Annotated in this window: 58 protein-coding genes and 3 tRNA genes (2 of these 61 running past the window's edge); 20 read left to right on the plus strand and 41 right to left on the minus strand. The window is 45.0% G+C overall.

Going from position 1 to position 57,165, the window contains the following annotated elements:
- From RQP52_RS10490 to RQP52_RS10500, 3 genes are all read right to left on the minus strand, one after another.
- On the minus strand, window positions 1-504 hold the 5' portion of the coding sequence (locus tag RQP52_RS10490) for a LacI family DNA-binding transcriptional regulator (protein ID WP_315951312.1). The gene continues 501 nt to the left of window position 1, outside the view; the window shows 504 of its 1,005 coding nt (coding positions 1-504); the start codon lies at window positions 502-504; the stop codon falls past the left edge of the window.
- Between the two features lie 215 nt (window positions 505-719).
- Entirely contained in the window at window positions 720-1,316 is a 597-nt protein-coding gene (locus RQP52_RS10495; protein WP_127452115.1) for a hypothetical protein, read from the minus strand.
- Window positions 1,317-1,532: 216 nt separating this feature from the next.
- Window positions 1,533-1,769 (minus strand): DUF6953 family protein, encoded by a 237-nt coding sequence (locus RQP52_RS10500; RefSeq protein ID WP_127452406.1) that lies wholly within the window; start codon window positions 1,767-1,769, stop codon window positions 1,533-1,535.
- Window positions 1,770-1,996: 227 nt separating this feature from the next.
- On the opposite strand from RQP52_RS10500, the gene RQP52_RS10505 reads away from it, so the two are divergent.
- Complete coding sequence (locus RQP52_RS10505; protein ID WP_315951313.1) at window positions 1,997-2,092, plus strand: YjcZ family sporulation protein; 96 nt, start codon at window positions 1,997-1,999, stop codon at window positions 2,090-2,092.
- An 84-nt stretch (window positions 2,093-2,176) separates the two neighbouring features.
- Here RQP52_RS10505 and RQP52_RS10510 read toward each other — a convergent pair whose 3' ends face one another.
- Genes RQP52_RS10510 through RQP52_RS10520 form a run of 3 tightly spaced genes read right to left on the minus strand, consistent with a single transcriptional unit; the run spans window position 2,177 to window position 5,453 of the window.
- Window positions 2,177-3,331, minus strand: a complete 1,155-nt coding sequence (locus RQP52_RS10510; RefSeq protein WP_315951314.1) for an ABC transporter permease — start codon at window positions 3,329-3,331, stop codon at window positions 2,177-2,179.
- Window positions 3,324-4,505 carry an ABC transporter permease gene (locus RQP52_RS10515; RefSeq protein WP_315951315.1) on the minus strand — a complete coding sequence of 394 codons (1,182 nt, stop codon included), beginning with the start codon at window positions 4,503-4,505 and terminating at the stop codon, window positions 3,324-3,326. Before RQP52_RS10515 ends, RQP52_RS10510 begins: the two co-directional genes overlap by 8 nt.
- Before the next feature lie 12 nt (window positions 4,506-4,517).
- Complete coding sequence (locus RQP52_RS10520) at window positions 4,518-5,453, minus strand: ABC transporter ATP-binding protein (protein ID WP_315951316.1); 936 nt, start codon at window positions 5,451-5,453, stop codon at window positions 4,518-4,520.
- A 183-nt stretch (window positions 5,454-5,636) separates the two neighbouring features.
- On the opposite strand from RQP52_RS10520, the gene RQP52_RS10525 reads away from it, so the two are divergent.
- Window positions 5,637-6,758 (plus strand): sensor histidine kinase, encoded by a 1,122-nt coding sequence (locus RQP52_RS10525; protein ID WP_315951317.1) that lies wholly within the window; start codon window positions 5,637-5,639, stop codon window positions 6,756-6,758.
- Window positions 6,759-6,799: 41 nt separating this feature from the next.
- Complete coding sequence (locus RQP52_RS10530) at window positions 6,800-7,462, plus strand: response regulator transcription factor (RefSeq protein WP_315951318.1); 663 nt, start codon at window positions 6,800-6,802, stop codon at window positions 7,460-7,462.
- Between the two features lie 5 nt (window positions 7,463-7,467).
- On the opposite strand, the gene RQP52_RS10535 is transcribed toward RQP52_RS10530, so the two are convergent.
- Entirely contained in the window at window positions 7,468-8,325 is an 858-nt protein-coding gene (locus RQP52_RS10535; protein ID WP_315951319.1) for a stalk domain-containing protein, read from the minus strand.
- A gap of 189 nt (window positions 8,326-8,514) precedes the next feature.
- Between RQP52_RS10535 and RQP52_RS10540 the strand changes: the two genes are divergently transcribed.
- Together RQP52_RS10540 and RQP52_RS10545 are read left to right on the plus strand one after the other, a co-directional pair.
- Entirely contained in the window at window positions 8,515-9,147 is a 633-nt protein-coding gene (locus RQP52_RS10540; protein WP_315951321.1) for a YktB family protein, read from the plus strand.
- A gap of 113 nt (window positions 9,148-9,260) precedes the next feature.
- Window positions 9,261-9,950 carry a hypothetical protein gene (locus RQP52_RS10545; RefSeq protein WP_315951322.1) on the plus strand — a complete coding sequence of 230 codons (690 nt, stop codon included), beginning with the start codon at window positions 9,261-9,263 and terminating at the stop codon, window positions 9,948-9,950.
- A 589-nt stretch (window positions 9,951-10,539) separates the two neighbouring features.
- Here the strand turns inward: RQP52_RS10545 and RQP52_RS10550 are convergent.
- The gene (locus RQP52_RS10550; RefSeq protein WP_157321459.1) at window positions 10,540-11,712 is read right to left on the minus strand and encodes an MFS transporter; all 1,173 of its coding nucleotides are present in this window, start codon (window positions 11,710-11,712) and stop codon (window positions 10,540-10,542) included.
- Window positions 11,713-11,746: 34 nt separating this feature from the next.
- Window positions 11,747-12,997 (minus strand): MFS transporter, encoded by a 1,251-nt coding sequence (locus RQP52_RS10555; RefSeq protein ID WP_315951323.1) that lies wholly within the window; start codon window positions 12,995-12,997, stop codon window positions 11,747-11,749.
- Between the two features lie 170 nt (window positions 12,998-13,167).
- On the opposite strand from RQP52_RS10555, the gene RQP52_RS10560 reads away from it, so the two are divergent.
- Together RQP52_RS10560 and RQP52_RS10565 are read left to right on the plus strand one after the other, a co-directional pair.
- Window positions 13,168-14,637, plus strand: coding sequence for an aminotransferase class I/II-fold pyridoxal phosphate-dependent enzyme (locus RQP52_RS10560; RefSeq protein ID WP_315951324.1), 1,470 nt, complete (start codon window positions 13,168-13,170; stop codon window positions 14,635-14,637).
- An 85-nt stretch (window positions 14,638-14,722) separates the two neighbouring features.
- Window positions 14,723-15,142 carry a DUF1885 family protein gene (locus RQP52_RS10565; protein WP_315951325.1) on the plus strand — a complete coding sequence of 140 codons (420 nt, stop codon included), beginning with the start codon at window positions 14,723-14,725 and terminating at the stop codon, window positions 15,140-15,142.
- A gap of 134 nt (window positions 15,143-15,276) precedes the next feature.
- On the opposite strand, the gene RQP52_RS10570 is transcribed toward RQP52_RS10565, so the two are convergent.
- The 3 genes from RQP52_RS10570 to RQP52_RS10580 all read right to left on the minus strand — a co-directional run bounded on the left by RQP52_RS10570 (window position 15,277) and on the right by RQP52_RS10580 (window position 17,275).
- Window positions 15,277-15,588, minus strand: coding sequence for a DUF1292 domain-containing protein (locus RQP52_RS10570; protein ID WP_127452090.1), 312 nt, complete (start codon window positions 15,586-15,588; stop codon window positions 15,277-15,279).
- 91 nt (window positions 15,589-15,679) lie between these two features.
- Window positions 15,680-16,300 carry a stalk domain-containing protein gene (locus RQP52_RS10575; RefSeq protein ID WP_315951327.1) on the minus strand — a complete coding sequence of 207 codons (621 nt, stop codon included), beginning with the start codon at window positions 16,298-16,300 and terminating at the stop codon, window positions 15,680-15,682.
- An 81-nt stretch (window positions 16,301-16,381) separates the two neighbouring features.
- A complete protein-coding gene (locus RQP52_RS10580; RefSeq protein WP_315951329.1) occupies window positions 16,382-17,275 on the minus strand; it encodes an alpha/beta hydrolase in 894 nt (297 codons plus the stop codon).
- Between the two features lie 145 nt (window positions 17,276-17,420).
- On the opposite strand from RQP52_RS10580, the gene RQP52_RS10585 reads away from it, so the two are divergent.
- Window positions 17,421-18,173, plus strand: coding sequence for an MBL fold metallo-hydrolase (locus tag RQP52_RS10585; protein ID WP_315951331.1), 753 nt, complete (start codon window positions 17,421-17,423; stop codon window positions 18,171-18,173).
- Between the two features lie 315 nt (window positions 18,174-18,488).
- Complete coding sequence (locus tag RQP52_RS10590; RefSeq protein ID WP_315951333.1) at window positions 18,489-19,919, plus strand: sensor histidine kinase; 1,431 nt, start codon at window positions 18,489-18,491, stop codon at window positions 19,917-19,919.
- 29 nt (window positions 19,920-19,948) lie between these two features.
- Here RQP52_RS10590 and RQP52_RS10595 read toward each other — a convergent pair whose 3' ends face one another.
- Entirely contained in the window at window positions 19,949-20,386 is a 438-nt protein-coding gene (locus tag RQP52_RS10595) for a GNAT family N-acetyltransferase (RefSeq protein ID WP_315951335.1), read from the minus strand.
- 75 nt (window positions 20,387-20,461) lie between these two features.
- On the minus strand, window positions 20,462-20,923 hold the full coding sequence (locus RQP52_RS10600) for a divergent PAP2 family protein (RefSeq protein ID WP_315951337.1): 462 nt from the start codon (window positions 20,921-20,923) through the stop codon (window positions 20,462-20,464).
- A 161-nt stretch (window positions 20,924-21,084) separates the two neighbouring features.
- Between RQP52_RS10600 and RQP52_RS10605 the strand changes: the two genes are divergently transcribed.
- Complete coding sequence (locus RQP52_RS10605; RefSeq protein WP_161405984.1) at window positions 21,085-21,516, plus strand: CBS domain-containing protein; 432 nt, start codon at window positions 21,085-21,087, stop codon at window positions 21,514-21,516.
- 26 nt (window positions 21,517-21,542) lie between these two features.
- On the opposite strand, the gene RQP52_RS10610 is transcribed toward RQP52_RS10605, so the two are convergent.
- Window positions 21,543-21,671 carry a hypothetical protein gene (locus tag RQP52_RS10610; protein ID WP_315951339.1) on the minus strand — a complete coding sequence of 43 codons (129 nt, stop codon included), beginning with the start codon at window positions 21,669-21,671 and terminating at the stop codon, window positions 21,543-21,545.
- A gap of 205 nt (window positions 21,672-21,876) precedes the next feature.
- On the opposite strand from RQP52_RS10610, the gene RQP52_RS10615 reads away from it, so the two are divergent.
- The 3 genes from RQP52_RS10615 to RQP52_RS10625 are packed head-to-tail and all read left to right on the plus strand — an operon-like array spanning window position 21,877 to window position 25,394.
- The gene (locus RQP52_RS10615; protein WP_315951503.1) at window positions 21,877-23,187 is read left to right on the plus strand and encodes a spore germination protein; all 1,311 of its coding nucleotides are present in this window, start codon (window positions 21,877-21,879) and stop codon (window positions 23,185-23,187) included.
- A 42-nt stretch (window positions 23,188-23,229) separates the two neighbouring features.
- On the plus strand, window positions 23,230-24,306 hold the full coding sequence (locus RQP52_RS10620) for a GerAB/ArcD/ProY family transporter (RefSeq protein WP_315951341.1): 1,077 nt from the start codon (window positions 23,230-23,232) through the stop codon (window positions 24,304-24,306).
- A complete protein-coding gene (locus RQP52_RS10625) occupies window positions 24,303-25,394 on the plus strand; it encodes a Ger(x)C family spore germination protein (protein WP_315951343.1) in 1,092 nt (363 codons plus the stop codon). The genes RQP52_RS10620 and RQP52_RS10625 overlap by 4 nt, the downstream gene beginning before the upstream one ends.
- Window positions 25,395-25,730: 336 nt before the next feature.
- Here RQP52_RS10625 and RQP52_RS10630 read toward each other — a convergent pair whose 3' ends face one another.
- The 3 genes from RQP52_RS10630 to RQP52_RS10640 all read right to left on the minus strand — a co-directional run bounded on the left by RQP52_RS10630 (window position 25,731) and on the right by RQP52_RS10640 (window position 27,317).
- Window positions 25,731-26,249 (minus strand): hypothetical protein, encoded by a 519-nt coding sequence (locus RQP52_RS10630; RefSeq protein WP_315951344.1) that lies wholly within the window; start codon window positions 26,247-26,249, stop codon window positions 25,731-25,733.
- 22 nt (window positions 26,250-26,271) lie between these two features.
- Complete coding sequence (locus RQP52_RS10635; RefSeq protein ID WP_315951345.1) at window positions 26,272-26,820, minus strand: superoxide dismutase family protein; 549 nt, start codon at window positions 26,818-26,820, stop codon at window positions 26,272-26,274.
- A gap of 170 nt (window positions 26,821-26,990) precedes the next feature.
- Window positions 26,991-27,317: a hypothetical protein gene (locus RQP52_RS10640; RefSeq protein ID WP_127452074.1), complete on the minus strand. Its 327-nt coding sequence runs from the start codon at window positions 27,315-27,317 to the stop codon at window positions 26,991-26,993.
- Window positions 27,318-27,624: 307 nt separating this feature from the next.
- Here RQP52_RS10640 and RQP52_RS10645 point away from each other — a divergent pair, with 307 nt between their 5' ends.
- The 3 genes from RQP52_RS10645 (at window position 27,625) to RQP52_RS10655 (ending at window position 28,625) form a co-directional block, all read left to right on the plus strand.
- Window positions 27,625-27,780 (plus strand): hypothetical protein, encoded by a 156-nt coding sequence (locus RQP52_RS10645; protein ID WP_157321483.1) that lies wholly within the window; start codon window positions 27,625-27,627, stop codon window positions 27,778-27,780.
- A 143-nt stretch (window positions 27,781-27,923) separates the two neighbouring features.
- A complete protein-coding gene (locus RQP52_RS10650) occupies window positions 27,924-28,133 on the plus strand; it encodes an alpha/beta-type small acid-soluble spore protein (RefSeq protein WP_127452072.1) in 210 nt (69 codons plus the stop codon).
- Between the two features lie 198 nt (window positions 28,134-28,331).
- A complete protein-coding gene (locus tag RQP52_RS10655; RefSeq protein WP_157321486.1) occupies window positions 28,332-28,625 on the plus strand; it encodes a hypothetical protein in 294 nt (97 codons plus the stop codon).
- 96 nt (window positions 28,626-28,721) lie between these two features.
- On the opposite strand, the gene RQP52_RS10660 is transcribed toward RQP52_RS10655, so the two are convergent.
- The gene (locus RQP52_RS10660) at window positions 28,722-28,916 is read right to left on the minus strand and encodes a hypothetical protein (RefSeq protein WP_079420361.1); all 195 of its coding nucleotides are present in this window, start codon (window positions 28,914-28,916) and stop codon (window positions 28,722-28,724) included.
- 372 nt (window positions 28,917-29,288) lie between these two features.
- Between RQP52_RS10660 and RQP52_RS10665 the strand changes: the two genes are divergently transcribed.
- Window positions 29,289-29,361: transfer RNA gene (locus RQP52_RS10665), tRNA-Val, on the plus strand.
- 70 nt (window positions 29,362-29,431) lie between these two features.
- Here RQP52_RS10665 and RQP52_RS10670 read toward each other — a convergent pair.
- The 6 genes from RQP52_RS10670 to RQP52_RS10695 all read right to left on the minus strand — a co-directional run bounded on the left by RQP52_RS10670 (window position 29,432) and on the right by RQP52_RS10695 (window position 33,579).
- On the minus strand, window positions 29,432-29,632 hold the full coding sequence (locus RQP52_RS10670) for a hypothetical protein (RefSeq protein WP_315951347.1): 201 nt from the start codon (window positions 29,630-29,632) through the stop codon (window positions 29,432-29,434).
- A 463-nt stretch (window positions 29,633-30,095) separates the two neighbouring features.
- Window positions 30,096-30,413, minus strand: a complete 318-nt coding sequence (locus RQP52_RS10675; protein ID WP_315951348.1) for a hypothetical protein — start codon at window positions 30,411-30,413, stop codon at window positions 30,096-30,098.
- A 195-nt stretch (window positions 30,414-30,608) separates the two neighbouring features.
- A complete protein-coding gene (locus tag RQP52_RS10680; RefSeq protein ID WP_157321493.1) occupies window positions 30,609-30,782 on the minus strand; it encodes a hypothetical protein in 174 nt (57 codons plus the stop codon).
- Between the two features lie 76 nt (window positions 30,783-30,858).
- Window positions 30,859-31,371 carry a metallophosphoesterase gene (locus RQP52_RS10685; protein ID WP_315951349.1) on the minus strand — a complete coding sequence of 171 codons (513 nt, stop codon included), beginning with the start codon at window positions 31,369-31,371 and terminating at the stop codon, window positions 30,859-30,861.
- A gap of 19 nt (window positions 31,372-31,390) precedes the next feature.
- Entirely contained in the window at window positions 31,391-32,731 is a 1,341-nt protein-coding gene (locus RQP52_RS10690) for a Na+/H+ antiporter NhaC family protein (RefSeq protein WP_315951350.1), read from the minus strand.
- Window positions 32,732-32,739: 8 nt separating this feature from the next.
- The gene (locus RQP52_RS10695) at window positions 32,740-33,579 is read right to left on the minus strand and encodes an alpha/beta hydrolase family protein (RefSeq protein WP_315951351.1); all 840 of its coding nucleotides are present in this window, start codon (window positions 33,577-33,579) and stop codon (window positions 32,740-32,742) included.
- A gap of 177 nt (window positions 33,580-33,756) precedes the next feature.
- On the opposite strand from RQP52_RS10695, the gene RQP52_RS10700 reads away from it, so the two are divergent.
- On the plus strand, window positions 33,757-34,896 hold the full coding sequence (locus RQP52_RS10700; protein WP_315951352.1) for a hypothetical protein: 1,140 nt from the start codon (window positions 33,757-33,759) through the stop codon (window positions 34,894-34,896).
- 46 nt (window positions 34,897-34,942) lie between these two features.
- On the opposite strand, the gene RQP52_RS10705 is transcribed toward RQP52_RS10700, so the two are convergent.
- The 16 genes from RQP52_RS10705 to RQP52_RS10780 all read right to left on the minus strand — a co-directional run bounded on the left by RQP52_RS10705 (window position 34,943) and on the right by RQP52_RS10780 (window position 55,082).
- Complete coding sequence (locus RQP52_RS10705) at window positions 34,943-35,677, minus strand: DUF1906 domain-containing protein (protein WP_315951353.1); 735 nt, start codon at window positions 35,675-35,677, stop codon at window positions 34,943-34,945.
- 133 nt (window positions 35,678-35,810) lie between these two features.
- Window positions 35,811-36,098, minus strand: coding sequence for a DUF2277 domain-containing protein (locus tag RQP52_RS10710; RefSeq protein ID WP_315951354.1), 288 nt, complete (start codon window positions 36,096-36,098; stop codon window positions 35,811-35,813).
- 47 nt (window positions 36,099-36,145) lie between these two features.
- Complete coding sequence (locus RQP52_RS10715; RefSeq protein WP_315951355.1) at window positions 36,146-37,687, minus strand: stalk domain-containing protein; 1,542 nt, start codon at window positions 37,685-37,687, stop codon at window positions 36,146-36,148.
- A gap of 196 nt (window positions 37,688-37,883) precedes the next feature.
- Window positions 37,884-37,957, minus strand: a tRNA-Ile gene (locus RQP52_RS10720).
- A 10-nt stretch (window positions 37,958-37,967) separates the two neighbouring features.
- Window positions 37,968-38,044: transfer RNA gene (locus tag RQP52_RS10725), tRNA-Met, on the minus strand.
- Between the two features lie 89 nt (window positions 38,045-38,133).
- A complete protein-coding gene (locus RQP52_RS10730; RefSeq protein WP_164484139.1) occupies window positions 38,134-38,298 on the minus strand; it encodes a hypothetical protein in 165 nt (54 codons plus the stop codon).
- A gap of 151 nt (window positions 38,299-38,449) precedes the next feature.
- A complete protein-coding gene (locus RQP52_RS10735; protein WP_315951356.1) occupies window positions 38,450-40,201 on the minus strand; it encodes a hypothetical protein in 1,752 nt (583 codons plus the stop codon).
- Between the two features lie 24 nt (window positions 40,202-40,225).
- Complete coding sequence (locus tag RQP52_RS10740) at window positions 40,226-41,485, minus strand: efflux RND transporter periplasmic adaptor subunit (RefSeq protein WP_315951357.1); 1,260 nt, start codon at window positions 41,483-41,485, stop codon at window positions 40,226-40,228.
- Window positions 41,486-41,514: 29 nt separating this feature from the next.
- A complete protein-coding gene (locus RQP52_RS10745; protein ID WP_315951358.1) occupies window positions 41,515-44,625 on the minus strand; it encodes an efflux RND transporter permease subunit in 3,111 nt (1,036 codons plus the stop codon).
- Between the two features lie 289 nt (window positions 44,626-44,914).
- On the minus strand, window positions 44,915-47,065 hold the full coding sequence (locus RQP52_RS10750) for a COG1470 family protein (RefSeq protein ID WP_315951359.1): 2,151 nt from the start codon (window positions 47,063-47,065) through the stop codon (window positions 44,915-44,917).
- Window positions 47,066-47,118: 53 nt separating this feature from the next.
- On the minus strand, window positions 47,119-48,591 hold the full coding sequence (locus tag RQP52_RS10755; RefSeq protein WP_315951360.1) for an ABC transporter substrate-binding protein: 1,473 nt from the start codon (window positions 48,589-48,591) through the stop codon (window positions 47,119-47,121).
- Window positions 48,588-49,511 (minus strand): ABC transporter ATP-binding protein, encoded by a 924-nt coding sequence (locus tag RQP52_RS10760; protein WP_315951361.1) that lies wholly within the window; start codon window positions 49,509-49,511, stop codon window positions 48,588-48,590. Before RQP52_RS10760 ends, RQP52_RS10755 begins: the two co-directional genes overlap by 4 nt.
- Before the next feature lies 1 nt (window position 49,512).
- The gene (locus RQP52_RS10765) at window positions 49,513-52,458 is read right to left on the minus strand and encodes an ABC transporter permease (protein ID WP_315951362.1); all 2,946 of its coding nucleotides are present in this window, start codon (window positions 52,456-52,458) and stop codon (window positions 49,513-49,515) included.
- Window positions 52,458-53,552: an efflux RND transporter periplasmic adaptor subunit gene (locus tag RQP52_RS10770; RefSeq protein ID WP_315951363.1), complete on the minus strand. Its 1,095-nt coding sequence runs from the start codon at window positions 53,550-53,552 to the stop codon at window positions 52,458-52,460. The genes RQP52_RS10765 and RQP52_RS10770 overlap by 1 nt, the downstream gene beginning before the upstream one ends.
- Window positions 53,515-54,282, minus strand: a complete 768-nt coding sequence (locus RQP52_RS10775; protein WP_315951364.1) for an ABC transporter ATP-binding protein — start codon at window positions 54,280-54,282, stop codon at window positions 53,515-53,517. Before RQP52_RS10775 ends, RQP52_RS10770 begins: the two co-directional genes overlap by 38 nt.
- 254 nt (window positions 54,283-54,536) lie before the next feature.
- Complete coding sequence (locus RQP52_RS10780) at window positions 54,537-55,082, minus strand: GNAT family N-acetyltransferase (protein ID WP_315951365.1); 546 nt, start codon at window positions 55,080-55,082, stop codon at window positions 54,537-54,539.
- Between the two features lie 189 nt (window positions 55,083-55,271).
- On the opposite strand from RQP52_RS10780, the gene RQP52_RS10785 reads away from it, so the two are divergent.
- Window positions 55,272-56,654, plus strand: a complete 1,383-nt coding sequence (locus RQP52_RS10785; protein WP_315951366.1) for a dipeptidase — start codon at window positions 55,272-55,274, stop codon at window positions 56,652-56,654.
- Window positions 56,655-56,672: 18 nt separating this feature from the next.
- Window positions 56,673-57,165, plus strand: partial view of a GNAT family N-acetyltransferase gene (locus tag RQP52_RS10790; RefSeq protein ID WP_315951367.1) — the 5' portion only. 14 nt of this gene lie beyond the right edge of the window; only the first 493 of its 507 coding nucleotides appear in the window; the start codon lies at window positions 56,673-56,675; the stop codon falls past the right edge of the window.

Raw genomic sequence — 57,165 nt, forward strand, 5'->3', positions numbered from 1 at the left:
GCAGGCCAGGAAAGCGCCCTGCTCTTCGTCAGACAGAATATTCAACACTCCGGCTGTAGAGACTGGCCGATTGAGAACGACGAGCGGGATGCCTTTACTTGCGATATGTTCAATAATGGCCTGATCGTCATCGCTTTGGGAAACTATGATGATTCCGTCAAAGCTCTTGCGGGTAATGGATTGAAAGCTCGAATAGTCATCAATCCCCTTGACAATCAGTTGGTATCGGTCCTGAATGACCGAGTTGACGCCGCGGATGGCTTCATAGAAGAAACCTGCTGAAGTTCCTTTACTCAGTGTGGTAAAGAACAGCCCCAAATTATACGATCGATCGAGAACTAAGCTCTTAGCACTGTAATTGGGCGTATAATCCAGTTGCTCGGCTATGAGGCGAATACGTTCTTTCGTTTCCTCTTGAATAAGCGGACTGTTATTAAGCGCCCTGGAAACCGTCGTATGGGACACACCCGCAAGCTTGGCAATATCCTTAATCGTTACGCTCATTCCTTCACCTCTATCAGAAGCATATCACATTCATGCACACGTTAACAATAGTCTTTTCAATAAAAAAGCTCCCTTTCTTGGGAGCGGTTTACCCCTAGTTTAAGCAAAAATCCAAGTATATACGCTTCTTCTTTTTCAGAAACCCTAAGAAACACAAAAGAGAGTCCGTATGTATAAATACAGGCTCTCTTTTTATTCAAATCCACTATTCATTCTCACATCTCCAATAAAAGCATTTCTTGACGCATTTCAAGCAATTTGGTTTTACTCTCCATAATCGCTTTGGCATCCCCGGATGCGATCGCATCATGCAAGGTGGCCAGTTCATAATCGAGCTCCATGCGCAAAATAGGGATTCGCTCATCAGTACGCTTGGATCGCAGCGCTTGCATGACTTCTTCTACTGTCACGGCTGGCTCCTTCTGATACAGCACTTTATGTTCGATGCCGCTAATTTCAACCATGCGAATAATTTCCCCGAACATAATATTCTCAATGAGAATTTGCCGATCCTTAAATCTTTTGACTACGGCATGACCTCGTGTGTCTCCAATCAATTTTTCCATCATTTCCGCGAGCTTCTCGTCTTTGAACGAATAATTACCCACGATTTTATACTTTTCACCAATTCGTTCAAACTTCAGCTTAATCAGCTTGCGTCCTGTCCGAATGGAAATGATGAACTGCAGCTCACTTTCGTTCCAATACAGAGAATAACCTTCTTGAATGAGTGCTTTAATGAAGTTCCGGATTAGCCGGCGATCAAATCGTAACTCTAGGTTGCAGTACTCCACTTCATGACTCTTACTCACGGCAATCCCCTCCATAATTGGTGCGTTTGATTTTATTTAAATATTCAGACAACTTATCTTCTTATCCTTATCTTATTATGAATTCTATGTTTTAGCAACTTGGATTATTGACATTTTTTTAAGGAAAAACGTACAAAAAAAGCCGATGCCTGTATGACAGCGGCGCCAGCCTAGCAAAAAATGGAAGGCTGGTTTTGCTATGCAAAGGTACTCGATTTAATGCCATCCCCAGAAAAATCCGTCGCGCTCCCAGGCAGCTCTGCCGCCATGAAGTTTCTTAAATATTTTTTTGACTTCTTTGGAAATCGCTTGATTGCCATTTTCGTTGACATAAATAAAGGATTCTCCATAATGGCGAATAATATAGTCAACGGCTTCTTTCTGATGCAAAATCCCTGCGGATTTCAACTGCTCGAGCATCCATTCTGCAACTTCGTTCGCCGTAACGGCCATTCCCTTTCTCCCCTTCATTGCATTCGTTATGTCGAATTGAACCTTGTCCAATAAGATAAATCCATCGTTCCATTGTAACACATTTTCTTTACATTTATCGATTAATAGGTACAGGAGCACAATCATTCCCATACAAATCCATTCGCCCATTCCTTCCTAGGGAGATCACCATATGCTATCCCTGTAAGACAAACGAACAGAATTAATAAACGAAAGGGTGATTTTGAATGGGTTATGCAGGTGTAGGTGGTTACAATTCTGCCGCAGCAATTTTGGTGCTTTTTATTTTGTTAGTTATTATTTCTAGTGCATTCGTTATCTAATCCACTTCAAATACAAAAGGGCTGACTGGCATTTGGCCAGCAGCCCTTTATATATATTCCCGCTAGCGAGCGGATTAACCTAGATTAACCTACCTCTGCATCCTCAGGTCTCAAAATCACCGTGCCGACACCAAGCAGAATCAGAGCAAATAAGGCCAGCACCCCCATGTGCATCCACATCTGGGACAAAGTTTGCCCCGCAGCCATAAGTTGGATGGCTTCAATCACCCATTTCTGGGGAACGAAATCGGCAATTTTCTGCATCCAATCCGGCATTAGCGAAACGGGCCAAAAACAGCCGCCTAACATGCAAGTGGGCGTAACGATCAAAGAGTTGATCATGCCCATATTAGAGGCATTTTTCACCAAGCCTGCAACTGCGCTGGCAATGCCCATACTTGCTAATAAGAAAAATTCCAACATGACAAATTGCGAGTAGAACGGCAGTCCATAATCATATAGGGCCATATAACGTGTTATGATCAAGATCACAAGCACCTGCAAGGTTCCTACAAAAAAGCTGCCGATAAAATTGCCTAGCATAATTTCTACGGAGCGAACCGGAGCCGTGAAGGTTCTTGCCATGGTCCGCATTCTCCGGTCCTCCATAATGACGGAAATCGTGTTATTGATAACCCCCATCATGAACATCAGCATAAAACCAATGACAAGATGCATATTCGGATTTACATACAAGTTCAGATCCGTGACACTCGCCTTAACTTGGTGCTTTTCCAGCTGGATCAATGTTTTTTCCACGGCGTCCTGAAGCGATTTCTCCTGAAGTCCTTGCTTGAGCAGGGCATCAACAGTTCCTTGATAGCCAGTAAGGATGCTATCCAGGGTTATTTTCAACGTAACCGTCGCTTCACTTACACTTAATTGATACATATCTACTTGCGGTGCGGAGCCCTTTAACAACGTTTCACTGAATCCTTCCGGGATGACGAACGCGCCACCGACAATTTGCTTCGTCACAACCTCCTTCAAGGCCGCATCAGAAACTTGTTCCTTCAGCTTGTAGTCCGGCAGCCCACTCAATTCTTGCACCAAGTGGGCGCCGAGCGGCCCGTGATCCATATTGATATAAGCGATATCAACCCGATGCTCCTGCTGCTGTCCCATCACACCAATGATTAAGGAAACAACACCCGCAGGAATGAGCAGATACATCAGAAAACCTCTTTTTTGTAAAAGCGTGCGACGAAGCATATTATAGGCGATAAACAAACTATTCATGGTATCCCGCCTTTCGGTAAACAATGAAAGAAGCAAACAGTAATCCACCGCTAATGCAGCCCAAGACCAGTAAATGATGAGCTAAAACAGAGGTTTCACTGCCTAACATAATGCGATACATGCTTTGCATCGCCCAGTAATTCAGAGTGAAATTACCAATTTGCCGCAGAAATCCATCCGGTAGAGGTGTAAAGCCTCCGCTTAGAAAAGACATCGTCAGTACAACCATCTGGAAAATCGTTGAGATTCCTTTGGACGATTTCACAATGAGAGTTGTTAATACGGCGAGACTCATAGACGCCACGACAACGAAAAAGCAGATTAGCGCCAACACCCCATACGATTTTCCCCAATCAACATGATAAAACATAACGGTTGTTCCGACGATGACCGCCGCCTGACATATCGCAATAAAGGCATTTCCGAGCACCTTGCCAAGTAAAATCGTAGATTCATGAATCGGCATTGCATTAAGGCGGGAAAGTGTATGTTTATCCTTCTCGCCTTGCAATGTCATTGCTGTAGACAGGCCGGAGTATAACAAAAACATGACCAGCATAGATGCCGCATAATATTGCATGGCAGAATACTGGGAATTATTCGCTGCAAGATTCCCTAGCTTGACGTGGCTAGCTGCGGGGGCAGCAACATGCTCAGACGATCCCTGACTCTGCATGGCAGCTGCTGCTTCAGAACCAGTCGCTATCACGATTGCCTGTCTTTGGTTGACGTTATCCAAGAAGGAACGAAGCACCATTTCGGCTGTCAAATTCTGCTCGTAATCGTTACCGAAAATCATTTCCCATTCGGCTTCCTTCCCCGCCATTACAAGAGCACTGAAATCAGCCGGGATGATCAGCGCAAATTCAGAGGCGCCTGATTTAAGTCTTTTGACAGCTTGGTCGCGTGTCTGAACAGTTGAGGTTTGAATCAAATTCCCGAGGTCGGGCGAGTGCAGAAAGCCTTCGATACTCGATTTCAAGGCACCCGTATCTCCCTGCACAATGTCCACTTTCACTGGCTTGATGGTCCGGTCCTCCACTCTGAAAGCTCCTGAAAGCGCTGACCCTAATATGAAGATGAGCAAGAGCGGCATTACAAACTGAATGGCCATGACATAACGCATGCGAAACATTCGCAAAACTTCATATTTTGCAATAATCCATAGCGACATCGCGCTCTCCCCCTAATCCCGTAAAGTTCTACCGGTCAACGACAGGAATAATGCCTCAAGATCCGGTTCTACCTGCACGAGCGATTGAATTTTGACGTTATGTTTGGATAAAATGAACAAAATGTCTTGCAAATAGGCTTGCGACGAACCGACCAGCAGTTCCAGCGCTTGCTCCTGGGCGTTAACCTGCTTGATTTTGGGATGATCCCGCAGCTCCTTAACCGCATCCTCTGATAAATGTGCTACCTGCAGCACAATCTTGTTATCCTGCGCGACTTTGCCACGAAGCTCCTCTTGTGTGCCGCATGCAATCAGATGTCCGTGATCCATAATGCCGACCCGCGTCGAAATTGCAGCTACTTCTTCCATGTAATGCGATGTGTAAATGATCGTAGAGCCCATACGGTTCAAGGTTTTGACCGACTCCAGAATGTGATTCCGCGATTGGGGATCGATGCCGACGGTCGGCTCATCCATAATAATCAGTTTAGGATGATGCATAATGGCGCAAGCAATATTCAATCTCCTCTTCATTCCCCCTGAAAAAGCGTTCGGCTTATCGTTAGCCCGATCCGATAATCCGACGAATTCAAGAGCTTCTTTCACACGGCTCTGTAAGAGAGGGCCTCTTAAGCCGTAAAGTCTGGCGAAAAACGTAACATTTTCCCTAGCGCTTAAAGTTTCGAAAATGGCAAGTTCCTGCGGAACAAGACCGATAAGTCGTTTAACCTCCAACGGATCCTTGGCAACGGACAGACCGTCTACAAGCATTTCTCCCCCATCTATTTTGAGCAAGCCGCTTAGCATTTTGATCGTCGTGCTTTTTCCGGCTCCATTCGGGCCCAGCAAACCGAAAATTTCACCTTCTTGGATGGATAAATTCAAATGATCAACGGATATTTGATTGCTGTATTTTTTCACAGCATTTTTAATTTGAATAAAACTCATAGGATCCTCTCCCTTTTCTCGACGGCTTGAATTACACTTATTGTACCTCATGGAAATTACATCTACAGGTAGATTAAGTCATTTAACAAGGTGACAAAAGTCATAAGCACGCTATAAAACATGTAGACTCACTTGTCAATTATGCTATAATTTTCCTACACGCTTACAAAGGAAGGGAATCGTTTGTTACCTTTATTGCTTATTACCCGCTACACGCTCATTCTCATTCCAGCGATTGCCTCCATGTATCTCGAAAGCTACGCGTCTAACGGTACGTATGTGTTCTTTATTCTTCTATTCTTCTGGGTCGCTGAGCTGCGAAGAACGATTTTCAAGAGAGCTGTCTGGATGCTTCTGATCGAAATCGCATTCAGCGGATGGCTAAGCTATACGTTTGACGGCTTATTATTCATGATCTTTTACTCCACATTGCTCACTTATCTGCATGCCTTTCATCGTCATCTCCGATTTTCTTTCTTAGGTATTCAATTGATCGCCTTAAATCTGAGTTTACAAGGCCAATCGAGCAATTATTATGTGCTGGCCAATTTCCTCTTTTTTATCCTGGTGCTCCTATTGCTGCATATGAACCGGGTGGAACAAAACAAAGTGGATATCGAACTGCTCTATGATCAGCTGCGGCGGCAGCATTATGAGCTGGATGAGGCACGCATGCAGTTATTGGACTATGCCAGACAGGTTGAAAATATAGCCCAGCTGGATGAACGGAACCGGATTTCCCGGGATATTCACGATGATTTGGGACATCAATTAATTCGTCTCAAAATGATGATGGAAGCCGGCCTGCGGATTTTGCCAACTCAAATGGACAAAGGCATGGAGATGTTAACTTCCGTCAGGGACCAATTGACTGAAAGTATGGAGCTGCTTCGATCAACGGTGCGCAAGCTGAAACCGGATGACGATTCCATGCAGTCGTTCACGCTTAATCGGCTTATTGAAGGATTGACCAAGGACAAAAGTATTGCGATTGAAGTTGATATTCAGGGAATGCCTTATGTCCTGTATCCAAGTCTCGCCTTCATTCTATACCGCAATGCCCAAGAAGCCATCACGAATGCAATTCGCCACGGCGGAGCAACATCCGTTCAAATTCAATTAATCTATGAAACCAAGCAAATCACAATGAGCGTTTCGAATAACGGTCGACTCCCTGCCGCTCAAACCGTGAAAGGTCTTGGAATGACAGGCATGGAAGAGCGCAGCAAGCTCATAGGCGGTCAGCTTTTTGTAGCCATGGACTCCGCTTTTACCGTGACAACGGTCTTGCCCACTTTTCGTTAAACGCACTAATGCAAATGAAGAAAGAAAGGATTGAAACAACGATGATACATGTTCTTATTACTGACGATGATCCGTTTATTCGAGAAAGCTTGCAATTGATTATTGGACTTGACCAAGACATTACGGTTGTCGGTACGTGCAATCATGGCGATGAAGCTTTGGCTTTTATTCAGAGCGGTGTTCAGGTCGATGTAGTCCTTATGGACATTAGAATGCCCATCTGCGATGGCGTGGAAGGCACGTTGAAAATTAAACAAGCATATCCCGCGATTTCCATTCTGATTCTAACAACATTTGACGACGATGAATTTATCGTTCAGGCGCTACGCAATGGGGCTAGCGGTTATTTGCTTAAGAATATTTCTCCGGACCGTATCATTCAAGGAATCAAAACGGTTGAGCAAGGCAATTTGCTTATTCATCCTGACATTGCCAAGAAATTAGCTACCTTCATCAGCCCAGCTCCCGCACCAAGCGCACCTCTGCCTGCCATGCTCCGAGAATACGGGTTAACTGCCAGTGAACAAGCCGTGGTTGAGAAAATATCGGAAGGCTTATCGAACAAAGAAATCGCCCAGGAGCTGTTCCTGAGCGAAGGTACGGTCAAAAATTATATAACTGAAATTCTCAGCAAGCTGAATCTCCGCGATCGCACGCAAATTGCCATCTTCTATTTAAAAAAACAATCCGGAGTCATCAGTTAGTGTAGCTATTTATTTACTTTTACAACCTCGATATTCTCTTTGGAGGAACTCCCCACCACATATTCGGGCTGATTGTTGCTGTTCGTATTATTGCTCTGCGTCAGCCTGAGTGTCGTGCGGAAGTAATGACCGTTCTCGACAAGTAAATAGCTGTATGTATTGAGTTCAGGCAGTGCATCAATAATAATCGGGCTCGACATGTACGGTATCTTATCAATTTCATAATATCGGAAGCTCTCCACATAGTCTTTGAGTGCTTTAATTTTAATAGGGTCATTCTCACCTGTGACAGTAACACCTTCATTATACATATACGATGATTGCGGAGGCTCGCTCCCCCAAACCTTCTTCAATTCATCCTCTCCGACATAGATCTCTTCTGAATATTTCTCCTTCGCTTTGCGCAATCCGACTGTAGGCACACCCATTCGCTCCACATCCTTTAATCGATAGTACGTCATCTCTGTCGTGTTCGTGAGGATCGGATAAGTGGCACCTCGATAATCGAAGTACTGCACATAAGGGTATTGGAACACTATCTCTGTGTAATTGATATTATTCCCCTCTGTGGGTTGTCCGGGATTAATACGCGGGTTAATATAGATCGTTTTGGAACTCTCCTGCCAATTAACGACTGCCCCCAAATAATTTCCCAACTCTTTCACTGGCAAGTAGCTGCTATTGTTATAAATTAACGGCGGGTTCGCAAGCGTCACCTGCTGCCCGTTCACAACGATTTTGAAATCATTTCTTAAATACGCGTCAACACGTTGCAGCACATCTTGCGCATAGACGCCTGCCGTAAAGCATGTTCCCATCAAAGAGCCCAAAAGAGCGATTGCAGACCATTTCTTCATTCTCATATCCGAATTCTCCTGTCTTTAGCCATAGATTATTCCACATATTTCGGCAAACTCCTATATTTTCCTGCTTTTTTAGACAAATTGGGACCTTTTTCCTGCTTGCATTCTACGAAACTCGTAAAACATTGCAGAGCGCACTCATTTAATTTAAAATAATTGAAAAACGCAAGTGAAATGAGGATCCTGACGATGAGCTTTACTGGATTTACACAACATGATTTTGATACATTTGCCATAGAAGGTCTGGATGGACGGATGGAAGCCATTCGCGAGCGCATTCAACCTAAATTTAAAGCGTTAGGCGATTCTTTGGCGCAGGATCTCTCGCTTTTGACCGGAACCGAAATGTTCTTACATATTGCCAAGCATCTAAGACGCAAAATTAACCCGCCTGTGGACACCTGGATGGCGGTCTGCCCAAACAAAAGAGGCTACAAGCAAGTTCCTCATTTCCAGGTCGGCCTGTTTGATGACCGCGTATTTATCTGGCTGGCACTCATTTATGAGCTGCCCAATAAAAGCAACATCGCTACCGCGTATATGAATCAGATCGATCGCATCCAAAAGGAAATTCCCGCCGATTTCGTCCTGTCCTTCGATCATATGAAAAAGGATGTCACACCGCTTGCTGAACTGGACCGCAGCGCTTGGAATGATGCTTTGATCAGATTCCGCGATGTCAAAAAAGTTGAGCTGCTGATCGGGAAAAACCTTCATTTCCAAGATCCTGTGCTGACCAAACCTGACGAACTTGAATCCCTGATTAAAGACACGTTCGAAAAGTTGGTTCCCTTATATCAACTCGCGGTTGACGCGAAATAACTCGAATTTTGGAATTTTTATGTAAAACTAAGGTTATTTTAAACTAAAATTAATCCCTCCTGCACAGACTATGTTCTGTAATTCCTATTATTTGGGAAAGGAGGCGTACACACATGAATCAGCATTATAGAAAAAAGCTTCTGGTGAGCACGATGGCTCTCTCGTTCGTCTTGGGAGCAGCTATGCTCCCTTCACTTTCTGCTTCGGCGCAAGCTCCTTCCGAGAACCAGCAGGAAATCGTCTCTCTGCAGCAAGCTGATGAGAAAGGGCACGGGCGCCATGACCGCAAATGGCCGATTATCGAGGAAGCCGCTCATGTCATTGGCGTTGACAAAGAAGTGCTCGTGAAATCGCTCAAGAGCGGCAAAAGCATCGTGGAGGCAGCCGCTGACAAAGGAATCAGCGAAGCCGACCTAACGGCAAAACTCGAGCAGCTCCGTACCGGGAAGATCGAAGTTGCCGTGAAGGATGGCAAGCTTACTGCCGACCAAGGCGAGCATATGAAGCAAAAACTTGGCGAGCATTTGAAGTTCATCCTCAACGAGAAGAACCTGTTGGACAGCCATGGCAGAAGCAAGTGGCACCGCTTCGGATTGAAGCCCGACACGGAAAAGCTCGCCAAAACGCTCGGACTGAGCAAAGATGAACTGCATGCCCAGCTCCGCTCTGGCAAGTCGCTCGCCGAAATCGCTCAGTCCAAAGGCATTTCCAAGGACAAGCTCGTCGCGTCCATTAAAGATCAGCTCACCCCTTCGATTGAGAAATGGGTTGATCACAAAAAAGACATGAAAGCGAAGGAATAAGTAAATAAGAAAGACTGCTCACTGTCATCTTTGATGGCATTGGAGCAGTCTTATTTATTGTCGGATTCAATTTTTCCGTTGCGCAAAAACGGATTCCAAATCATTCAATTATATAACTCTTTGACGTCCTCCAAGTGCTCTTCTCAGGCCTTTTTGTTTGAATACGATGGTCTTTGTGTCCCAGTGTTCGATCGGGTCCCCATGCCCTGAAATGCGGCGCTGATGCGCTGAGTAATATAGATGCTTCGCGGCGTTGGATGGGAGCACCTCTGGATGTACGGTTTATCGCTACGTAATGCTCAAGGCAGAATTTTTCATCCGCAAAGGGAACTGCTGGGCGCTAATCTGCCAAAATTGTAGAGGGAACGGCGCTATGGGCTATGGGGAACTACAGGCTCTTATTTGTCCTACATGGTGCGATTTTCAGATGAAAATCGCCAAAATAAAGGACTAGAGTTCCCTTTTCATGGGAAATTATTTCTTTTCAGTGAAATAGCGGACTGTAGTCCCCACCCTCTCTCAAGCATCAAAAAAGCTGCACACCCGCCCTCTCTACCGAGATAAGCTAGTGTACAGCTTTTAATTTGTTCTACGCCGTTTGCTGTTGGACGCGCGTCTGGCGGTCAACCAGCACGAAGCGCTGCAGCAGCAGAATCGCCGCCAAGCAAAGCACGCCGCCGATAATAAACGGCAAGGAATGCGCGATGGCGAACACAGCTCCGCCAAGCAGCGGGCCGGCGATGCGGCCCAGGCTGTCCATGGAGGAGCTGAGGCCCGTCGCGACGCCTTGACCGACTTTCGTACGCTGTGTAATCAGCGACGTCACACAAGGGCGTATGAGCGCGTTCCCTGCGCCGAATACGGACAAGTAAATCGCAGCGGTGACTACGCTGCTGGAGTACAGCAGCAGGAAGAAGCCAGCTGCTGAGAGCAATAAGCCGATGCCGATCACCTTCTGCTCGGCACCCTGCTTGACCAGGCGGCGAACGACACCGCCTTGAATCAACGCGCCGACGATGCCGCTGGCAAGGAACATCATGCCGATATCAAATGGCGTTGCGCCGATCTTGTCCATTTGATAATACTGAAGTGTCGCTTCTAAGCCTGCTAGTGTAAACGAAACGAAAAAGGATAACACATACAGATACTTGGAAGCTCCGGAGAATGCGGTCCATCGGGAAGGAGCTTTCTCCTTCACCGAAGATCGCTTATTTGCCGGCAGCGATTCCGAAAGGATCGCAAAAGCAAACAGGAACGAGGCAAACGCCAGGATGGAAGCTGCGAAGAAAGGCACATAAGTCCCCCAGCGGCTTAAAATACCTCCAAGTGCCGGTCCGAAGATAAAACCTAAGCCGATTGACATGCCCACCATTCCCATGCCTTTCGTCCGATTCTCGGCCGTTGTAATGTCCGCCACGTAAGCAACAGCGCATGCTGTGGCAGCGCCTGAGAATAAGCCCCCCAAGATACGTGACACGTACATAACCCACAGATGCCCATTTGCAAATCCGAAAATCAAAAAGCTGATACTAAAACCTAGCAAGCCAATCAAGATGATAGGTCTGCGTCCAATGCGGTCCGACACCGCGCCCCATATCGGAGACATCAGAAAGGAAGCCGCAGAGTAGACCGATAGCAACAACGCGTTATGATACTCAGAGCCGGCTCCTTTGACAACTTCCGGCAGGATGGGAATGATAATGCCAAACCCTACGAAAATGGTCATCAACAACAACATGATGATTCCAATCTGTTTATTCATGATGCTTATGAGCCTCCAAACCAAACATTTTTCCTTATCGTACCATACCTTTTTTGGGGATGGAAATGAACATTTGAAGAACAAGTAACAGTACGAGGACTGAACCGCTCATCAAGAAAGGCGCATGATAGCCATATACATCCCAAAGCTTCCCGGAAACAATCGGGCCGACGATCATACCGAGCCCTTCAATTGTCAGGAAAAACCCCCATACAGCCCCTCTTTTCTCAGGCGGGATGGCCGAAGCAATCAATGCATTCCAGGAAGGTATGATAAACGCATAACCGATTCCAAGCAGGGCTACCAATACATACAGTATGGTCATAGACTTGGCATATGTAAACAGCAGCAGAGCTGCGGCGCTTATCGTAAAACCCGCTATCAAAAACGGACGTATGCCTCGGCGATCCACCCATTTCCCCATCGGGACTAAACAAATGACCGTAACGGCTCCTCCAGCAATCAAAAACATGCTGTATTCGAAGGAAGAAAGCTTTAGCACCTCTTTGGCATACAGGGTCAAAATCGGTGTCAATATACCGAGAGCAAACGTCTGCGCGAACATCGCGGGAAACATCAGCGGACTAACAGACATCGATCGCCTTACTTCACTCAGATAGACTGAAATCCGCTGAGCAAGCGGTGCTTTCTGAATTTTAGCGTGCGTCAAGGCCTTCTCCACTGCCACATCCGCTGTTGAACTTTTCCTGGGCAGCATTAGCGCTACCAGCACTACAACCGTCATGCAGCCAATTAATAAACGAAATGCCATGGTGTAACGATTTTCGCCTACAAAAAAGTTGATCGCCACCGGACCCAGTCCAACACCTGATAGCCATGCCATGTAAACGACGCTCATAATCGTCGCTTTGCCATCCTCTCCCGCCACTTCCGTCGTACCTGTAATAACGCAGGGCCACAGCGGGGCTGTACCAAAGCCAAGCAGCGCACAGCCGACTATCATCCATATATATTGGGACGTCGTCGCCATCAGGATTACGGAAATAAAGGTCAAGAGCACACCTGTGAGCATGGTCGTACGGTAACCGAGCTTATCAATGATCCAGCCAACCGGGGTGCGCAGCACATTATCGCCGATATATTGGGCCGCGAGCGTCCAACCGATGATAAACGCGGATGCGCCAAGCCCTGTTTTCATATATACCGGTAATATGGTAATGAGCAGGGCACCCTTCACAAATTCGACGATAAACATAATAATTAACAATTCGATCACAAATGGGGAAAACAGTTGGTTTTTCCGCCATTTTTGCATCAAAATCATGGGATTTCTCCTTATTTGGCCGTATTTTAACAAGTGTTGTTAGTTTTTCCCCAATTTGCACAAACTATTTTCAAAAAATTAGCTTGCATGAAATCTCTAGTTTGATATACTCATTTTGTTTGTTGCAACTTTCGACAAGCAATCCACGATAGAAGGGAAGCGATAATCAGGTGGATCATACCCGTACCCCCCTGTTCAATGCATTGCTCAAGCATGCTGAAAGAAATCCGATTCAATTTCACATTCCTGGCCACAAAAAAGGAGTCGGCATGGACCCGGAGTTTCGTTCCTTTATTGGAGACAACGCCCTGTCCATCGACCTCATCAATATAGCACCGCTGGATGATCTCCATCAACCGATGGGTGTCATTGAGGAAGCCCAGAAGCTGGCTGCGGACGCCTATGGCGCCGACCATACGTTTTTCTCCGTCCAAGGGACAAGTGGAGCCATCATGACGATGATCATGACAGTATGCTCCGAAGGCGATAAAATTATCGTCCCGCGAAACGTACATAAATCCGTTCTTGCCGCGATTATATTCGTAGGCGCTAAGCCGGTGTTTATCCAACCAGCTCGTGACAAAAACTTAGGAATCGACCACGGCATTCCGACTCGTTCGGTCCGTAGAGCGCTCGAGAAGCATCCCGATGCCAAAGCCGTCTTGGTCATCAACCCGACTTACTATGGTGTATGCACGAATTTAAAAGAGATCGTTGATCTGGTACACAGCTATAACATGCCTGTCCTTGTTGATGAAGCGCATGGCGTGCTCATTCACTTCCATGATAAACTGCCGATGTCCGCTATGGAAGCAGGCGCCGATATGGCAGCGACTAGCGTTCATAAGCTAGGCGGGTCCATGACGCAAAGCTCCGTCTTGAACGTAAAAGGAAATCGCGTAAATCCGAAGCGGATTCAAACGATTATCTCTATGCTTACGACGACTTCTACGTCCTATATCTTGCTAGCTTCGCTGGATACAGCCCGCAGGCACTTGGCTTTGAACGGATATGAAATGGCGGAACGTACAATCGCCCTTGCTCAGTATGCAAGAAAGCAAATTAATGAAATCGAGAACCTTTACTGTTTCGGGGAAGAAATTCTAGGCGAAGAAGCGACTTTCACTTATGATCCGACGAAAATATGTGTCCACGTGCGAAAGCTCGGCGTCACAGGCTTCGAAGTCGAGAACTGGCTGCGCGAGCACTACAACATCGAAGTCGAAATGAGCGATATGTACAACATTCTCTGCCTCATTACGCCGGGTGATACGCCAGAAAACATTGAGATTCTACTAGAAGCTCTGCGCAAACTCTCGCATATGAATGACGATGTTGTTGAGGTCAAAGAGGTTGTCATTAAAGTTCCTGCTATTCCTCAATTAACGTTGACACCTCGAGATGCTTTCTATGGCGAAACCGAAATTCTGCCGTTCAAAGATTCCGCCGACCGAATTATCGCTGAGTTCATCTATGTTTATCCACCGGGCATTCCGATTTTGCTTCCAGGTGAAGTCATCACACAAGAGCTTATTGATTACATCGTCGAGCATGTTGAGGTTGGACTTCCTGTCAAGGGCCCTGAGGACCGCAGCGTTCAAAATGTCAAAGTTATCGTTGAGACACAGGCGATATTCTAGGCTTTGAACTGACAGGAAGTTATTGTAAAACCGTTTACATGATGCTATGATGTTGGTGATGTTTAGCGAATGAGGTGAACAAGGAATGGCTCAAAGCGCTTATATTAAATTCGTAACAGGCTCCCAAGTACCCGCACTCACCTTGGATGAACTCAAGGACAGGCTTTTGCATTACCGTGAGCAGCTCAGTCTAACAGCCAAGCAGCTTGGCTGGGAATATGACGAGGCCGGATTCCCTTATACCATTGAGACGAAGCCGGAAGGCGAAGGCAAATGGTTCTATCTGAAAGGTATCAATCCTTTATACAAATATATCGTGATTGGTGTCGGCAGCGAGAGGGTTCAAGAGGAAGACCGGCATTATGTTCAAGTCGTATTGCCTGACGACGCCACACATGGCGACAAGAGCAAAGGCAATGAGTTCTGCAAATACCTTGGCAAACTGTTGAAAGCTGAACTTCATCTATTTAATGGCAGAATCATGTACTTCAATCCTCGAAAATGACATTTTACACGAACGGGGCTGTCCCAAATGGTTAATTCAAACCATTAGGACAGCCCCGTTTCATCTAAATAGTGAAAGGGCTGCCCTTCAGTAGATAACCCACTGACTGGACAGCCCTTTCTTATGTATAGCTCTTATTCTTCGCCTTCTTGAGCTACGATCTCATTGTAAATGGTCACTACGCGTTCCCATTCTTCTTCATCCTCAATGTTGACTAGGAATGCATCGTCGCCATCTTCCTCAACACGGAAAATAACGCCGTCCGCTTCAGGATCATTGCGATCAAGCAATACCGCATAAGCTTGCTCTTGAGATTGGAAGGTATATACCATTACCATCTCATGCTCTTCACCGTTCTCGTCCGTTACGATAAAAACATCTTCCCCATGCTCGTGATCGTGGTCACAGTCCGGGCCGTGTACATGATCGTGCTTCTCATCGCTCACAGGCAGAACCTCATTTCGTCGAATAATTAGTTACGTAATTATCCTAACATTTTCATATTCAGAGGTCAAACCACTTTCTTGCGAGCTTATCCTATTCGGATTGAATCTGCTTCTCGGATACGACGGAATAATCGCTAGCGCCTGTCGCTTGCATCGCAAATTTCACAACATAAGTGCCTGCTTCGTCAAAAGAAACGCCATACAAAGGCACCTTCAACCAGAAAGACTCTTTGGAGTCCGTGATGGCTTTCACTACAGGTGTAACCACACTTTTGCCGCTTGGCGATACAATGGAAACTTTGACAGAAGAAATGCTTGTTTTCAAATTATCGACCTGTGCAAATACAATAAAATCCGCTTGCTTCCCGCGTTCAACGACGCCAAATGGAACGATGGCCGAATCTTTCCGCACTTCCGTTGTAAAGAACAAGTGCACGTTCGGTTTGTACAAATAGGCCGTCTTATTGGTGTTATCCCATTTCACCAGCGCTTGCAAGGCATCGCTAACCGCGCGTAAAGGTAAAACGGTGCTGCCATCAACGATAAGAGGCGGAACATCCGAATCCCCGAACTCCGATGTCGTATCATTAACGACCAGACGGGCAATGTTAAATCCCTTATAATCCCCCCATATCGACGAGGCCACCACTGCAGCCGTACTTAGAACAAAAAACACCAGCATCAACGTAAATATCCGCTGAACAACTTTCATTTTGAATAACCTCCAGCTCTCGTTAGTAAACTTTATGTCTGCATCTTTATACTCCGAAGGTTAAAAAGAGTTGCGATGATTTTATAATTTTGATAAAAATGATAGAACCCGTTGGTTGTACGCCTCTGGCTGCATATGATAAGACCCGACATGCCCCGCTTTTTGTGTAAGCCACAGCTCAAAAACGTCCGGATGCCGACGCCACATCCCTTCACTATTTGACCAAGGAATCGCATCGTCATCTTTACTATGGATAAAAAGGATCGGCCTCGGATAAATCTGATCCACTGCTGCAAGCGCGTCTACATGACGGGGATTAATCCCTATCAGCCTTGGCAAAATGCCCAAAATCAAAGGCGTGAACGGAAACCGGGGCAGTTTCGACCAGACCGGCAAGTTATCTCGCAAGTAAGGGCTTAGCTGGCTAAAAGCACTATCGGTAATGACCCCCGCAACAGAGGATTCTTCCGCTGCAGCTAAAAGTGATGTGCTTCCTCCCATCGAGAAGCCCAACAAGCAAATTTTACTAGGGACATGCTCCTGCACCCACTGAATTGCACCCAACAAATCTTGCTTCTCCAAGTAGCCGACGGTCGTCAAACTGCCTTCAGAATTGCCCGAATTGCGAAAATCAAACATAAGCACATGATAACCGTCATCAACGATCGCCTTCGCTAAAGCAAGCGCCGGCAATCCTTTTTCCAAGCGTGTGCCCGCATACCCGTGTGACATAATGACCGTCGTTGCCAATTCCCTTTGAGGTGCGGAAGACGATTTAAAAAACCATCCATCCAGTGCAACATCCTGCGATTGGCTCGGAAATGTAATATCCTGCTTCTGCAAGCCATATTGTTCAGGGAACTCATCGACGATTTTGCGTTTCGGATGTGTTAACTGCCAGCCTACATAGGTCGAAATACCCACCAAAATCAAGCCAATCGTCACGATCAACGCTCCAATTACATACCAAATCATCCCAATATCATCACCTTAAATGAAATAAACTTATGTATACATCGTGCTTTAAGCTTATACGCCATACATATAATGGTTGAAATCGAACAACCTCCCATGCTACATTAGAAAAAGATGTTTTTTGTCGAAAAATGGGGGCGGCTGAATGAGTTTGCAAATTCAAATGTTGGGAACCGGCAGTGCTTTTGCCAAAACATTTTATAATACAAGCGCATTAATCCGTTCAAACGAAAGAAATATACTCATCGACTGTGGCTCAACAACGCCAAGATCGCTTTACGACATACAGCTACAGCCCGATCAAATCGATGGCATCGTAATTTCACACATTCATGCCGATCACGTTGGCGGATTGGAAGAAATGGCTTTCCGCTTATTATATGAAAGCAATCAGAAGAAAACAAAGCTCTACCTGACGAAAGCTATCGCAGATATTTTATGGGAGAACACTTTGAAAGGCGGCATGTATAATCCGGAAGACGGCTACCATTCCCTCGAGGATTATTTTGACGTCATTGTGATTGAGGAACAAGTGCCTGTTGTCATAGGCCCTGGTTTAACCATTGAACTTGTGCCCACACTTCATATTTCCAGCAAACCCAGCTACTCGCTGTTTATTAATGACCGAATCTTCTATAGTGCGGATGTCCGCTTCAGTGAAGATCTGCTTATTCACGAGGTCGCCGCCAAAAGAAACTGCCATACAATCTTTCATGATTGTCAATTAAGCGGCCAAGGATTCATCCATGCTACGCTTGACGAATTGCTTACGTTACCTGAACATATTCAGCAGAGGATCTATCTCATGCATTATGCTGACAATATGAGCGATTTCATTGGCAAAACCGGCCATATGCGGTTTGTCGCCCAGCACGAAATTATTGATCTTCCAGAATAATTATCAACATGGAACCTTAGGAATTCAACCCCTTGAAGGTTCTTTTTTCGCGAAAATCCGTGTTTATTTCCTATTCTTTTTACCTGAAAGCAGGATTTGGGTAAACAGACAGAGAACATGTCACAAGAGTGGTTATTCTGGACATCGTAACTTGCAGGAGATGATACTTTGATAATCAATTGGATTCTTTTTGCTTACGCATTTGTTTTTATGCTATATACGACAGTTCTCCACACTTCCATTAACACTCCTTTACAGATCCTTCTCGTGTTACTTTACTTGATAAGCTTCCGCTTTCCATTAAAACATGCAGGAATGCCCTGGCTTCGCCTACTGATCATTGGCTTCTTACATTACATAGGTCATTTAAACTTGATCCTCCCTCTATACATACTAACGCTGCTTTACGATATTTATACAGAAGAAAATCGCAAAAAATCGTGCGTGCTGTCCGCCTCCTACGCGCTTATTTTTTTAGGCAATGTTTATCTCATTAAAGGGCTATATGACTTACTATGGATTTATGGGATTGAATGCTTGCTGCATTTCACAACAGTTGCATTGCTTACGAAAGCAACCTATTCCACGCTCAAACAAGCTGATCTGTTGAAAAAGGAACGTTACTTATTTACGCAGCAAGATTCGCTAACAGGCCTATACAACTATGAAGAGTCCCATCGCCGGCTTGAGCAGCTCATTCGTCAGAAACAGGGTTTGGTCCTGATTCTAATTGACTGTACGGATTTAAAATCGATGAATACGACCCGCGGCTTTCAGGCTGGAAACTTTATTCTGAAGCAGATGGCAGAGCTCCTCCAAATCTTATTTAAAGATGCGCTCTTTATCGCGAGATACGGCGGTGATGAATTCGCGGTAGTTATGCCGCTAGTTGCAGACCAATCAGCCACCTCCTCTTTGAAACTAAAACTAGATTCCGAACTGCCTAAACTGACAGGTATCCAAATTACATACGGGATTGCATCCTACCCGCTAGACGGCTTGACGAAAGATGATCTGATTTTGTTAGCTGAGAATAACTTATTTACGAAGAAACGGGAGTCGTGGCTCAAACGTGAAGAGCATATGCTTCGATCCGATAAGCTAAGGGTTATCGGCGAATTAGCTTCTGGTATGGCTCACGAAATAAGGAACCCGCTTACAACAGTCAAAGGATTTCTACAAATTTCCAAAGCAAACGGTTACAATATAGAAAATTGGTACAGCTTGATTATGGAAGAAATTGATCGCATGAGTGATTTAACCGGTGAATTCCTGCAATTCTCCAAGCCTCATAGCATCGATTTTCGCGTCTATTCCTTGCACGAGTGCGTGCTCAGGGTCATCGCGCTGATGGAGTCGGAAGCAACCCGTTTCGGCCATCAAATTCACTACAAAGAAGCGACAGAGCCCGTCCTTGTCTTAATGGATCAAGATAAAATGATTCAATTGCTTCTCAATCTCGTAAAAAATGCCTGCGAAGCCATGGAGGAAAACGGTGTCGTCCACATGCAATTAACGTCTGATACCAAAAGCGTGACTGTCGTCATTGCCGATAATGGTCCTGGGATTCCAAACGAACAGTTAGAGAAGATTTTCCATCCTTTCTTCACGACAAAAGAGTCCGGCACAGGACTTGGTTTATCGATCTGCTACAAAATCGTGCAAGATCACCAGGGAACGCTGGAGGTGGAAAGCGAGCTTGGAACCGGCACACGATTCATCATCACTTTCCCATTAGCACAATAACAACGTCATAGCAAAAAAAGCCGCTGTAGTTACAGCGGCTTTTTCATTCTTACGTGCAGAATGCCTGCGTCGTAGAATGGTTCTGTCGAGATGACATGATAACCCAGTTGACTATAAAAGCCCTCAGCCTGGCACTGCGCATCCAAAATAGATGACGTGCAGTTCAATTCGCGCGCCTGCTGCTCCATAGCCAGAATAATTTGCTTGCCAAGGGATTGGCCTCTATATTCTTTCAAAACAGCTACGCGCTGCAATTTGGCGGTTTGGGGCTGGTATTCATACCAACGGGCTGCGGCTACCGGTTGTTCGCCGTCTAGAATAAGAAAATGATGGCAGGCTTCCGGCGATTCATCCTTTTCGTCCATCTCCAAATGTTCAGGCACTTGCTGCTCGTCTACAAATACTTTGAAACGAACCTTAAAGCAATCTTTCAGTTGATCATGACTAGTAACGCGAATGATTTCCATGTGGACTTTCTTCCTTTCAATGAATATTCCTTGATCTTATCTCATTCAAGAAAGGATGTCCACACGCGTCAAAGCCTACCTTTTTTTCTCCAACAAATAGCTGGAAGCCCCGATGGCTACCCCCAAAATCGCACCGCCCAAAACTTCCCGCGGCAAATGCCCCAATCTCTCCTTCAAAGCTTTCCGTCTGCGAACATGATATAAGCCCGGATGCTGCTTAGCTAACCGCTCTACCTGCACATCAATTTCATTCACTTCTACGGCAATCTCCCCAGCAGCATGGCGAACTCCCATGGCGTCGTACATGACTACAGCGCCAAACACCGAGGTAATAGCAAAATCAATGGCGGAAATCCCTCTTCTCATAGCGATATAAGTAGCTAAAGCCGACACACCCGCGGAGTGTGAACTAGGCATTCCACCGGTTTGAATGAGTTGCGACCAATCCCACTTCTTCGTTGTCATATAAGTAAGAGGCATTTTTATCGCCTGTGCAGTACCGATTCCTAGCAATGCTGTTATAAGCGCTCTATTCATTCTGCTCACCTCTCTTTTAGCATCCAACACAGGTTTAGATTCTATTCGTAAATTTTGATACAATAGGAGTGTTAGCTTACGAAGAAAGTTTTCCTGCGAAAAACTCCAAGCCTTTGCTAGCGACGTCAGTTTTCTTATGAAAACTCTAAGGAGTGTGAATGATGAATATTGCTTTTTTCCTTTTACCGAAATCCGAAGTTATTACAACAACATTACAAACAACGCTTCGTCAAACACTTGAGCGTATGGAATATCACCGTTATACCGCGGTACCGATATTATCCGACGATGGTCATTATGTAGGGACCGTCACCGAAGGCGATTTGCTATGGTTTTTGAAAAATTCGGAAGGCGTATCGTTTGAGAATGCCCACCGACATTTACTGTCTGAGGTTCCGCTGCGCGTGCAAAATAAACCGGTTCATATCCATGCGGACATGGTGGATCTCATTGATTTAGCCAAAGTGCAAAACTTCGTGCCGATTGTTGATGATTCCGATAAATTCATCGGCATTGTGCGAAGAAGCGAAATCATTGAATATTGCGCAAAGCAAGTTGTGTTCAAATCCCCCTCCGCTGCAGGAGAGAGATAGTCACAGCACTCCGGTCTTGTCCTTTTTCAATCCTCATCCATTTTATCCAAAATCGCGACACGGTGGTCTGTTGGTCCACGCAATGGAATCTCGGAAGTACGGGTCCGTTCCTCCCAGGAACGGATTACCCGCTTCCCCCGACTGCCACGTCTCATTACGAATTTCCTCCCCTTTCGTTTTCAAATTTCCCAAGCACAAACGCTCCTCACGAGAAAGAACAGCTCCCCCACTGCAATTTCAAGTTTATCTTCTTCATTTCCTGAATAAGCCAGTTTCCCTTAACCCTTGGATAGGGTCAGCCTTCCAGAGACAGACTAAGAGGAAAACTTTGCTTGGAAAGGAAGGGTATCCTTGAATTCAATGAGCCAGAACAAGCAATGGCTGCTAGATAAACTAGGTCCTTCCGACGATTTGGAGCATCGTAAGATGCAATCCAATCATATTCAGGCCGAAATTTTATTTATTACTAATATTTGTGACAGCAGCTTGATCCGGGATGAAATCATTCAACCCTTCTTCCAAATGAAACAGGAAGCTGAGTATGAAAATTATTTACTCTCTTTTCCAGGCTGCAATCGACCCGCTTCCAATGTTGATGCATTGAACAAAATTACTTCGGGCCATGTCGCCATTATGCTCAGAGAGCGCATACTGCTCTTCAATGCCGCACAAATAAAAGCCGCCGCTCTAAGCGATGCTCAAGTGGAAGCAACGATTCAAGGACCGCAAACGGGCTTTAGCGAGCACATTGATACAAATATCAACCTGATCCGCTTCCGCTATCAGAACAACTCCTTGCGCGTGGAGTGCCTGGAGCTCGGACGCTTGTCCAAATCCAGGCTGTGCATCATGTACGATGAATTGCAAGTCGACCAACAGGTACTTGACCAAGTTAGAAGAACGATAGATGAGATTAAAGTTGACACTTTGCAATCGACAAGCGAACTTACCCAACTTTTGAACAAACAAAAGTTTTCGATCTTTCCCACCTTCCTGACAACAGAACGTCCTGACAGAACCATTCTTAATCTCTCGCAGGGAAAAATAATCTTAATGCTCGAAGGAACACCATTCGTTCTGATTCTGCCTGTCGTGTTTTATGATTTCTACTCGGCGATGGATGATAACTATCAGCTTTCTTTAGTTAGTTATTTTCTGCTTATCTTACGCTACATTGCCTTGTTCCTAAGTTTGATATTACCTGCAGCCTATGTCGCGCTAACTGCCTATAATCCGGAAATATTCCGGGTCCAGGTTGCGCTATCCATTGCCGGAAGCCGGGCTTCTGTACCTTATCCGGCGTATGTCGAAGTCTTGCTCATGCTGATCCTGATGGAGTTACTATTGGAAGCAAGCATCCGTTTGCCGAAATCCGTAGGTTCCACAGCGACTACCGTTGGCGGATTAATTCTGGGGCAAGCCGCTACTTCCGCAGGTTTAATCAGCAACATCATGATCATTATCGTGTCAACGGTAGCGATCTCCAACTTTGTCGTTCCCATCAATTCGATGAGCTTCGCCATGAGAATCATGAAATATCCACTTGTCCTGCTCGCATCCTTTTTAGGCATCACTGGCGTCGTACTTGGACTCATTGGCATGACAGCCTATTTGTCAAATTTAAGAAGCTTTGGCGTTCCTTATTTACGCTTATTTTTCTACCGAAAATAAAGCGAGTCCTACGAGTCTTACTTGAGTGGGGTGGTTGCACCGATGGTCCGTTATTTTTACTATTTGGTTTTATTAAATATGCTGGCGAATATCATCCTTTTCGTGCCTCGCATTCTTCTCTCACACAGATTTGAAGGTAGTATGATGTCGTTGGTTTTGTCCATACCAATTGGGTTCACCCTCCTGTATGTGTTTGTCAAATCAATCACGAAGTTCCCCGGACAGGGTTTCCCGGAAATATTAAAACAACACGCGCCGCGATGGGTGCGTATACTCATTTTGATCTATTTCATTATCATCTGGTATTTGGCCGGCATGATAACGCTGATTGCGTTTAGCGAGATCACAAAAAAATATATTAATCCCGACATTTCGTCGATGTTAATCGTTCTGGCTTTCGTCATTGTTGTCGGTATGATTGCCCGTTTGAAATCGGAATCCGTTCTTTTTTGCATGGAAATCTTGCTGGTTACCAATGTCCCCGTTATTGTTTGGGTCTTGTATAAATCTGTAACGAATGAATCCATGCAGTATGATGCTTGTTTTGAAATTGCCACTCATATTCTGAATAGGCCGACTTGGGACTCCATATCCGCTGGCACCTACATTTTCACAGGGTATACGAATTTAGTTATTTTCAACAGACTTCTTAAACCAAATAAAAAAATCCCCTTACTCTGGACAATCCCGATTGTCGGTACTTGTGTTTTGTTAACGAGCTTTCTGATTCCTGTGGGCTACCATGGAACTATGGCCGTGAATACTTACATTTACCCTTGGATTTCAACCTCAGATTCTATGCGGGTAGAATTTGGTTTAGTCGAAAGGGTCTTATTTATTTTCATGCTGCTGTACACCAATATTAGCTTAGCCGGTTCTTTTATACATTGGCATGTGGGTATTGAATTTTTTAAAGAGCTGATTCCTAGTCAGAAAGAAAAAAGCTACTTCACTTGGGCTGTAATAGCCCTTATGGGAGGGGTCACGTTTCTACTCAGCTACTTCTTCAACGACAATTCCTTATTCGATTTTGGCACGATTTATTTAAATGTAAGGCTGGCTTCTGAAATTGCCTTGGTGTTGATCATCGTAATTTTTGCCAGGAGGAAAATGGCGTGAAGAAATGGCTCTTCATCCTGCTGCTCTTGTGCCTGTGCGGAGGATGCGGCTTCAAGGATATTGACAAACGATTTTTCGTTGTTTCCATTGGAATTGATAAATCTGAACATACAAATATGAAATATCGGATATCGCTTAAACTAGCCGTTCCTGGAAGTAGTCTCGATAATAGTTCCGCGCAATACGAATTGATCACACAGGATGCCAACTCCATCACCGAAGCTGTTCGATTGCTGAAGTCTAAGGTCGACAAAGAACTGGATTTTGGTCATGCCAAAATTATTATTTTTGGGTATCCGTTTCTGAAGGAAAATGGCATCAATGAATTGGATTGGCTCAATCGCCGCAGAGATATCCAACTCGTGTCCTGGGTTGCTGTTGGACAACCTTCAGCAGAAGCCGTATTGGGAACAAAAATATCTCATGAGAGGATGCCTGGCAACTCTTTGCTGCTAAGCTTTGGGAAAACGGGGGTAGAATCGGGTTATGTGGTTTCCGAGTACCTATTCAACTTTTATCGCAAAAAAAAAGAACTGGGATTAGATCCCATTCTCTCCATTGTGGAATCGGCTAACAATCATTTTACGATTAACACTGCCGTCCTTTTTGATAAGGAGAATGTAAAGCTTACACTAAACTCGAATGAAACACGACTTTTTAATATTATGAAAGCAAGTATAAACAAAGTTGAAATTGAAGCGCCCTTCCAGGATTCGAAATTTTTCGTTTCGGTGGATCATATTAATTCGAATTACCACATTCGCATTCCTAAGAGTGGACCTCCTTATGTCGATATGCACATTAAGATGAGAGGTGTCATTGAAGAATCGGCATCAGGTCCCCTCGAAATCAATCAGTTCTCGCAATATGAAGCGGCTGTTTGCCAATCCTCTGAAGAAAAAATAGTGCGGCTTTTGAAAAAATTTCGAGACAACAAACTGGATCCTCTTGGCTTCGGATTAAAGTATCGATCGCGTCACTTTGGAACAGTAGAAGAGGAGTGGCGTACATGGCAAGCTCTTTATCCCGAATTGGAGTTCCGCGTAGGAGTCGAAATGAAGCTCGAAGGGGTCGGCGTGATCAAATAATGTTCGGCTCTGCGAGTCCCTTCAACCTTAGCTGTATTCCCTTGATCAGACATCCATTTATGTAATTGATCAGGCTGAATTCCGAGTTGATTCATCAGATGATGAATATCTATTTCTCTCATACACTACACCCCATCTATGGTTTGTCTCTTTAAGTTTAACTCTTCTTTACTTTATCGGTCAGAGTCGATTATGTAAATAAGTGCATATTGTCGAATCGCCTAAAGAATCCATAAAACGCGTCACCGAAAAAACAAACGAAATGCGTTTTGTTTCGACAAAAAAACAAAAAGAGCTGCACAGGCAGCTCTTTTATTTGGGTGATGATCTCTTATGTTATTGTAGCTGTCCATTCGAAGAGGCTTTGGATGAGACAAATTCGCTAGCCCAATCGACCATGCCGTTCATTAGCGTCAAAATCAGATTGACAGCGTCCTTCTCTGTTAATGTCCCGTTGTTGGACTGGCTGCTGACATATTGGGATGTTTTTTGTTCCAGTTTTTCAACCAAATCCTTAATTTTCAATAGTTCATTGGCTAAGTCTGAGACTTGCTGGCCGTTAGCGCCATTTTGTCCGGCTTGCTGACCTTGACCTTGGCCCTGTCCCTGGTCTTGTCCCTGATCTTGTCCTTGTCCTTGGGCCTGACTTTGAGCTTGATCCTGGTTCTGTCCTTGATCTTCACCCTGCGCTTGCGATTGACCGGAATTTGAGGCTTGCTGCTGATTTTGGCCACCTTGCGAGTTTTGGGATCCGCCTAACAACATTTTCTTTACCTGTTCGAGCTCAATTAGCACCAAGTCGTTCTGTTTGGTGAGTTCATCCATCTGCAGTTTGAGATCCTGTGTTTTGATCATGTTGTCATGAATGCTCCTTCCTTTATTTCACGGCACCGCAGGCGATTCGTTTACCAGAATTTCCGGATGGATCTGTCTTCAAATCATCCTCTTTCTCATGAATGACGAGAGAGGTTCCCCCTGGCTTAAACAACGAATTCGGCTTGTCAGGAAGCATCACCACGGATTTGGTGACCGTACTCAAACGGCCATTACCCTGCTCATCTACGACCAAGTTAGGAAGGTCCCCTGCATGCGCACCTTTGGGATTAAGAAAACCATGCTCTTTATGCATCGGGTTAAAATGCGCACCTGCCGAATCAAATGTCGGCGCATCGCAAGCGGCTTTTTCATGAATATGAAAACCATGGGCACCAGGTGTTAGTCCGCTTACTTGAAGATCAATCTGCACACCCTCTGGAACGGCTGCCAGTTGCGCCTTTCCAACCGTTTGTCCGCTTGCCCCAATGAATGTAACCTCTAGAGGTGGCGTAGAGCCAGATTCTGCTGTCGCCGTACTTTTCACGCTTTGACAGCCTGTCAGCACAAGCAGCCCCAAACTCACAGTCACAACAATTTTTAATGATTTCATGACCTATCTTCGTCCTCCCGAAAACTTAGCATTTTACATAATCTACCCTTAGGATGCACAACTGACTTCTGCTGTAACCGTATAACAAAAATAAAATTTTCATATATGCTCAGAAATAGTAAAAAACCCGCAATCATCCGATCGCAGGCTTCTAGTCATTTTATTTTCCCTTATAGAATGGTCATCAATTTGGCTATGATTTGAAGATTTTCAAGCTTACGCTTGTAAAAATGGAACTCCACCTTCGTATGCTCGACGGCATCTTCCATTCTTAACACTTGCTGCTGCAAGTCTTTCGTGTAAGGCCACATTTCAGCTTGGCGCTGCTGTTCATTTTTCCCTGTAACCAATCCGTCACCAATGACCTCACATTCCTTCGTCAATAGTTCGTGCTTGGCCCAACTCAGCTCAGATACAGCATCCACATAGATCGCTTCAGCTTGTTTGAGCAGCTCAGGTACTAACTGTAATTCCAAAATAACATCCGACCGGTTCATTCGGACTCCTCCTAAGAGTTTTCGTAAGAAAACTATCTTTGTAGCATAGCTCAGCTTAGCAATGCATAAACTTTCGCTGCTTGCCTCATGTATATTCATAGAAAAATAAAACATGCTCATTAGAGAAATCCGGCGAAAATAAGTCATTAAGACACAAAAAACTAGCATCCTCGCTACCCCGTTTTAGCAGGATTTGACAAACGAATTAAGGTTTCATTAAATCTATGCATAGCCCTCTAAACCCTCTTGTAGCGCCTGATAGAAGCGGATAGAATGATATTATACATAACCGAGGAGGTGACAATGCATGAGCCAAGAAGAAGAAGTTGTATCCCAAAATGAAGAAGAAATCGCTGAAGAGTCCACAGAAGAAGTAGTGAACGAAGAGGCGGCTGAAGAAGTTGCAGAGGCAAGTCAAGAAGCTGCTGCGGCTGAAGAAAGCGTGGAATCCGAAGAGGAATAATTGGTCCTTATTTTAAAATATATCCTCCCCCAGCCATCCGGTTGGGGGTTTATTGATGTTATAGATATTATTTATTTTTTGCGTATAAATTTTCTGAACATTCAAATAATACAGGTGTACCATAAAAAAGGAGATGATTTTGAATGGCTAGTAACAACACTTTAGTCGTACAACAAGCAAAAGCAGCATTGGATCAACTGAAGTTTGAAGTCGCTCAGGAAATTGGTGTCCCTCTCTCCCCTACTGGCTACAACGGTAATTTGGCAACTCGTGATGCTGGCGCGATCGGCGGAAACATCACGAAGCGTTTGGTACAAATCGCAGAACAACAACTTTCCAGCTTCAAACGTTAATCCTTTGATGTAGGCACAAACTCCAAAAGACTGATTTCACTCGATCCTCCTTAGAGTGACCGTCAGTCTTTTTTTCTATTTCTTCAATATTGTCATCTGTTCCTTCGATATCCTCACGAGTTTTCATTCGCATATTCTATTCAGATTACCTCTCTAGTATGATGGCTTTATCCCTATATACAAAAGGAGTGGTAAACCATGACTGAACAACAATATGAGATTTTCCGTGATCCCTACCGCATGCTTATTCTATTGGCTACATTAGTTAGCGAACAAAAAGGTGAAAAAACACTTCAGTTTGATAACGTCCCCTACTTCGAGAACGACACCTTCCTCATCCAACACGGCAAATTTATTTACAAAAAAGCGCAAACAGAAATCACCTGGTTTCAATTCCTGGGAAGAGACATTGCCTGTAACAAAGACTACACCCGTGAGGAATATAACAAAATGTTCGTTGATTGCCTGGCCTCTCTCTACAACCTTGCCTAGTACATACAAAAGTGTAGAATCCAGTGTAAGAATCCGTAAATTGAAAAGCGCTGTCTAGAAGGATTAACCCTTCTAGACAGCGCTTTTTACCATGAGTTACTTCTTCTTCACTTCTTCTACAAACACATCGCTTGCATCGCGATTACTACCGAGCTCAAGAATTGTATATTTCTTATCGCCAATCATAATCACATCTTCCACTTCGGGAAGCGGATCGCCTAAATATACGGTACCTAGATATACATTACTGCTTTTTAAACGCAAATTCCATCGATGCTGCTGCTTCGTCATTCCTGTTCCTCCCAAACTCTAATGACACCAAGTTACCATAAATCCCGCTAATATGAAAGTCCTATATCAAAGCGCTGACTTTTTTGATATATTAATGACATGATTGAGCGGAAAGGTTGACTAATCCATGACAATGCAAGGCATAACCGATGATGAACTGTCCATCCTTCTGGGGAAAGGTCCTACAGCAACTTTAGAAACTTCAACGAACGATTTTTCCTTCATGCCCAGGTCCAAAAAAAAGCGCAAAACTTACCATGTCCTCATCAAGCTTTTTCGATTTTGGCGCAATTAATCTGTTTACAAAATAACCATCTTATATATTGACATGCTTGAGAATTCTTGGTATATTACTAATTGTCTTCACAAAACGACTTGTTAGCTCAGCTGGGAGAGCACTATCTTGACAGGGTAGGGGTCAGTGGTTCGAGCCCACTACAGGTCATACAGAGAAAGTCCTTACATGGTAAGGGCTTTTTCTTTTATGCTTACTAAAACGTCTTTTACACTTCAATTCATCGATCCACACACTTCTCGATTAAATGCCCAATAATCGCCAATGAAATCCCCAGGACAATACCAGAAAAAACAGGACTTATTAAAAATGCCCAATGTAGTCCGAAAAACATACCAAAAACGAGTCCAGTAAAAAAGCCCATATTATGTGCTAGTTTTTCTGGCCTAGGAACTCCTTCTGCTTTTAGCTTAGCATTCATGAACTTTGCCGTATTATACGCATGCCAGATGTTGAACGCGTAAACGGAAGGATAGAACAACCCTTCCCATATTTACAATCTCGGAAGAATCTTGCAATTTTCCTGTAAACGAGTAATAAATAGACCAGTTTAATTTAGACAAAATATTAAAAGCAATTTCAGAAGCGAGTAAGATGATACCGATAAAATATTCACGGACATATAGTTGCCCGAATCCTGGCAAACATAATGACCAGAGTGCAGCAGCGTAAGGGGACTTGTACACGGGTTCTTGATAAAATTTTTGTTGATGATTGTTATAGAACTTCTTGTACCACCTTGTACTTTCTAATATTCAGACAGTATTCCCAAATTATGTGATTGTATAAATCATCGCGAATAACCCCTTTCGCTGAGCATCCATTACTGCAACAAAAAAAACACTTGAATAAATTCAAGTGCTCTTTCTATATTATTTCAAATATTAACGGACGAACTTTTCAAAAACCTGTTCAAATTCTTCTTTTGTTTGCGCTTGTTTATAGAGAAATACACCATTTTCATCACGAATTTCATGTTCATCAAGGCCAATACTTTCATAAAGGTTTACGATGTCTCCAGGTTGACCTTCCACAATGATATCCATGCCCTTCTGTTTCGGAGAGATGATATAGGCTATTTTATTTTTAGGTGAGTACGTATGAAACAATAGATAATTTCCTTTGCGTGTTAAATAATCAAGTTTTTCAGGATAAAATTTCTTGGTTCCACAAGGCAATTTATACGATGACAGTTGAGGCATAATTCAAATCTCCTTAAGCATAGTTTTATTGGAGCCAGAGGCAAGGCTGCGTCCAAAAACTTACATGGATTTACTCTTCAAATCATTGTACGACTTACCACCCGCATTTTCAAATGCTTCTTTATTCATTGTAAAAAAGCACCCTAATGATCAATGATCATGAGTGCTTTTTGCCGATAGAATCGATTGCATGATTCAATGATTTCGTTCCAGTTCCTCTTGCTGTGCGTGAAGCTTGTTTTTTATATCATCGATTTTAGTTTCGAGCCAATCTTTCGTATACACTTTAAGTAATGCGTCTTTCGAAGTATCTATGGCCATCAAAATGACTTCGATATCCGCTTCAGACAACTTGTCATTCGTTAACATAAAATCAACCTCCTCGAACAATTAATCTCATTATTCCCACCTTTTATAAACCTTAATACTTGTCATTCAAGCGCTATTATGCCTGTTCCTCATCCACCACAACCGAATCGCGAATCTGCTCAAAAGACACCGGCGTGTAGTCCAATTGTTCTACACTCACGTTGTAATAGTGGCGTCCCTCATATTTCTGACCATGAATATGCCCATGAACATTCAAATATGGCATCTGTTTATTCATATACATAGGCTCATGCGAAAGGAAGAAGAAATTCATATAAATAAGTGGATACTCACTTACCTCATCAAATCCCGCATCAAGCCACCAGGTCCTCGATCTCCCCCGATCATGATTGCCAAGGATGAGGATTTTATACCCGTTCAGCTGGGAAACAATAGCCTGAGTGCGCTCTTTATTTAAAAAAGAAAAGTCACCCAAATGAAAAACTTTGTCTTCTTTACGGACGACAGCATTCCACTTTGCAATCATAGCTGCTGTCATTTCGTCAACATCTGCAAAAGGTCTGTTTTCGAAGTCAATGATGTTTTTATGACCGAAATGGTGATCTGAAATAAAATAAGTTGTAGGCATATTACAGCTCTCCTTCATTTTAATATCCGACAGCGTTCCCACGTGCTCTCCACCCGTACGACCAAATTAAGGTACATAATGGCAAAGCCCAAAGAAACGGCGCATAACTAACATAATGTTCGACTGGCACACCTACAATGGTTCCACACACAATCGCGAGCATATTCCAAGGAATCATAGCAGCTAGAATGAGGCTTGAATCTGCAACAACTCTGGCAAGCTGGCTGCGCGGGAAGCGTTCCTCCCAGAAAGGCAGCAAACTCCTGCCTGTCATCATGATCGGGAGGGTTTGTGTACACGAAACAAGGCCAAGTCCTAAGCCAAACAAGGCGGTTCGAATGGTTGCGATGAATAGGGAAGTGGAGCTTCCTCCCAACAATTTTTGCATATAGGCCTGTAATACACGATTTTCCTCTAAAATCCCGTTGAACGCTCCCGCGAGTCCAATAAGTACAATTAATTCAACCATACTAGACAAACCTTTGGTTTGCAGCGATTCAAAAGTAATAGAGTGATAACCAAACCACATCGCATGCAGCCATTCCTCCCAAGCGACTCCTTGAAAAATGAGGCCGATTCCGATTGCACTAGCGATGGAAAGAAGAAATCCGTTTCTTGTTTTAAATCTGAACAATATTGAAAGCAGTAAAAGCAGCACAGGCAATAACAACCAAATGCTGTAGTTAAAACCGGAACCAAATTGCTGACTAAGCACATCATTTTCCCCTTGATGCCACTTGCCTCTCATGTCGCAAAACAAGAAAAAAGCGAGGGTGATACCTCCAGCCCCAATCGTAGTTGGCAGCAAGGCTTTAAATAAGTCTTTGACGGAAACACCTGTGGAAGATGCCACCAGACGGTTCGCACTGGAAAAAGGCGAAGTCCTATCGCCGACAAATGCGCCCGAAATTAGTGCCCCTGCAACCATCGGCAAAGGGATTTGAAGCAGCGCAGCAAGACCGATTAGTGGTATTCCGACCGAGCTTAGCGTGCCCGTGGAAGTTCCAAGAAGCATGGAAATGCACACGGAAAGAGCAAACGAAAATGTAAGAAAAAAGCTAGGATCCACGATGCGAAGTCCTAAATCGATCATATAGGGAATAGTCCCGCTTGCTGTCCACGTAGGGATAACAACGCCAACCAATGCAAGAATCCACATGACTTCTTTGGTATGCTTGACGCCCTCCCACATGCTTCTCAGAATGCCACTGAATCCAGCTCCGCCTCGCCATACGATGACGACCAATGTGATGAGTCCAAATGAAAAACCAATCGCCAAGGCAATGTGCAGCACATATGCGGCAGCGAGTCCTAGAATGGTAATAAGTATCGTTACGCCAAGTTGTCTATTCGTTAACATGTGTCTTTTTATCCTAACATTTCTCGAATGGTATGAAGAGTCTCTTGGATGGCTTGCTTCAGCGCTTGGGACTCTCCTTGGTAAGGATGAACCGAGCCAAAGGTATGATTGCCCTCAGGAATTCGGATCCATTGGATAGCTGAATTTTGCTCGACCATCTGTTTTGAGCCTCGAATAAGCCTCTCGCTATCTTCAGTCCCTTGAATTAACGCAATTGGGAACGCTGCACCGCTAATTCTGCCCATAATATTGAATCGCTCGCTGTTACTTTCCATGTCTTCAAGGATCTCAAGATCTAGCGGCATATTTTGCTTCGTACGACCGTTCAACGTATACGTTCTTCCCTCTGTGCGCATCTCTTTTTTATTGTCCTCTGTCAACAGATCAACATTCGAAATGCCATTCCAACTGATAACACCCGCAATTTGATCGGGATGATCAAGCGCATAGATGAGGCATACCCCCGCCCCTCTACTGTGGCCCAAAAGCAAAATCGGTTTCTCTCCGGCACCAGCAAGCTGTTCATTTCGCCGAATTTCCTCCACAACGGCTTCCAAATCTTCAAGATTCCTGGAATATGTATCGCGCGCGAACTTCTCCAGCTCTGTAAATTCAAGCAGGTCCTCCCCGACGCCATTGTGTGAGAAATTGATGGCCATGACATTTACATTCATAGATAATGATTGCGCTACGTGCGGAAACATCCCCCAGTTTTTAAAACCTTTGTATCCATGGCAAATGATCAAGGTGCCCAGAGCCGGTTGTGACGCCGCTTCATAGAAATCACCTCTCACTATCCGATCCTCTGCTATATGTAGCTCAAATGCTTTACCTTCACTTGGTTGCATGAGATAACCTCCCTTTCCTAAGTACTGCTATATTTTAACACAGATGCCATTCCGACAGCAGAGGACGATGAATTTGTTCATAAATTAATGGCAATTAGTAAAAACTTGACTATGGCGTTTCATCCAGCTGTTCAAATGTGGACCGCTACTAAAATCAATTCAGGAGGAAGCTTACCTATGCATCATGCCCGAGCAACCCGCTTGCTCCGAACGATGATCTGCACCTTGTTGCTTTCTGTGATGTCCATTTGTTTGTTTGGTCCATTCGGCCATCATTCCTATGGTCAAGCCCTCAGGTATCAAGAAACGACGAATATGACTACTTTTCAGTTGGTTGTCCAAGCCTCTCCACATGCCGCCTACCGATCAGAATCATCTTTTGAAAATAAAAAATTACAGCGAGAGCTTGAGCAACTACAGGCAGGCGCTTCGTACACCGAGCCTTTACCGCCGGATACCACTCTCATTTATCATAAAAAAGGGCAGACGCTCCACTACGGCGTTACGGTAAACGGGGAATTGGTTGATCCGATGACCAAATCCATCTACGCGGTGTCGATGGATGTGCAAGAAGCGCTTCGCACACAGGTTCAAGCGCTTAGAGCTCAGCACTATGGCGAGATCCTGACTTGGGAAGACGCAAGCGCCGTCATCCCCAAATATAGTAAATTCACAATAACCGACGTAGAAAGCGGTCTTAGCTTTGAAGGACAGCGCCGCGCAGGTTCCAGCCACGCGGATGTCCAACCGCTGACGAAGACCGACTCCGCGACGCTCAAAACCATCTATGGCGGCGCATGGAGCTGGGACCGTAAAGCGGTCCTCGTGAGGTTTAACGGCCGCACGCTGGCCGGCTCCATGCACGGCATGCCGCATGGCGGAGACGGTATTCCCGGAAATGACTTCAACGGTCATTTCTGTATTCATTTCCTCGGGAGCGTGACACACGGCTCCCACTCCTCCGATCCGGCGCACCAGGTCATGGTGCACCGGGCCGCAGGCTTGCTGACGTCCTACATCAGCAAGCTTTCGCCTTGGGCGCTGATCGACGTCTGGATCAGCGGCGCCAACCAAGGTGACCTGCAGCTGCTGCAGGTCACCACAGGGCAAGAGCAGGCGGTGCATGTGCGAAGCATGCGCCGCCTGTCCAAGTTCCCGGAGCGGGACGTGTCTCAGCTCCTCGAGCTTGAGGCTGCGGTCGACGTTACGGTTACACCGGCACGTGCTTCCGCGCCTGCGCACAGGCGTGTGCTCTTTCGGCTCGAAAGAGCATCGCTTGATTCGCGCTGGTATATTCGCAGCGCTGTCATGCAATGACAAAAGCCCGTTAGCTCTCAGGAACGAGAGTTAACGGGCTTTACATTTATTGCAGCGGCTGGCCAGACGCTTTGCGCAGTTCATTCGCTAAGCGATTGAATTCCGCTCGAGCTGGGAGCGAAGTTGTCGCTTCATAGCCAGCTGACAGAAAAGGGATGATGACATTGGCATCATGCGTTGTAAGTGGATAGTTCACTGGTGTCAGCGTGTTCCACCAGCCTTCACTGCCGTAGGATTCATCATGATCGATTTGGATGCCATTCTCTGAAACATCATTCAAATATTGATAAATGTTAATGAATGTAGATTTTTTACCGCCGCTCCATGCGTAGGTCTGCCAAAATCTCGAGCAAGCACCTGCTTGCTTCACAGCTTCCATAACCGCATACGACCCATATACCCCGGTGGTATACTCCGGAGTCGCTTCACTTGCTGCTTGAATGTACGCAATGACCGTAGCCATTTGAGCGCTAGTCGCGTCAAAATCGACAGCAAAATAGATACAGCTTCCTGCAGGCTGACCTAGCTGATGAGCCACCTGTACCGCGGTAGCGCCGTCAGCCAATCCTGCATTTCTTCCGCCAAGAGCCCGATTTGCCGTAGTTTCGAAAACAGATACGATGTCCAAACCTGCTTGGCTGATTTGTTCCGCTTCACTTTTCGTTAAAGCCTTATACCCGCTCGGGACGAGATATCTGGCCACAAACGAGTAGCCATCTTTGACGAAAGCTGCGGCGGTTTGCGCCGTTAAAGGCGTTGAGCAATCAAAACCTTTGGCCACTTTCTATCACCTAATTTCTACTAGTTTGTTACATCATATGCTCGTAGACAATAGATTGCTACACTTCAAATGAGTTGCTAATTAAAGGAAAGCAACAAAAAGGCTCTTACCTAAGAAGGTAAAAGCCTTTTTATTAGGACTCCAGCTTTTTTACGGTTCCGAATCGTTTGGCGTTTCTAGCGCGTGCACGCTCGATTTCGATTTCTCGATTGCGCGGCTCCGCAGTAGTGACGAGTGAATCCATTAATTGACGTGCAGCTAGCGCCACCTCAGCGACCGCTCGGTTGAAAGCTTCCTCATTCGCCTTGGATGGCGCGGTGAAGCCCGAAATTTTTCTAACAAATTGTAAAGAAGCCGCCTGAATCTCAGCATCTGTAGCAACGGGGTTGAAGTTAAAAAGCGGCTTAATATTACGACACATAACAAGCAGCTCCTTTGCGAATTTTTTGATTTGTTGAACACTTTTGCTTAATTCTCGAAAACCGTAATTTTCCTAAGAATCAAATTAATATCATCATAAATCAGAATATTGCCATCGGCATTTATGACAAATCGCGGTGAAATACCAAGAACCATTTTTTTAGGCTCAAAATCATCATTTAATGCTCCCGAGTAGCCTGGCGGAGTGGGCATCTGATCATAGTTCCCAGTCAAGGAATTAAAAATACCTTTTCTATAAATGGCATTATCCATATTCGCGTAGGGTTCAATCTTCCCCTCTACATTTGCACGATAAAATTGCTTCCCATCTGTAATGAAAAAATATCCATCATGCGTGATTACGGTATTTATTTGTTCAATATTTAATGTAGCAACTACCTCTGATCCTACCCCAGGAGTAATCTCTTTTATTTGCTTGCTCTCGCGATCAAGAACATACAAGATCCCATTATTAACAAGTGGAACAAGATGATGCATGCGATTTCCCTCGACACTCATGTAAGATGTGAGCCTCTCTCCCTCATGAGCTGTGTACAGGATGTTTTTGAAAGAGTTACTTATCACATATGTTTGTCCGTCATTCAAAGGCTGGATAAAGTCCGTATCCGTATCTAATTGTCCACTCGTATCAAACGCAATCATTTTCACGCTAGGCCATACTTGATAAAAAACAGCCATTTTATTATAAAAGTCTCTTCCCATGACAAAAAGTTTATCTGAAGCTTGATCATAGAATAATGATTTTGGGATGAATTCATAATGTAGAAATTTGCTTGCCGCACCACGCTCGTCTTTATACTCAAAATCAAACTTTGTATCGTTGAACGAAAGGATGGTTTCTAAACTTATCTCTTTTCCTTTGCTCAGATTCATCTTCTTAATATAGAAGTTAGACTGATCATTTTGCGATATGAAATACAGATCATCCTTACCATCCGAGATCATCTCCATATCACTAAGGAAATAATGCGGATAAGGTCCAGATGATGGGAGGAGTCCAGTTAAAGGAATTTTTATAGAGTTCTGTGAAGTTAAATTATCAACTGTCGGCTTATCCAATCGCTTTTTGACAGGGAGAGCGCCATTCAAGCTTTGATCATCTGCTGGCGAAATCGTGATAACCCGAGTAAGTTCATCGAATGTAACTGTCTGTTGGAAATTCTCTGCAATGAACCGAATCGGCACGAGAGTGACTTCATTTTCAATAATAGGAGCTTGCTCAAGGTGGATTGGCGTACCGTCTACATGAGCAGTTGCATTTCCTATCTGCATGGAGAGGAGCTTTGTCCCATATGCCAAGTCAACTCTCTGTACAGCTCCATCCCATTTAACGGTGGCACCTAAGGCTTCTGTAACAAATCGGAGTGGGACCATCGTTGTATTCTCAACAAGGTGCGGAGACATTTGAAGAGTAACGCTCTTGTCATTAATTGAAGCTTTGGTTTCCCCCAATGTTAACTTGATGGAAACGAGTCCGCTTGTAGATGAAGCAAACACTGCTAATGGTGAATAAGTCCATACAAGTAATGCAGATAAAATGAGGCTTCTTCTAACACAATTTAATGGCATGCAACTTCCTCCATGTAGTAATTTCCTACACAGTTTACCATACCTTTCAAATTGATTCTCTTATTATTTTTTCAAAAAGCTGTGTGCACAAAAACGTGCACAAGCCCCTCATCTTCATCAAACGATTGATGAAAATAAGAGGCCTGTTTTATCTTCTAAAAAATAAAAAACCCTTATTCAAAGGGTTTCACTACTATGGGCCCAGAGGGACTCGAACCCCCGACCAATCGGTTATGAGCCGACCGCTCTAACCAACTGAGCTATAGGCCCAAATAAAATTTGGTTGCGGGGGCAGGATTTGAACCTGCGGCCTTCGGGTTATGAGCCCGACGAGCTACCGAGCTGCTCCACCCCGCGTCATGTTGCCGCTCAACAGCGACAAAAATAAATATACACTAAGCGCGAGTGGTAAGTCAAGCGTTAATTTTTAGATAAAATGCAGGAAATTACGTATTGTAACGAACGCCGAAACGTCCCTTTTTCGACTTGAAAACTTCCACTTCTTGTGGGCATTCATACCCGTAAATCCACCAGTCTTCTTCCATTCTTTTCGCCAGACAGCCCGCTTGAAACTTGGAATCATATAATTTTGCCCAATATATCCAGTTCATCGCAATCACTCCGTTTTAATGAAATCGATAAACCTATCTTATCCAAAACCGATCAGACTTATGAATCAATCCTCATGAACATCCTGCATATACGAAAAAAATGAAAAACCGCCTAGTAGTGCTTCTTGCACTACCAGGCGGCATTGAACTTTTATTGTTTAAAAGTTGTAAGGAATCGTTTAACCGTTTCTCCATATTCGTTCGTAAAGGTCTCATAAACTTTGACTTGAATTGGGAAATCCAGTTGACCGGATCTCGCACTTAGGTCAATTGTGTTCGAACCACTGTACAATCTTCCTTCGCCTGACAAATCTTTCGTCGTTTTTCCAACAGGATTGCCAACTTTATCGAATAATTCAAAGGATAGCTTGTTGTTATACTTATCCACTGTTACCTGTTTATCCGGTTTGATGTCCAGCTCCAGCTTCAACTTGTAATCGTAGGTCAAGGAAGCTTGATAAATCGCTGAGATACTCCAGTCCTTAATATTGATCTCGTAAGGGTAAACATTAAGCACTTTACTCGTTGTCTCGTTAGTCTGAACGGGCACCTTCGCTGTTGCGAGCAGCGACTTATACACCGTATCTCCGCTAGCCTGCTGGCTGTATAAGTTCATCTTCAAGCCCTCGCCTGTTTCGGAAGCAGGAAGCGCATAGGAATAGCTGACCACATAAGAAGCCTTAGGAACAACACTAAGCGCAGTTGCCGCCTGTCTTCTTCCTCCATAAGCAAAGCCGTCTTTACTTACAAGCTCCGTTTGTATCGCTGGAATAGGGACTGGACGATCACTGTTATTCGTTAGTTTAAATTTGGCCACTGCCGTATTGAATCCATCATCTTCATTGTTTGTGACATGCAGTTCAACAAGCGACACATCGACATTGGAAGGTACAAATTTATTCGTTGAATCCAGTTTAACTGGTGTTCCTAATGTGTAGTCTGGAGCCGGAATGACGCCTTGTGTCGCCGCTCCAACAGGAAGTAAAATGTTCGCGCGCCCAACACGGTAGGTATCTTCTTGCATTTTGCCATCCCCCTGCGAAGCGAAGAAACTCTCCGGCGTCACGACATTCAAACTCGTGAATTCGGTGTCCAAATCGGTTGGGATCACGATATGAATATACTTTTTCTCACCCGGATCAAGTACAACGGAAGCTTCGGCACGATCGCCGGAATAAACCTTGCTATCCGTCTTGCCGTCGATTCCGAAATTCGGAACGGTTTGGCGTTCATTCGTTGGATTGACGACCTGAATTTGCACAACAGTAGACACGCCTTTGGCTGTGATTTCCTTGTGAATATCCACAGGAATAAATCCTACCGATGTCCTCAGAGATGGCAGTGTGAAAGCCTCTCCCCACTTCAGAAGCGCAGAAGCTTTGGTAATCGTGCTGTCACTGCCTTTCCACACGAGCGCCGCGTCAACCGGTACGCTCAGCAGTGTTGTTTCTTTTTTCGGATATACTTCCATATCCACATCTACAAAGCTAAGCTCGCTAAGTTCAGCATCATCGCTGCGTTCTGCATTCGTTAGATAGCTAAGCTCTTGCTGCGTCTTCGGTAGTATCGACTTTGGATTTTTGGCACTCGGCTGCAGCGTATATTCAACGCCATCCGCCATGCGAACGCGCAATTCATAATCAGGGACACGAGTTATTTTATCGGTCGTATTTTTAATCCGAATGACTGCTCCTAGCTTCGTTGTATCCGATTCATGCTCGTTGAGTATGCTTTTGATCTCCACTTCAACTTTATCAGTCAGCGCATAGCTGGTATTCGTGCTTGTTTGAGCGAAAACTGCCGAGCTCACACCCTCCGCAGCCCATGCAGGAAAAGAAGCGGTAGTTAAAAGTGCAGCGGATAGTACAATAGTGGCCAGTGATCTCTTCATTTTCTTATTCACGTAGTTCTCCTCCTTGAGCTCGAGCTAGTTGCTCACTTTAATTTTATCTTGATCTTTCAGTTGGTGCTGTCCGGAGATCACGAGCATCTCGCCTTCCTTAACGCCGGATAACACTTCTTGATTCGTTTCGTTTAAGCGACCAAGTTCAACCTTACGTTTTTGGACAGTTTCCCCGTTCACGATATACACAAAGCTGTCGCCGCCTTCGCGAACGATACTAAGGCTCGGGATAACCGGTACGATTTGTTCATCGTCTTTGGTAAGCTCGACTTGGGCCTTGGAACCTGGTTTCAACTTACCATCAGGATTCGGGACTTCCAACTCCAGATCATACGCCTTGGATTGACCATTAATGACATCAGATAAGTACGTGACTTTAGCGCTGGCTTTATCAGTAACATCTGGTATGTAGAAAATCAGTTCGCTTTTACCTCGAACGAGAGCAGCCGATGCTTCGGTCAATTGGGACTTGATTTTCACCGGGTTCGTCTGCTGCACTTCTCCGACACGACCGCCTGGTGACAAAGTTTCACCAACTGTCACATTGAGATCCGTTAGCACACCGGAAGCAGGCGCTTTTACATCGAGGTTGCTTAGTGTTCTATCGATGCTGCGCGCGCTAACCTGTGCTGACTCCAGGCTAGTTTCCACTTGTGCAAGGGAATTCGTCTCTTGCGCAGTTTTCAGCGTTCTACGTGCGCTCTCCAAATCTTTTTTCATATTGGTTAGCGCTGTTTCAGACTGTTCTAACTGCGTTTTCGTCGCTGTACCTAGATCGTATTCATTACGAGCCTTGTTATAAGCCTTCTCAAGATCGCTAACGGCTGTCTCTAATTTGGACACTCCGTCTTTAGCATCAGCAATTCCGTTGGCTGTCTTCTGTTTAGCTTCAACAAGCCCGGCCTGGGCTCCTTTAATACTCACGGAATTCAAATCTTTTTGTATCAAAACATCGGTCGGATCTAGGCGGAACAGCACATCACCTTTCTCAACTTTATCTCCGCGTTTCTTTAGAATCTCAATAACTTCCCCGCCTGACTTAGGCACAACATCCAATTGAATGGAAGAGACAACGTCTCCTACTTGCTCAATCGGATTACCAATCTTTTGTTTGGCAATTTTAGCCGTTTTCACTACTTTAACTCCTTGCTCGGCAGCCGTTGCCGGCGTTGCGCTCGGGCTTGCAGCAGGTGATGCGGAACATCCTGCGATGATCGCCGCGCTAAGCGCGACGACACCGAATAATTTGGCACTTTGCTTAATCGTAAACAACTGACGTTTCATATTCGATTTCTCCTTTTCCCCAATTCAGCTTATTGAAGCGCAGATGGTGCTTGCTCCGTTTGTATGGTTGACGATTTCCCTTTTCTTTTGAACCAACGACGTTCTCTCTTTTTGAATAAAATCTCGTACATAATCGGTACAATGACAAGTGTTAGCAGCGTTGAAGTCGTAAGTCCCCCAATAACAACAACCGCCAATCCTTTGGAAATAATGGTCCCTTTGGATAAACCTAAGCCAAGCGGCAAGAGGGCAATAATCGTTGCACCTGCCGTCATAATGATCGGTCTTAAACGTGTAATCCCTGCTTCAATAAGTGCATCCCGAATGGAATAGTCTTGTTCTCTGAGCTGCTGTACACGGTCTACAAGTACAATCGCGTTCGTTACAACGATACCGATTAACATGAGGAATCCGATGAGTGAGGTAACATTAATAGATTCTCTTGTAATCAGAAGCCCTAACAGCCCCCCAATGGCCGCAAGCGGCAGTGAGAAAAGAATAGCCAGCGGCGCTCTTGCGTTACCAAATGCGATTACCATGACGATGTAAACGATGAAAATGGATGCAAAGATGGCGACAAACATTTGCATAAAGCTTCTGTTAATATCATCAGAAACCCCTTTGACTTCACGTGAGACCCCAGACGGCAGCTCCAGCTTTGCCAATTCAGCCGTTATTTTTTGGCTCACGCCTCCTTTATCCGTACTATCAATTTTGGCACTTACACTTACAATTTGTTCTTCATCTTCACGACTGATGCTATTAGGCGCGTCAATTTGCGCAATATGAGCGACTTCATTTAACTGGATCGTTTGACCCGTAGGTGTTTTGACCAAAAATGTGCCTAATTTGTCCACGGAATTTTTATAAGTTGGATTAAGCATAACTTTGGTTGCATAGGTCACATTGTTAAACTTCAAATCTCCGAGCTTTTCTTCTGCAATCCAGGAACTAACAGCTTGTAGAATTTGCGCTGAAGATAGTCCGTACAATCGAGCCTTATTTTGATCGACCGTAATCTCAACTTCCGTTTTAGAATCACTCAAGCTATCTTTGATATCATTTATTTCTGGAAACTCTTTCAGTTTATCTTCCACCATCTTAGCAGCTTGCTGGAGGTATAACTGGTCATCACCCTTCAGCGAGTAGGCAAAATCAGAACCTGTTGATGTTGGAGGTCCACCCGTAAATAACTGGATGTTGACATCCGAACCTGGCGGCATCAATTTCAGCATATCTTCTTTGTAGATTTTGACAGCCTCTGTCGCATCTGTGTCTGCGGTTAATTCAAAGAACATCATCGCTCTATAGGCATACCGGTCGCTGCTTTGGTTATAACCAACCAGGGATTCGATATACTTGAAAGCAGGATTGCCCAATTTATCTTTATGCTGCTTTAATTCTCTTTCGAGTTCTTTGGATTTTTCATTCATCATCTCAATAGATGTTTCGCGAGGCATTTTTATTTCAATAGCCCCTTGTTTGACAGCTTCACTGTTTGGCATGAAGGCCACCGCTAAATTCGGAACAGTAATAACAATAGAAAGAATAAGGGCCACGCCGGCTATTAAAAGCGTTTTGATACGGTTGTTTAAAGACCAGATGATCGCTTTCTTATACTTCTCACCCATCGGTCCAATATGATGTTCGTCGTGGTTGGTAAGTTTGTTGGATTTAAGCACCAGCAGCTTCGCCAACATGGGAATGACAGTTAACGCAACAATTAATGAAGATAAAAGAGCTACAACCAGCGTTATCGCAAAAGGACGGAAAACTTCGCCGACAACCCCGCTTACGAAGCCGATCGGACCAAATACACCTACGGTTGTAATGGTTGAGGACGTAATCGCACTCGAAACTTGTTTCGTTGCTAATCGAATAACGGATTCATTACGTTGTTGGGCCACTTGCAACTGACTATAAATATTTTCGATAACGACGATACTGTCGTCTACTACCCGTCCGACCGCGATCGCCATACCCCCAAGCGTCATGATATTCAGGGAAATGCCCAATGGTCCCATGACTAACAGCGTGACGAGAATCGATAGAGGAATGGAAACGAGTACGATCAGTGTCATTCGTATATTACGAAGGAACAGCAAGATCATGACAGATGCCAGAATCGCGCCTAAGCCGCCTTCTTGGACCATTCCATGGATAGAATCTTTGATATCGTTGGCTGAGTTATAAATTTTGTGGAATTTCACGCCAGGCAAAGTCTGAGCCCAGTCTGCCATTAATTTATCTGCGCTATCTGCAAATTCCACGGCGTTGGCCGCTTTGGTTTTGTACAAAAGCACGCCGATCGCCGGTTTATCGTCTAATCTGGCAATAAACTTGGATTCGCTAATGGCTTCAACTTTGGCTATCTGCTTAAGGAGTAGCGTATCACCTGTTTTTGTCGTGATTTTCAAATTGTCCAAATTGTAGATGGTATCCATTTCGCCTTTCACACGAACCATCTGTTGGTTACCATTGAAATCCACTGTACCTGCAGGGCTGGAAACCAATGCTGCCTTAATGGATCCAGAGACATCCGCTGGAGTTAAACCATAGTTGTTAATCGCAGGCGCATCCAGCTTAATCGTTAGTACTGCGTCTTGGTTACCGACAGAGTCAACATGGTCAACCCCTTTAAGTCCATTAAAGCCTGGAAGAATTGTATCCTTGTACGCATTATCCAGCTCTGCTTGGTTCATACCCTCGTCACCATATACGGCTAGATAGTATACCGGTTCGGAAGCAAAGCCGGCTGTTAACACCTTAGGCTTCTCAGATCCCTGCGGAAGCTTAACATTGGAGATTAAGCTCTCAACGTCCTTCTTCACATCTTCCGGCTTCTTATCCTGTTCAAGCTCCAAAATAATTTGTGAGTAATTATCCTGCGAACTTGAGCTAAGGGTCTTTAACCCGTCTAAGCCTGCAACCGCCTTTTCGAGCGGCTTCGTAACTTCATCCAGCACATCCTTAGGAGGCGCTACGTATGTAGTACTTACAATGACGACCGGAAAAGTAATGTCTGGAAAGCTTTCTACCTTGAGCGTCGTTGTGGAGTACGTACCACCTACGACCAACAGCAGCATCAGGATGAAAATTGCTGCTACATTTTTCATTGAAAAATCGGTTAACTTGATCATTCTCACTTCTCCCCTATCACCAGCTTTAATACTCTGAGACACTCACTTAACCATCATACTTGGAATTTCTTAACAAAACATAAAATTACAATGGAAAATTTATGTTTTTTTCGGTCTGGGTTTATTATATATCGGGCTATGTATAAAAACAGGTGAGTGAAGTCATATTTCAGTCATATGTTGGTCATATGGCGGGCAATCCTGTTATGACTTCTTATGACTGGACACAAAAAAAGGGCTGCTCATTGGCTTTATCAGACCATTTGAGGCAACCCTTAGATGTATGTTATTAATCCGTAGTAATAAACCAATCCGCTTTCTGAGAAGCAACTAACTTTCGTTGCCCCTGGAATTCGTCGTACACACTAAGTGTATATTTTTGCAGGAATTTTGTATTAAAAATAAGGCCTTCATCGGGGATCGAGATTTTGAAATTCTCTCTTTTCCCAAGTCGCATCTTCGTATCCTCATCCCCCGTGGAATCTCCATTGAAGACGTCAAAGTCTTTGAAATCGAATCTTCTCTCAAAACGTTTAATTCCGCCGCCATCTTCAAATACAAGCAATAAGTTGTGGCCTTCGGTATTAATTTCAGTTAGTTTCTCTTTCGTTAACTCGTAGTTGAATTTGAGTGTAAATACTTTATCCTCAATACTCGTCCCAATTTTATTAATGCTAATCGTGTAAGGGAATAAGTCCACATTCTTAAGTGTATCTGCCACTTTCGTATTCTCCGCTGGCAGTGTATAGGCAACTGGATTTACATAGGAATCAGCAACAGCCTTGTCGCCTTCCGACAGTTTGCCCTCCGTTACGGCTTCGCCAAGTAGCAAATTCATGTTCTCGGTTGAGAAGCCTTTTGGCACAGGCGCCCAAACGTTAAGCAGCCCTTTTCCTGTTGGAGAAATTTTATTCTTCACTTCCGCAACAGAAGCCGGGAATACAGTTCCGTCCGGTGACCGGAAATTCGCGACAAGCTTGGTGGCGTTCGTGAATCTTTTCTCCAGGTTAGTCACCTCAACCATGGCTGAATACATGATGCTTGTTTTGTCCTCGTAGGTCGATACGCTCCTAATCGCATACTTGGCTTTGCGCCCAACATCCGTCGACGAATAGGATTCGCCCAGTCCAACCATAGGAACAGCTTGAAGCTCAGCTTGTGTTGAGAACTCCAGGACATCCGTTGTTGTTGTGTTTGTCGTCTCTGTCCCCGTAGCCGGTTCATCTCCCTCATTCTCTTGGAGTACAAGCTTCACTTGAGAGAACTCATACGTATACGGCAATTTGCCGGCAAGCTGCAGGTTAACGCTCGTACCCGCTCCAAGCCCAATCACTTTAGCTGTCTGGATAAGCTTCGCATCGATTTTGACCGCATCATCCAGAAGGAAGTAACCGGATAGTTTCGGAATGGGCAGCGACTCATCTCCCTTATTGCTTAGTACTAGATCCGCTGTCAGTAGATCTTGATCCTCCCAAGGAAGACGGTGAAGACCACCTAGCTGAGCTGTGTAAACACCCGACTTATTCGTGAAAGAATACTCTTTGCCAATTGAACCACCTTCTTGAGACGATACGGCAGGAAGTTGGAAATTGGCTACGGCTACATTAAGCTTCAAATCCGCAATCGTGTCCGCAATGGCCAGCTGCCAAGCATCCGCGGCTACCGCTACGGGAATGGAACCGGAGAGCTGAATTTCTTTGCTTTCTTTTGGATTAATTTTCAAATCCTTGATCCCTTTGGCCTCCAAAGGATACAAGAGCCCATCCTGTGTCCTGATTGAGAATAAGTAAGCGGGAATAGTCACAGCATGACTACCTACATTCTCCAGCGTCAGGTAAACCGTGGGAACATGATACTTCTCGTTTTTGTTGCTGACGAACTTTTTAATAGATGCGCGTACTTCCACGCCGCCAATCGAAATGGTGCCCGTACCTTCAGATGGAACGACATCCGTATAATTCTCCGGTACAGCGACCTCTCCAAGCACCCGTTCGAAATTCGTTTGGCTAAAATCCCACTTGATGAATTGGACAACAAGGTCCTGAAGATTCGTACTTGGATTCACCGTCGCATAGAATGTTAAATCTGTTGTAGAACCGGGGGCTACCCGGTTCTTATCCTTATCAGCAGGCAGCAAGCGCGCTGAGAATTGATTGCCTGATTTACTTTTCAATCTAGCCCAATAATCAATAAATTGCAGTTCACTGCTGCCTTCATTATGAATCGTAATCGTGAACGTTGCGATCTTGCCGCTTTGATCAGGTAAAACATGAATCTGCTTTAATTCAAAATAGCTGCTCTTCGTAATCGGTACCTTACCTATCGCCATGGTTACGGCGGCTGGACTGCCATCTGCCCATACGGGTGTTATGGCGCCAAATGCCATTGTGGCAGACAAAGCAATTGTGGCCGCATATTTGTAGCCGAACTTGATCTTCATGGTGTGAATGGCCTCCTTCATCGTTGTAACTGTCATCTGATCGTTAATGGTTATTAACCGGCTGGCACTGCTTGCATAGTCATAGGTTTCGGTGGTTCACCTGGATTTTCCTTCATTTGCTTCAGCATTGCATCGCCTTGGGTTTGCCATTCTTTCAGTGCCTCACGAGCCGTCGTTTTTCCTTGTAAAACATTATTAAACAATTGATGGCCAATTTCTTGGACTTGATAAATGTTCGGCTTATCACGGTAAATTTTGAAGTTATTATCCGATGGCGCAGGAATTACATTGTAAAATGCTTCCATATGGAAGTCCAAACCATCTTTCGGTTTCAAATACTTAGAACGCGCAACTAAGTTATAAGAGCTGTATGATTTCAGTTTTGCCCAGTCATCGCCATTCACGAATTTAATGAATTTCCAGGCATCATCTGGATTTTGCGCTTTCGCGTTAATCCCCATAATCCCATTCATATAAATGGAACCTCCCACGCCTTTCGCTTCAGGATGGGAAGGAATTGTTACAACATCCCAATCAATCGGTGTAAATCCTTTGTAGCTGGCAGCGTTTTTGTTCGCATTCGTAATTTGTTGAATTTGACCGTAATTAATAATTCCCATCGCCAAGCGGTTCGACATGAAATCGTCATAGGCAAAAGGATTTTCTTGATCGAATTTCCGATTCATCCCCTTTTGTGGATCCATAAGCTCAGGGAACACATTGTCTTTTTGCAGCTGTGCCATTTTCGTCCATACTTTTTCCCACTGATCCGTATCCACCGTCATCTTATCTCCAGCATCATCAAACATCTTGATTTGCAGAGGAGCCGTGTACATTTGCATGCCATAGAACAAATCGCCTTGAGCTTGCGTTGAGAATGAGAAGCCGTTCAATCGGTTCTCTCCTTCCCCTTTGGTCAGCCGCTTGGAAAGATCAAACACCTCATCCCACGTCATGCCGTCTTTCGGAAAATCAACACCGGCATCCGTGAACATTTTCTTATTGTAAATCAATGCCGAGGACGAGAAGGTTGGCGCAAGTGCATACAATTTACCGCTGCCCGCATTTTTGATTCCATCAATGACAGCTGGCACAATGCCTGTCGTATCGAACTTATCTTTCGTAATCAGTGGATCCAGTTGCGTTAGCATATTGCTTTCAATAATATCCGGCAGCTGTTCGAAGCCGACCATCACGACATCCGGCGGGTTATCCCCCTGCATGACCTCTTTCAGTTTCTCCATCGGATCCGGCATCTTCTCACCAGGCTGCACCCCGCCATAGCGATACTTATCATCCATCGTTGGAATCATTTCAATCTTAATATTCGGGTTGGCGAACTCAAATATTTCTGTAAACTGTTGTCGGAAATACTCATCATCGCCGAACCCCATGGATGTGGCGATCTTAAGCACCCGCTCCTGTTTATCGTCTGCTTTCTCACCCTTGGTACAAGCCACTGCAAGGGGGACGACCATGGCCAAGGTCAAAGATGTAGCGACCATTTTACGTGTAATTGATTTCATTTGGATTTACCTCCGTCAGTATGTGAATTCATTTCCTTACCCCCAAAAGTCGGTATAGCTTTCGGCGCTTTAATCATAATTTTCTCGCCATCAAACTCCATCGTTGCTTTGCCTTCGATTTGCAAGGCGTTCAGATAAGCTTTGGGCACTTGCAAGCGGCCTGCGCGGTCCAATACAACAAACTCTTCATGATCCTTATTCGCAAGTCCACCCGCAATACCCGTCGTGCCTACAAGTGACGGACTGCGCGCAATAAACTCTGAACTCGTCATTCCATCCCGGATGGCAACGACTCGCCCCACTTTTCCGGCCATGGATAAATCATGGGTAACAATCACAATCGTAACTCCCAATTCTTTATTCAGACGCTGAAAAATGTTTAGTATCATATCCGCCGTTTTGGAATCTACGGACCCCGTAGGTTCATCGGCGAGCAGCAGCCTTGGACGATTTGCAAGCGAAATCGCAATAGCAACACGCTGCTGTTCGCCTCCTGACAGCTCTTGCAGTTTATTGTTCAGCCGATGGCTAAGCCCGACCCATTCCAGCAATTGCTTGGCATAGGCGGGATCATATTTCCCGCTGAGCATCATCGGCATTTCTACATTCTCGAGTGCGGTCAAATAGGAAACGAGATTGCGGGCGTTATTTTGCCAAATGAAGCCGACTGTATGCCGTTTGTATTCTACCAGCTGCTTATCTGTGATTTTCAACAAATCCCAATCGCCGACTTTCACTTGCCCTGCGGAAGGACGATCCAGGCCGCCCAAAATGTTCAATAATGTAGACTTACCGCTTCCGCTGTTCCCGATAATGGCCATGAGCTCACCGGCGTCAACTTGGATGTTCAATCCTTGCAAGGCGACAACTTCCACTTCGTCTGATTTGTAAATTTTGACTAAACCTTCACAAGTAATCATTCTATTTCTCCTCCCCGAGCTTCACAGCTTGATGAACACGCAGCCTTCTAATGTGCAAGAACAGCAGCAAAGCTCCTGTTGCCATCATGAAAGCTACAACGAAATAGAGTTGATTGGTGTCTTTGGAGTCGAAAACTACCCGGAAAGGCGGTACCTGAGTCTTCACATTCTGAGAAGTTTGCAAGAAAGGCAAAAAGAAATAGCTCGTCAGCTTACCTATCGCAATTCCTAAAGCAATCGATAAACCTGCTGTAAAGCCTTGCTCAAGCAGCAGCATGCCTGTCAATTGCTTGCGGGAAAGCCCCATCGCGCGAAGGACCCCAAACTGCACGACACGACTTGATAGATTAAAGAACCAGTACAACATATAGCCGATTAAAGACACAAGGACAGATACGAGAAATCCTAAGCTTAGAATCCCGAAAACTCCGCCTCTGGCTGGAAGCTTATTCTGGACAATGAGCTCATTGCGAACATCCTTCACAGAAGCTAACTCGATTCCCTTTTCTTGCAAAGCAGTAACAATCGGCGCCACTTTCGCGTCTGGTTTCATTTTCAGCCAAACTTCATAAGGAGCCATAGGCGCTTGATCGTATACATAATCCAAATTTGTAATGAAAAATGGCGTCTGATCGGGATACTGACTTGGCCAGTACGGAAGAATGCCGACAATGACAAATTCCACAGGCTGCTGGCTAATGGTAATCGAGAGCAGATCCCCTGCTTTCAGTGCATACTTACTTGCATAATTAGAAGGAATAATGACCGCTTGCTCATAGCTGCCAAGCAAATTCAAATATTGATACGGAGGAGCTGGAAATAAATCTGGCCGGAACCACCCGACTTTGGCAAAATCGACATTATCAATGCCCATGACAAGCCCTTGCCCCGTCGATTTCCCGGAAACCACGACATTGCCTTTGGTTTGCAGAACTCTTGCCGCTGCCTGAACGCCCTCAAGCTCGCGAAAAACTTGAAATGGCGGCTCGACATAGCGAATCTTCGATGGTGTTTCCTCTCCTGGATTTCCACCACCTTGACCGCCCTGACCTCCTTGGCCACCGCCAGCACCGTTTCCTCCATTACCGGAACCACCATTGCCGCCGTTATTACCTCCTGAGCCGCCGCCTTGAGAGCCACCGGAATTTCCACCTGCATTAGGATCCTTCGGCAGATCATCGGAGAAGCCTTCCCATACGGTTTGCAGCACCACATCCGTTCCATACTGATAGAGCGTTCGCTCTGTGGAATTCAGGTCAATCGTGCGTGCCGCTGAAGAATTGTATACGCCGAGTCCCAGTGTAAGAATCAACAGCAGCATTAAAGGATAGTAAGCTTTGGCCGACCGGGAAAGCTGCACAAGTGTTAAGTAGAGAGGCACAGGAAGGAATCTCCGCCCAAGCCATCCAAAAAAGCGCAGCAGCCACGGGAATATTCGTAAAAAGAATATTCCCAACGCGAAAATCGAGAGTGCAGGCACAAAAAACAATAGCGGATGAACTTGCAGTTGATCGGTCGTTAGACCAGTCTGTACAGACAACACCTGACGCTGATCAAACAGGTAAAAGCCATAACCAACAACACCGAGCAGTACAATGTCTAGAAACCAGCGCTGCCATAGTGGAGATCGATCAGATCTAGCAAGAAGCTGCTTATAGTTCACGATCGAAGCTTTAGCGAAAAGAACGGCAGGAATTACACTTGCCAGGATGGCGATTAGAACAGCAAGCCCGCCGTACAGCAATGCTTCCTTGGTAAAACTGACTGGAATTGATTTTCGGTCAACAAAAGTCAGGAACCCGCTGGAAGAACCTATACTCTTGGCCATGAACCAACCCATGAACGGTCCAACCACCAACGCTATGATCCCTAGCGATAAACCTTCCAGAAAATAAATGCCAATGATTTGCTTCGTACTGCCGCCCCTGCTTCGCAAAGTGGCAATAACTCCCCGCTGCCGATCCAGTGATTGTCTGGCATTCATAACAATGTAATAAAAAACCATGGCAATCATAGGTGCTGCTAACGTAAATAATAAAATTTGCATCTGCAAGCTTTGCGCCTTAAATTCAGCAAGCATCGGCTTGAAGGAAACATCGACCTTCGTATTTTTGAGTTTCTGGAACAGGTTGATGTCCAACCTCTCCAGACGGTGATCTAACGGTGACAACTGACTTGTTTGAATATTCCGCAGGTCGAAAGCATAATACCAATTAGCCAACTGAAGCGGAATTTTCTTCTCTGTTAACAACGTCTTCATAAAAACATCATCACTTACGATAAGTGAGTTAAGTAAGCCCTCTAAACCTTGAAACCAATAGGCATCCGTTTCATTTTTTGGCTTGAATGAGCCGACAATCTTTACCTTAAGCAGTTGACTGCCTCCTGCGCCAGAGACCGAGTAGTTGAACACATCGCCGATGTGCAAATCATTCCGGTACAGAGCTTCATCCAAAACAACAGCTTCCAGAATACCGTTCTGCACTTGATCCGAAGCCATTTGACCGATAGACCAGTCCACGTGATTATTCAGCTCACTCCATGAAGTAAGCGCCATTTGCCGCCTCTTGCTGGGATCTACTTTCGATGCATCAACAGGAGTTATTTGAGCTGCTTTGATCGTGTAGCTTTTGGCGAACGTTGCAACCGGAAACCCAATTTCTTTGGGAATTTCTTCCCCTATGTACACATTGACGTCTTTCAGCTCGTCTAACCCTGCACGTTCCGTCCCAACCGCTTGATAGCGCATAAGCACGGATCCTGCCGGAAGTCCGCTGCTCTTCTCTTCGAGCGATTTGGCTACGACTCGCTTCAGCGACCCGTCCGCATACATCGGTATGCTCGTTGTGAACGCAACAGCCATAATCAAACCAAGTAATGTGCTGAGCGTCAGCCAGCGGGTATTCCACATTTTCCGAAATAAAAACCTCAGCATGGGAATAGACATTAGCGACCAACTACTTTCTGTCCGGCGGTAAGACCTTTTACAATCTCTACATCCGTTGACGTCTGTTGACCGATTTCCACATCAACTTCCTTCTTATTTCCCTGATTATCAACCACTTGCACATAATTCCGGCCGGAATAGGAACGAAGCGCCGCAAGCGGTATCGTTGTCGCGTTTTCTTTCCTTTGGGTAATAATTGTCACGCTAAGCGGTGTTCCACGATTCAGACCTTTTGGAAATTCATCCAACTGAACGACTAAATATTGATCGATTGAATCCTGTTTCCCGTCTTGCCCGCCTCCCGGGAAGCCGCCGTTATTATTTCCTGCCGCTTGCGGATTCGGCAGCTGCTTGACCTTGCCTTTGTGCTGTCCGGCAGAGTTAATATCTACTTGGACATCCATCCCGATGGAGACTTTCTTCGCATCGTCTGCGCTTATGCTTGCCGCCACCGTCAATTCATTCAAGTCCGCAAGTGTTGCGACGGACTCATCTGACTTCACCGTGTCGCCTTTCTTCGCTGTAACCGATACAATTGTTCCGCTAAACGGTGCAAGGAGTTTCGCCTTACTCACTTGGGTTTCTAGCTTCGTGAGTTCCTCCCGCTTCAGCTCAAAATCAATCTTCGCCTGCTCAATTTGTTCCGGCGTCATTTCGTCCGCTTTCCGCAGCGTTTCGATCATCGTCAGCTCATCTTTGCGGGTTTCTAGCTTCTTCCGCTTCAAATCGCTATCCATATCCGAAACGTCCAGCTCAGCAACGGGCTGGCCTTTCTCAACCGAATCGCCATTTTTCACGAGAATGGCACTGATCCGTTTGGAAGTCATATCTTCGGAGAAGAACAGCTTCTCTTCCTGCAGCGCCATCAGACGCCCGCTCCCTCTTACTTTCGTCTCAAGTGTTTCTGTTTTCACCGTGTATTCAGGCTTCTTGGAAAGTTTAGGCGGATTAATGCTTGGAAGCGCCTCTTCTTCCTGTTCCTTTGGCAGCAGCGAGCAGCCGGAAGATAAAATAAGTGTCGTACAGATAAGTAGTGCAGTTACGGGCTTTCTCCAGTTAGGAGACGAATTTCCCGTCCACCATTTCGTAAACATGATCGGCAACCTCCAAAATCGTAGGGTCATGGGTCGTCATACAAATTGTTACCTGCTCCGTTGCAATCATACTGCGAAAAACGGACATGATTTGTGCTCCCATCTGGGAGTCCAGCTCTGCCGTCGGTTCGTCGGCCAAAATCAATGAAGGTCGATGCGCAATCGCCTTGGCAATGGCAACACGCTGCTGCTCACCGCCAGACAGTTCGAAAGGACGATGGTACATTCGCTTACCAAGCCCGACGAGTTCAAGACAATAGGCTACCCTTTCCTTCCATTCAGACCGGGGAACACCCGCCATGCGAAGTGCGAGCTCCACATTTTCCCATGCTGATAACAACGGCATTAAGGCATACGATTGAAAAATAAAGCCGATCTCCTTTCGACGAACTAACGTTCGCTCATTGTCGCTTCCTAAATGAAAAGCATGATTTAGGAACATGATTTCTCCTTCATTCGGCTGATCAAGCCCCCCAATCAAATTCAAAAGTGTTGTTTTACCTGAGCCTGAGCGGCCTTTAAGCATCACAAGCTGAAGCGGTCTGAGCTCCATCTCAATACCTTTGAGCACCTCTAAACGTTCGCCACCGACTTGAAAAGAGCGATGAACACCCGTTACCGTTAACAACGGCGAATCTTGTGTGTGCGGAGCTGCTTGCAACTCGTGGTACTGCAAATCCTCTGTACCTACTGGCTCAGCCCTGTTATTTTTGCGAAACCAATTCGCCATATGGTACTTCTTCCTTTCATTTCCAAAATAACCTGTATGATAAATTAGACGAAGGATGTTTTCAAAAAGTTCCACGAAACTGAAAATTTCCTGAAAGTTTTTAAGCACGAATGTTCTTATGTATGAATCTATTAAAATATACTATCATTTGTAAAATAATGTTATACAACAAAATACCTAATTTTATCCAAAAAAGGACCATCCTGAAAGTCCTTACAGACTTTTAAGATGATCCTTATCTACATCTACCGCTTCTACTCCATAGCCGTATTTCGCAGCACCATATGAATATGGTCCTCCCAAACACCATGAATTTTCAAATATTTCAGCGCTAAGCCCTCCTCATAGAAACCCAGCTTCTCCACAACCCTCAAAGAGGCAGCATTACGTGGCATGATGTTGGCTTCTATTCGGTGCAGCCCCATAACCTCAAAAGCATAATCAATCATTGCCTTGACACCCTCCGTCATAAGCCCTCGATTGACGAGACTTCCATCCATTCGATAACCTAAATGGCAGGATTGAAAAGCTCCTCTGACAATATTGCTTAGAGAAATCGACCCAATCACGCTGTCTTCGTACAACATCCATACTTTCAGCAGCAGGCCGTCCTCGATCAGTTTAACTTCTTTCTCAAGTAAATCAGCTTGATGCGAATTCGTATAATACAGCTCATTGCGCTCAATTTCCCATTCCTTCAAAAAAGCACGATTGCGATTCACATAATCAAGCACCAGCTCAGATGAAGCTGGATCTAAACGAACCAAAGACATTCGTTCTGTTTTACAAACAAGCTGCATGTTTACTCCTCCTAAACCGTCACGGTTCCGTTTATTTGGCTTTACAATAATACCCGCTTCCCTTAGCTGCATGCAACTCTCCTACAAAATGTGAAACAGCAGCATTCATTTGCAGGATTTTCCCGCCCTTTGGGGAAGTTAAAAGAAGTAGCTTATTTAGAATTGCTTACAAAGAAGGAGAATACCGACATGATTGAAACAATCAAAACCTATTTGGAAGAGCAAAGAGACCAACACATAGAGGAATTGATGCAATTTTTGCGGATTCCAAGTATTAGTGCTGTTGCCGAACACCAACCGGATATGAAGCGCTGTGCAGATTGGGTAGCTGAATCCCTAAAAAATGCAGGTCTAGAAAATATTGAAATTATGCCTACAGGCGGTCATCCAGTCGTTTATGCGGACTGGCTGCATGCGGAAGGTAAACCGACCGTGCTAATTTATGGACACTATGACGTTCAACCGGCTGACCCAATGGAATTATGGAATACTCCGCCTTTCGAGCCTGTCATTCGTGACGGGAAGCTTTTTGCTCGTGGCAGTACCGACGATAAAGGTCAACTTCTGCTTTATGTAAAAGTGGTAGAAGCTTTCCTGCGCACACAGGGCAGTCTTCCAGTAAACGTGAAATTCTGCATTGAAGGTGAAGAAGAAATTGCCAGTAAAAACCTCCCTCCCTTTGTAGAAAAGTACAAAGACAAATTGCAGGCTGACGCTATTACCCTCTCGGATACTCAGATGCACGGCCCTGGCAAACCGGCGCTTATGTATGGTTTGCGTGGTCTTGCCGGTTTTGAGATTACAATCGATGGAGCGAACAGCGATCTGCATTCCGGGCTATTTGGCGGGGCTGTCCAGAATCCGATTCATGCTTTAACAAAGCTGCTAAGCTCTTTTCATGATACCGATGGCCGGGTAGCCGTCGAAGGCTTCTACGATCGTGTCATTGAGCTTTCAGACAAAGAGCGCGAAGCTTTTAAACAAGTTGAACCTAATGAAAATAAAGTCCGGACCGATCTAAATGTCGACAAGTTATATGGGGAAAAAGGATTCTCGTTCTACGAACAAACAACGTCCAGACCCACTTTGGAAATAACTTCAGTGAGCGGCGGTTTTCAAGGTGAAGGGATTAAACCGATTATCCCGAACCGTGCTTCGGCCAAAATTGCCTGCCGTCTCGTTGCCGTGCAAGTCCCGGATGAGATCATGAATGCCGTTGAAGCGCATATACATGCCCAAGATTTGCCTGGCGTTAAAGTAACTCTCGATCGTCAACTACGCGGCAATCCATTTATTACGCCAATCGACGAGCCCGTCATGGTTGCAGCTGCAGAAGCCTTTGAAGATACTTACGGCGTTTGGCCTGTGTACACCCGAAGCGGAGGCTCTATTCCAATCGTGGAAGTGTTGGGCCGCGTGCTGGACGCCCCTGTTGTTCTGCTCGGCTTTGGCCTTCCGGGTGAGAACTTGCATGCACCTAATGAGCATTTCCATTTGATCAATTGGGAAAAGGGAACGGAGACAATCAGTCGCTTCTGGCTGAAACTCACTGCACGAAATGAGAAAGCATGAGAGGAATGAGCGAACATCATGAGCACAACCAATCTATCTCTCCGCGATGCCAACTTGGAAGATCTCGCGGATATCGTACGTATTTATAATTCAACCGTCGCAGGGCGTATGGTTACTGCAGATACGGAACCCGTTACGACAGCCAGTCGTGAAGGCTGGTTTCATGAACACTCCGCCGATTTCCGGCCTTTATGGGTACTGGAAAATGGCAGCGGAATCTGCGGCTGGCTTAGTTTTCAATCCTTTTATGGCCGTCCGGCCTATAATGCCACGGCAGAAGTCAGCATTTACATAGACGAAGCGTGCCGCGGTCAAGGAATCGGCCGGTACCTCATGGAGCAGGCTTTAGAAGCTTGTCCAAAATTAGGGCTTAAGACTTTGCTCGGCTTTATTTTCGGCCATAATGAACCTAGTTTGCAGCTTTTCCGTAAATTTGGTTTTGAAAATTGGGCGCATCTGCCTGGCATTGCCGAGCTTGACGGAATCGAACGAGACCTGATTATTCTTGGTA

Source organism: Paenibacillus violae, assembly GCF_032461945.1.
GTDB classification, from domain to species: Bacteria; Bacillota; Bacilli; order Paenibacillales; family NBRC-103111; genus Paenibacillus_E; species Paenibacillus_E violae.

Coding starts and splice junctions, on each gene's coding strand:
- RQP52_RS10635 (WP_315951345.1), bottom strand. CDS start 26,820: ATGAAATCATTAAAAATTGTTGTGACTGTGAGTTTGGGGCTGCTTGTG.
- RQP52_RS10755 (WP_315951360.1), bottom strand. CDS start 48,591: ATGAAATCAATTACACGTAAAATGGTCGCTACATCTTTGACCTTGGCC.
- RQP52_RS10550 (WP_157321459.1), bottom strand. CDS start 11,712: ATGAATAAACAGATTGGAATCATCATGTTGTTGTTGATGACCATTTTC.
- RQP52_RS10715 (WP_315951355.1), bottom strand. CDS start 37,687: ATGCCATTAAATTGTGTTAGAAGAAGCCTCATTTTATCTGCATTACTT.
- RQP52_RS10500 (WP_127452406.1), bottom strand. CDS start 1,769: ATGGCCGTTACGGCGAACGAAGTTGCAGAATGGATGCTCGAGCAGTTG.
- RQP52_RS10785 (WP_315951366.1), top strand. CDS start 55,272: ATGATTGAAACAATCAAAACCTATTTGGAAGAGCAAAGAGACCAACAC.
- RQP52_RS10710 (WP_315951354.1), bottom strand. CDS start 36,098: ATGTGTCGTAATATTAAGCCGCTTTTTAACTTCAACCCCGTTGCTACA.
- RQP52_RS10595 (WP_315951335.1), bottom strand. CDS start 20,386: ATGGAAATCATTCGCGTTACTAGTCATGATCAACTGAAAGATTGCTTT.
- RQP52_RS10670 (WP_315951347.1), bottom strand. CDS start 29,632: ATGAATGCTAAGCTAAAAGCAGAAGGAGTTCCTAGGCCAGAAAAACTA.
- RQP52_RS10740 (WP_315951357.1), bottom strand. CDS start 41,485: ATGAAACGTCAGTTGTTTACGATTAAGCAAAGTGCCAAATTATTCGGT.
- RQP52_RS10605 (WP_161405984.1), top strand. CDS start 21,085: ATGAATATTGCTTTTTTCCTTTTACCGAAATCCGAAGTTATTACAACA.
- RQP52_RS10510 (WP_315951314.1), bottom strand. CDS start 3,331: ATGAATAGTTTGTTTATCGCCTATAATATGCTTCGTCGCACGCTTTTA.
- RQP52_RS10505 (WP_315951313.1), top strand. CDS start 1,997: ATGGGTTATGCAGGTGTAGGTGGTTACAATTCTGCCGCAGCAATTTTG.
- RQP52_RS10655 (WP_157321486.1), top strand. CDS start 28,332: ATGACTGAACAACAATATGAGATTTTCCGTGATCCCTACCGCATGCTT.
- RQP52_RS10770 (WP_315951363.1), bottom strand. CDS start 53,552: ATGTTTACGAAATGGTGGACGGGAAATTCGTCTCCTAACTGGAGAAAG.
- RQP52_RS10760 (WP_315951361.1), bottom strand. CDS start 49,511: ATGATTACTTGTGAAGGTTTAGTCAAAATTTACAAATCAGACGAAGTG.
- RQP52_RS10780 (WP_315951365.1), bottom strand. CDS start 55,082: ATGCAGCTTGTTTGTAAAACAGAACGAATGTCTTTGGTTCGTTTAGAT.
- RQP52_RS10575 (WP_315951327.1), bottom strand. CDS start 16,300: ATGAAAGTTGTTCAGCGGATATTTACGTTGATGCTGGTGTTTTTTGTT.
- RQP52_RS10730 (WP_164484139.1), bottom strand. CDS start 38,298: ATGAACTGGATATATTGGGCAAAATTATATGATTCCAAGTTTCAAGCG.
- RQP52_RS10620 (WP_315951341.1), top strand. CDS start 23,230: ATGGTCCGTTATTTTTACTATTTGGTTTTATTAAATATGCTGGCGAAT.
- RQP52_RS10750 (WP_315951359.1), bottom strand. CDS start 47,065: ATGAAGATCAAGTTCGGCTACAAATATGCGGCCACAATTGCTTTGTCT.
- RQP52_RS10590 (WP_315951333.1), top strand. CDS start 18,489: ATGCCCTGGCTTCGCCTACTGATCATTGGCTTCTTACATTACATAGGT.
- RQP52_RS10555 (WP_315951323.1), bottom strand. CDS start 12,997: ATGATTTTGATGCAAAAATGGCGGAAAAACCAACTGTTTTCCCCATTT.
- RQP52_RS10585 (WP_315951331.1), top strand. CDS start 17,421: ATGAGTTTGCAAATTCAAATGTTGGGAACCGGCAGTGCTTTTGCCAAA.
- RQP52_RS10680 (WP_157321493.1), bottom strand. CDS start 30,782: ATGTTAACGAATGACAAGTTGTCTGAAGCGGATATCGAAGTCATTTTG.
- RQP52_RS10530 (WP_315951318.1), top strand. CDS start 6,800: ATGATACATGTTCTTATTACTGACGATGATCCGTTTATTCGAGAAAGC.
- RQP52_RS10580 (WP_315951329.1), bottom strand. CDS start 17,275: ATGATTTGGTATGTAATTGGAGCGTTGATCGTGACGATTGGCTTGATT.
- RQP52_RS10685 (WP_315951349.1), bottom strand. CDS start 31,371: ATGCCTACAACTTATTTTATTTCAGATCACCATTTCGGTCATAAAAAC.
- RQP52_RS10695 (WP_315951351.1), bottom strand. CDS start 33,579: ATGCAACCAAGTGAAGGTAAAGCATTTGAGCTACATATAGCAGAGGAT.
- RQP52_RS10690 (WP_315951350.1), bottom strand. CDS start 32,731: ATGTTAACGAATAGACAACTTGGCGTAACGATACTTATTACCATTCTA.
- RQP52_RS10565 (WP_315951325.1), top strand. CDS start 14,723: ATGGCTCAAAGCGCTTATATTAAATTCGTAACAGGCTCCCAAGTACCC.
- RQP52_RS10745 (WP_315951358.1), bottom strand. CDS start 44,625: ATGATCAAGTTAACCGATTTTTCAATGAAAAATGTAGCAGCAATTTTC.
- RQP52_RS10615 (WP_315951503.1), top strand. CDS start 21,877: ATGAGCCAGAACAAGCAATGGCTGCTAGATAAACTAGGTCCTTCCGAC.
- RQP52_RS10610 (WP_315951339.1), bottom strand. CDS start 21,671: ATGAGACGTGGCAGTCGGGGGAAGCGGGTAATCCGTTCCTGGGAGGAA.
- RQP52_RS10700 (WP_315951352.1), top strand. CDS start 33,757: ATGCATCATGCCCGAGCAACCCGCTTGCTCCGAACGATGATCTGCACC.
- RQP52_RS10650 (WP_127452072.1), top strand. CDS start 27,924: ATGGCTAGTAACAACACTTTAGTCGTACAACAAGCAAAAGCAGCATTG.
- RQP52_RS10535 (WP_315951319.1), bottom strand. CDS start 8,325: ATGAGAATGAAGAAATGGTCTGCAATCGCTCTTTTGGGCTCTTTGATG.
- RQP52_RS10545 (WP_315951322.1), top strand. CDS start 9,261: ATGAATCAGCATTATAGAAAAAAGCTTCTGGTGAGCACGATGGCTCTC.
- RQP52_RS10675 (WP_315951348.1), bottom strand. CDS start 30,413: ATGCCTCAACTGTCATCGTATAAATTGCCTTGTGGAACCAAGAAATTT.
- RQP52_RS10540 (WP_315951321.1), top strand. CDS start 8,515: ATGAGCTTTACTGGATTTACACAACATGATTTTGATACATTTGCCATA.
- RQP52_RS10520 (WP_315951316.1), bottom strand. CDS start 5,453: ATGAGTTTTATTCAAATTAAAAATGCTGTGAAAAAATACAGCAATCAA.
- RQP52_RS10645 (WP_157321483.1), top strand. CDS start 27,625: ATGAGCCAAGAAGAAGAAGTTGTATCCCAAAATGAAGAAGAAATCGCT.
- RQP52_RS10515 (WP_315951315.1), bottom strand. CDS start 4,505: ATGTCGCTATGGATTATTGCAAAATATGAAGTTTTGCGAATGTTTCGC.
- RQP52_RS10660 (WP_079420361.1), bottom strand. CDS start 28,916: ATGACGAAGCAGCAGCATCGATGGAATTTGCGTTTAAAAAGCAGTAAT.
- RQP52_RS10765 (WP_315951362.1), bottom strand. CDS start 52,458: ATGTCTATTCCCATGCTGAGGTTTTTATTTCGGAAAATGTGGAATACC.
- RQP52_RS10600 (WP_315951337.1), bottom strand. CDS start 20,923: ATGAATAGAGCGCTTATAACAGCATTGCTAGGAATCGGTACTGCACAG.
- RQP52_RS10630 (WP_315951344.1), bottom strand. CDS start 26,249: ATGATCAAAACACAGGATCTCAAACTGCAGATGGATGAACTCACCAAA.
- RQP52_RS10775 (WP_315951364.1), bottom strand. CDS start 54,282: ATGGCGAATTGGTTTCGCAAAAATAACAGGGCTGAGCCAGTAGGTACA.
- RQP52_RS10640 (WP_127452074.1), bottom strand. CDS start 27,317: ATGAACCGGTCGGATGTTATTTTGGAATTACAGTTAGTACCTGAGCTG.